This window comes from Tenacibaculum sp., from assembly GCF_050290165.1.
Taxonomy (GTDB): Bacteria; Bacteroidota; Bacteroidia; order Flavobacteriales; family Flavobacteriaceae; genus Polaribacter.
Genome location: NZ_JBNKHD010000002.1, coordinates 57672 through 115342 on the forward strand (window position 1 = coordinate 57672; position 57671 = coordinate 115342).

54 protein-coding genes (2 of these 54 cut by a window edge) are annotated in these 57671 nt (G+C 32.3%); 38 read left to right on the forward strand and 16 right to left on the reverse strand.

All coding sequences use genetic code 11. From position 1 onward, the window contains the following. Together ACQY6M_RS02205 and ACQY6M_RS02210 are read left to right on the forward strand one after the other, a co-directional pair. Positions 1 to 3446, forward strand: partial view of a M1 family aminopeptidase gene (locus ACQY6M_RS02205; RefSeq protein ID WP_428743012.1) — the 3' portion only. It extends 112 nt beyond the left edge of the window; 3446 of the gene's 3558 nt are visible here — the last part of the coding sequence; the start codon falls outside the window, past its left edge; it ends in the stop codon at positions 3444 to 3446. 84 nt (positions 3447 to 3530) lie between these two features. Next, a complete protein-coding gene (locus ACQY6M_RS02210) occupies positions 3531 to 4655 on the forward strand; it encodes an alpha/beta hydrolase-fold protein (RefSeq protein WP_428743011.1) in 1125 nt (374 codons plus the stop codon). A 51-nt stretch (positions 4656 to 4706) separates the two neighbouring features. Here ACQY6M_RS02210 and thrC read toward each other — a convergent pair whose 3' ends face one another. The 4 genes from thrC to thrA are packed head-to-tail and all read right to left on the reverse strand — an operon-like array spanning position 4707 to position 10039. Continuing rightward, positions 4707 to 5987 (reverse strand): threonine synthase, encoded by a 1281-nt coding sequence (gene thrC, locus ACQY6M_RS02215; protein WP_428744905.1) that lies wholly within the window; start codon positions 5985 to 5987, stop codon positions 4707 to 4709. A gap of 51 nt (positions 5988 to 6038) precedes the next feature. After that, positions 6039 to 6968, reverse strand: a complete 930-nt coding sequence (locus ACQY6M_RS02220) for a homoserine kinase (protein ID WP_428740182.1) — start codon at positions 6966 to 6968, stop codon at positions 6039 to 6041. Next, positions 6965 to 7594 (reverse strand): methyltransferase domain-containing protein, encoded by a 630-nt coding sequence (locus ACQY6M_RS02225; RefSeq protein WP_428740183.1) that lies wholly within the window; start codon positions 7592 to 7594, stop codon positions 6965 to 6967. Before ACQY6M_RS02225 ends, ACQY6M_RS02220 begins: the two co-directional genes overlap by 4 nt. 3 nt (positions 7595 to 7597) lie before the next feature. After that, on the reverse strand, positions 7598 to 10039 hold the full coding sequence (gene thrA, locus ACQY6M_RS02230; RefSeq protein WP_428740184.1) for a bifunctional aspartate kinase/homoserine dehydrogenase I: 2442 nt from the start codon (positions 10037 to 10039) through the stop codon (positions 7598 to 7600). A 426-nt stretch (positions 10040 to 10465) separates the two neighbouring features. Between thrA and ACQY6M_RS02235 the strand changes: the two genes are divergently transcribed. From ACQY6M_RS02235 to ACQY6M_RS02320, 18 genes are all read left to right on the forward strand, one after another. Beyond that, positions 10466 to 11422: a DUF3800 domain-containing protein gene (locus ACQY6M_RS02235; protein WP_428740185.1), complete on the forward strand. Its 957-nt coding sequence runs from the start codon at positions 10466 to 10468 to the stop codon at positions 11420 to 11422. Positions 11423 to 11575: 153 nt separating this feature from the next. Then, positions 11576 to 12151: a hypothetical protein gene (locus tag ACQY6M_RS02240; RefSeq protein WP_428740186.1), complete on the forward strand. Its 576-nt coding sequence runs from the start codon at positions 11576 to 11578 to the stop codon at positions 12149 to 12151. Positions 12152 to 12295: 144 nt separating this feature from the next. Beyond that, complete coding sequence (locus ACQY6M_RS02245) at positions 12296 to 12811, forward strand: hypothetical protein (protein ID WP_428740187.1); 516 nt, start codon at positions 12296 to 12298, stop codon at positions 12809 to 12811. Between the two features lie 128 nt (positions 12812 to 12939). Further along, on the forward strand, positions 12940 to 13413 hold the full coding sequence (locus ACQY6M_RS02250; protein ID WP_428740188.1) for a hypothetical protein: 474 nt from the start codon (positions 12940 to 12942) through the stop codon (positions 13411 to 13413). A gap of 155 nt (positions 13414 to 13568) precedes the next feature. Continuing rightward, positions 13569 to 14366: a DUF5684 domain-containing protein gene (locus ACQY6M_RS02255; RefSeq protein WP_428740189.1), complete on the forward strand. Its 798-nt coding sequence runs from the start codon at positions 13569 to 13571 to the stop codon at positions 14364 to 14366. A gap of 155 nt (positions 14367 to 14521) precedes the next feature. Beyond that, complete coding sequence (locus ACQY6M_RS02260) at positions 14522 to 15085, forward strand: hypothetical protein (protein WP_428740190.1); 564 nt, start codon at positions 14522 to 14524, stop codon at positions 15083 to 15085. Positions 15086 to 15246: 161 nt separating this feature from the next. Further along, positions 15247 to 15618, forward strand: a complete 372-nt coding sequence (locus ACQY6M_RS02265) for a hypothetical protein (RefSeq protein WP_428740191.1) — start codon at positions 15247 to 15249, stop codon at positions 15616 to 15618. Positions 15619 to 15629: 11 nt separating this feature from the next. Further along, positions 15630 to 16790 carry an alpha/beta hydrolase-fold protein gene (locus tag ACQY6M_RS02270; protein ID WP_428740192.1) on the forward strand — a complete coding sequence of 387 codons (1161 nt, stop codon included), beginning with the start codon at positions 15630 to 15632 and terminating at the stop codon, positions 16788 to 16790. A 155-nt stretch (positions 16791 to 16945) separates the two neighbouring features. After that, positions 16946 to 17149 (forward strand): hypothetical protein, encoded by a 204-nt coding sequence (locus tag ACQY6M_RS02275; protein ID WP_428740193.1) that lies wholly within the window; start codon positions 16946 to 16948, stop codon positions 17147 to 17149. A gap of 282 nt (positions 17150 to 17431) precedes the next feature. Next, a complete protein-coding gene (locus ACQY6M_RS02280) occupies positions 17432 to 17827 on the forward strand; it encodes a VOC family protein (RefSeq protein ID WP_428740194.1) in 396 nt (131 codons plus the stop codon). A gap of 182 nt (positions 17828 to 18009) precedes the next feature. Further along, complete coding sequence (locus tag ACQY6M_RS02285; protein ID WP_428740195.1) at positions 18010 to 18402, forward strand: DUF1398 domain-containing protein; 393 nt, start codon at positions 18010 to 18012, stop codon at positions 18400 to 18402. A 164-nt stretch (positions 18403 to 18566) separates the two neighbouring features. Then, a complete protein-coding gene (locus tag ACQY6M_RS02290) occupies positions 18567 to 19133 on the forward strand; it encodes a cysteine hydrolase family protein (protein ID WP_428740196.1) in 567 nt (188 codons plus the stop codon). Positions 19134 to 19510: 377 nt separating this feature from the next. Continuing rightward, positions 19511 to 20248 carry an alpha/beta fold hydrolase gene (locus ACQY6M_RS02295; RefSeq protein WP_428740197.1) on the forward strand — a complete coding sequence of 246 codons (738 nt, stop codon included), beginning with the start codon at positions 19511 to 19513 and terminating at the stop codon, positions 20246 to 20248. Between the two features lie 69 nt (positions 20249 to 20317). Continuing rightward, positions 20318 to 21157, forward strand: a complete 840-nt coding sequence (locus ACQY6M_RS02300) for a bifunctional helix-turn-helix domain-containing protein/methylated-DNA--[protein]-cysteine S-methyltransferase (RefSeq protein ID WP_428740198.1) — start codon at positions 20318 to 20320, stop codon at positions 21155 to 21157. 81 nt (positions 21158 to 21238) lie between these two features. Continuing rightward, complete coding sequence (locus ACQY6M_RS02305) at positions 21239 to 21961, forward strand: alpha/beta fold hydrolase (protein WP_428740199.1); 723 nt, start codon at positions 21239 to 21241, stop codon at positions 21959 to 21961. A 2-nt stretch (positions 21962 to 21963) separates the two neighbouring features. Then, complete coding sequence (locus ACQY6M_RS02310; protein ID WP_428740200.1) at positions 21964 to 22677, forward strand: 2OG-Fe(II) oxygenase; 714 nt, start codon at positions 21964 to 21966, stop codon at positions 22675 to 22677. Positions 22678 to 22679: 2 nt separating this feature from the next. Next, positions 22680 to 22925: an Ada metal-binding domain-containing protein gene (locus ACQY6M_RS02315; RefSeq protein ID WP_428740201.1), complete on the forward strand. Its 246-nt coding sequence runs from the start codon at positions 22680 to 22682 to the stop codon at positions 22923 to 22925. Continuing rightward, a complete protein-coding gene (locus ACQY6M_RS02320; RefSeq protein ID WP_428740202.1) occupies positions 22912 to 23520 on the forward strand; it encodes an alpha-ketoglutarate-dependent dioxygenase AlkB family protein in 609 nt (202 codons plus the stop codon). The genes ACQY6M_RS02315 and ACQY6M_RS02320 overlap by 14 nt, the downstream gene beginning before the upstream one ends. Before the next feature lie 62 nt (positions 23521 to 23582). On the opposite strand, the gene ACQY6M_RS02325 is transcribed toward ACQY6M_RS02320, so the two are convergent. After that, the gene (locus ACQY6M_RS02325; RefSeq protein ID WP_428740203.1) at positions 23583 to 24428 is read right to left on the reverse strand and encodes a sulfurtransferase; all 846 of its coding nucleotides are present in this window, start codon (positions 24426 to 24428) and stop codon (positions 23583 to 23585) included. 164 nt (positions 24429 to 24592) lie between these two features. On the opposite strand from ACQY6M_RS02325, the gene ACQY6M_RS02330 reads away from it, so the two are divergent. After that, a complete protein-coding gene (locus ACQY6M_RS02330) occupies positions 24593 to 25351 on the forward strand; it encodes a carbon-nitrogen hydrolase family protein (RefSeq protein ID WP_428740204.1) in 759 nt (252 codons plus the stop codon). Between the two features lie 17 nt (positions 25352 to 25368). On the opposite strand, the gene ACQY6M_RS02335 is transcribed toward ACQY6M_RS02330, so the two are convergent. Further along, positions 25369 to 26355, reverse strand: coding sequence for a GlxA family transcriptional regulator (locus ACQY6M_RS02335; RefSeq protein ID WP_428740205.1), 987 nt, complete (start codon positions 26353 to 26355; stop codon positions 25369 to 25371). Between the two features lie 152 nt (positions 26356 to 26507). On the opposite strand from ACQY6M_RS02335, the gene ACQY6M_RS02340 reads away from it, so the two are divergent. From ACQY6M_RS02340 to ACQY6M_RS02355, 4 genes are all read left to right on the forward strand, one after another. Next, positions 26508 to 27002 (forward strand): SRPBCC family protein, encoded by a 495-nt coding sequence (locus ACQY6M_RS02340; RefSeq protein WP_428740206.1) that lies wholly within the window; start codon positions 26508 to 26510, stop codon positions 27000 to 27002. Positions 27003 to 27176: 174 nt separating this feature from the next. Continuing rightward, positions 27177 to 27926: a DUF6597 domain-containing transcriptional factor gene (locus ACQY6M_RS02345; RefSeq protein ID WP_428740207.1), complete on the forward strand. Its 750-nt coding sequence runs from the start codon at positions 27177 to 27179 to the stop codon at positions 27924 to 27926. Positions 27927 to 27960: 34 nt separating this feature from the next. Beyond that, on the forward strand, positions 27961 to 28356 hold the full coding sequence (locus ACQY6M_RS02350; protein ID WP_428740208.1) for a VOC family protein: 396 nt from the start codon (positions 27961 to 27963) through the stop codon (positions 28354 to 28356). A gap of 439 nt (positions 28357 to 28795) precedes the next feature. Further along, a complete protein-coding gene (locus ACQY6M_RS02355; protein WP_428744906.1) occupies positions 28796 to 29539 on the forward strand; it encodes a class I SAM-dependent methyltransferase in 744 nt (247 codons plus the stop codon). Between the two features lie 23 nt (positions 29540 to 29562). Here ACQY6M_RS02355 and ACQY6M_RS02360 read toward each other — a convergent pair whose 3' ends face one another. Together ACQY6M_RS02360 and ACQY6M_RS02365 are read right to left on the reverse strand one after the other, a co-directional pair. Next, a complete protein-coding gene (locus tag ACQY6M_RS02360; protein WP_428740210.1) occupies positions 29563 to 30741 on the reverse strand; it encodes an aspartate aminotransferase family protein in 1179 nt (392 codons plus the stop codon). Positions 30742 to 30746: 5 nt separating this feature from the next. After that, positions 30747 to 32384, reverse strand: a complete 1638-nt coding sequence (locus tag ACQY6M_RS02365; RefSeq protein WP_428740211.1) for an OstA-like protein — start codon at positions 32382 to 32384, stop codon at positions 30747 to 30749. A gap of 139 nt (positions 32385 to 32523) precedes the next feature. On the opposite strand from ACQY6M_RS02365, the gene ACQY6M_RS02370 reads away from it, so the two are divergent. The 4 genes from ACQY6M_RS02370 (at position 32524) to ACQY6M_RS02385 (ending at position 37066) form a co-directional block, all read left to right on the forward strand. Continuing rightward, the gene (locus tag ACQY6M_RS02370) at positions 32524 to 33966 is read left to right on the forward strand and encodes a pyridoxal phosphate-dependent decarboxylase family protein (protein WP_428740212.1); all 1443 of its coding nucleotides are present in this window, start codon (positions 32524 to 32526) and stop codon (positions 33964 to 33966) included. 131 nt (positions 33967 to 34097) lie between these two features. Beyond that, positions 34098 to 35549, forward strand: a complete 1452-nt coding sequence (gene nirK, locus ACQY6M_RS02375; protein WP_428740213.1) for a copper-containing nitrite reductase — start codon at positions 34098 to 34100, stop codon at positions 35547 to 35549. Positions 35550 to 35580: 31 nt separating this feature from the next. Beyond that, positions 35581 to 36345: a formylglycine-generating enzyme family protein gene (locus ACQY6M_RS02380; protein WP_428740214.1), complete on the forward strand. Its 765-nt coding sequence runs from the start codon at positions 35581 to 35583 to the stop codon at positions 36343 to 36345. A gap of 7 nt (positions 36346 to 36352) precedes the next feature. After that, a complete protein-coding gene (locus tag ACQY6M_RS02385) occupies positions 36353 to 37066 on the forward strand; it encodes an SCO family protein (protein ID WP_428740215.1) in 714 nt (237 codons plus the stop codon). Positions 37067 to 37127: 61 nt separating this feature from the next. On the opposite strand, the gene ACQY6M_RS02390 is transcribed toward ACQY6M_RS02385, so the two are convergent. The 5 genes from ACQY6M_RS02390 to ACQY6M_RS02410 form a co-directional block, all read right to left on the reverse strand. After that, positions 37128 to 37658, reverse strand: coding sequence for a DUF1572 family protein (locus ACQY6M_RS02390; protein WP_428740216.1), 531 nt, complete (start codon positions 37656 to 37658; stop codon positions 37128 to 37130). Positions 37659 to 37691: 33 nt separating this feature from the next. Continuing rightward, a complete protein-coding gene (locus ACQY6M_RS02395; protein ID WP_428740217.1) occupies positions 37692 to 38963 on the reverse strand; it encodes an adenylosuccinate synthase in 1272 nt (423 codons plus the stop codon). A 24-nt stretch (positions 38964 to 38987) separates the two neighbouring features. Beyond that, positions 38988 to 39437 carry a Fur family transcriptional regulator gene (locus ACQY6M_RS02400; RefSeq protein ID WP_428740218.1) on the reverse strand — a complete coding sequence of 150 codons (450 nt, stop codon included), beginning with the start codon at positions 39435 to 39437 and terminating at the stop codon, positions 38988 to 38990. A 143-nt stretch (positions 39438 to 39580) separates the two neighbouring features. Then, the gene (locus tag ACQY6M_RS02405) at positions 39581 to 41797 is read right to left on the reverse strand and encodes a RelA/SpoT family protein (protein WP_428740219.1); all 2217 of its coding nucleotides are present in this window, start codon (positions 41795 to 41797) and stop codon (positions 39581 to 39583) included. A 275-nt stretch (positions 41798 to 42072) separates the two neighbouring features. Beyond that, entirely contained in the window at positions 42073 to 42978 is a 906-nt protein-coding gene (locus ACQY6M_RS02410) for a sterol desaturase family protein (RefSeq protein WP_428740220.1), read from the reverse strand. Positions 42979 to 43101: 123 nt separating this feature from the next. Between ACQY6M_RS02410 and rpsF the strand changes: the two genes are divergently transcribed. From rpsF to ACQY6M_RS02430, 4 genes are all read left to right on the forward strand, one after another. Next, positions 43102 to 43443, forward strand: a complete 342-nt coding sequence (gene rpsF / locus ACQY6M_RS02415) for a 30S ribosomal protein S6 (RefSeq protein ID WP_428740221.1) — start codon at positions 43102 to 43104, stop codon at positions 43441 to 43443. Positions 43444 to 43446: 3 nt separating this feature from the next. Then, entirely contained in the window at positions 43447 to 43743 is a 297-nt protein-coding gene (gene rpsR, locus ACQY6M_RS02420) for a 30S ribosomal protein S18 (protein WP_133536510.1), read from the forward strand. Positions 43744 to 43758: 15 nt separating this feature from the next. Then, positions 43759 to 44205 carry a 50S ribosomal protein L9 gene (rplI, locus tag ACQY6M_RS02425; RefSeq protein ID WP_428740222.1) on the forward strand — a complete coding sequence of 149 codons (447 nt, stop codon included), beginning with the start codon at positions 43759 to 43761 and terminating at the stop codon, positions 44203 to 44205. 106 nt (positions 44206 to 44311) lie between these two features. Then, positions 44312 to 47491, forward strand: coding sequence for a TonB-dependent receptor (locus tag ACQY6M_RS02430; RefSeq protein WP_428740223.1), 3180 nt, complete (start codon positions 44312 to 44314; stop codon positions 47489 to 47491). A gap of 243 nt (positions 47492 to 47734) precedes the next feature. Here the strand turns inward: ACQY6M_RS02430 and lysA are convergent, their stop codons facing one another. The 3 genes from lysA to ACQY6M_RS02445 form a co-directional block, all read right to left on the reverse strand. Then, positions 47735 to 48940 carry a diaminopimelate decarboxylase gene (gene lysA, locus ACQY6M_RS02435; RefSeq protein WP_428740224.1) on the reverse strand — a complete coding sequence of 402 codons (1206 nt, stop codon included), beginning with the start codon at positions 48938 to 48940 and terminating at the stop codon, positions 47735 to 47737. A 289-nt stretch (positions 48941 to 49229) separates the two neighbouring features. Further along, complete coding sequence (pepT, locus tag ACQY6M_RS02440) at positions 49230 to 50468, reverse strand: peptidase T (protein ID WP_428740225.1); 1239 nt, start codon at positions 50466 to 50468, stop codon at positions 49230 to 49232. A 70-nt stretch (positions 50469 to 50538) separates the two neighbouring features. Further along, positions 50539 to 51612: a DUF3810 domain-containing protein gene (locus ACQY6M_RS02445; protein WP_428740226.1), complete on the reverse strand. Its 1074-nt coding sequence runs from the start codon at positions 51610 to 51612 to the stop codon at positions 50539 to 50541. Between the two features lie 128 nt (positions 51613 to 51740). Between ACQY6M_RS02445 and dnaB the strand changes: the two genes are divergently transcribed. The 5 genes from dnaB to ACQY6M_RS02470 all read left to right on the forward strand — a co-directional run. Continuing rightward, positions 51741 to 53255: a replicative DNA helicase gene (dnaB, locus tag ACQY6M_RS02450; RefSeq protein WP_428740227.1), complete on the forward strand. Its 1515-nt coding sequence runs from the start codon at positions 51741 to 51743 to the stop codon at positions 53253 to 53255. A gap of 146 nt (positions 53256 to 53401) precedes the next feature. Continuing rightward, positions 53402 to 54586, forward strand: coding sequence for an asparagine synthetase B (locus ACQY6M_RS02455; RefSeq protein WP_428740610.1), 1185 nt, complete (start codon positions 53402 to 53404; stop codon positions 54584 to 54586). A gap of 331 nt (positions 54587 to 54917) precedes the next feature. After that, positions 54918 to 55964 (forward strand): hypothetical protein, encoded by a 1047-nt coding sequence (locus tag ACQY6M_RS02460; protein ID WP_428740228.1) that lies wholly within the window; start codon positions 54918 to 54920, stop codon positions 55962 to 55964. 83 nt (positions 55965 to 56047) lie between these two features. Continuing rightward, positions 56048 to 56956: a hypothetical protein gene (locus ACQY6M_RS02465; protein WP_428740229.1), complete on the forward strand. Its 909-nt coding sequence runs from the start codon at positions 56048 to 56050 to the stop codon at positions 56954 to 56956. 387 nt (positions 56957 to 57343) lie between these two features. Then, on the forward strand, positions 57344 to 57671 hold the beginning of the coding sequence (locus ACQY6M_RS02470; protein WP_428740230.1) for a transketolase. It continues 518 nt past the right edge of the window; only the first 328 of its 846 coding nucleotides appear in the window; the start codon lies at positions 57344 to 57346; its stop codon lies off the right edge, out of view.

Below are 57671 nucleotides of genomic sequence, written 5' to 3' on the forward strand. Positions count from 1 at the left end.
ATGCTCCTACAGGAGTGAATTTTAATGCTGTTTACCAAGTATATTTTCATACAGGACTTTTTACTTTAGGAAGTGTTTTTGTCATCATGTTTTTTACGGTAACAGCTATTATAAGAGATAAGCAACATAACATAGAAAGTTTAATTTATAGCTCTTCAATAACAAAGCAGAATTATTTTTGGAGTCGTTTTTTAGGGACTTTTATCTTTAGTGTCTTGGCTTTTTCTCCTTTTATAGTTGGATATATGTTAGGTAACTACTTTTCTGGTTTAGACGCGGAAAGATTGGGAGCTTTTAGTTTACTGTATTATATACAACCTTGGTTTTATATAGTATTACCTAATATTTTTATATGTACAGCTTTAATATTTTCTGTAAGTATATTTACAAAAAATAGTATTGCAACCTACGCAAGTGCTGTATGTATTTATATGTTATATTTTGTGAGCTCAATTTTTTTAAACTCACCTTTGTTAGCACAATCTATTCCTGCATCACCAGAAATGATGTCAGTGGCAGCAATAGCAGATTCTTTTGGAGTAGCCGCTTTTTTTGAACAAACTCAATATTGGACAGCCTATGAAAAAAACACGCAGTTACTTTCTTTTTCGGGATTGTTTTTATTGAATAGAGCTGTATGGATAGCTCTTTCGATAGGGATATTATTCCTCACTTATAAGAGTTTCTCTTTTAGAAAAATCATGAAGAAAGTAAAGAAAGAAAAAATATTAAAAAATGAGACAAGACAGCTAATTTCTTATAAACCAATAAATGGTGCATACAATTTTAAAGCACAAATAAAGTCGCTTTTGTCTTTGATACGACTAGAGTTAAATAGTGTGTTTAGATGCTTACCTTTTTTAGTAATTGTAGCTATGTGGTTGCTAATTGTTTTTTCTGAACTGTATGCAAACGTTGTAGAAGGACGCGAATATGGGGTAAGTATATATCCTTTAACAAATCAGTTGATAGAACTTATAACAAGTCCGTTAACTCTTTTTGGACTCTTATTACTAATTTTTTATGGTTCAGAGATTGTATGGAGAGAACACAGTATGAATTTTAATTTAATCATAGATGCTACTCCAGTAAAAAACTGGGTGTTTTTTGTCGCTAAGTTTATTAGTTTATCATTATTACCTATGCTGTTAATAGCCACAGGAGTGTTCATTTGTATTGCTTTTCAGGTAAGTTTAGGTTTTTCAAGCATAGATTTAGGGATGTATGCTTCTGTGTTTTATTATTATGGGCTACAGTTAATTGTATATGCTATGTTAGCCATATTTATAAATGGCATCGCTAAAAGTAAGTATGTAGGGATGGGAGTTTTTGGTTTGTTGGTTGTTGTTACGATGAAAGCAAATCTTATAGGTTTAGAACACCCTTTAACAAGTATAGGTTTTATGCCAAGAGTGAATTTTGGAGACATGACTATACATAACAGTAATACTACACAGTTTAATCACTTATCCTTATACTGGCTCAGTCTTGGAGCACTTTTGGGTTTAATAGCCTTTAAACTCTGGAACAGAGGAATAATAAAAGACTTTTCGTATAAAATAAAACAGTTGAAAGAAAAGAGTAATCGAGTAAGTAGCGTACTATTTTTAAGCTTTCTTTTATTAGCTGTAGGAGCAGGAAGTTTGGTGTTCTATAACACTAATATTGTTTCTGATTATCAAATCGATAACGATTACCTAAATTTTAGTAAAAATTACGAACGTACGTATAAACAGTACGAAGCTTTAGAAAAGCTATATCCAATATCTCAAAAAACAACAGTAGCTATTTTCCCGAATGAAAGAAAGTATACTATCAAAGCAAATTATATTTTAAAGAACAAGAGTGACAAAGAGCTATCTAAATTATTAATAACAGAAAGAATTCCGTTAAAACACATCAATATAGAAAACACACGTTTGATTGTAAAAGATACAGTGAATGGAGCCTATGTGTTTGAGTTTAAAGAAAAGTTACAACCTAATGATTCAGTACAATATACATTTACTATAGAGAAAGAAGTGAAAGGATATGAGGAAGATAAAAGTATTGTTTATAATGGAACTTACATTACATCTAGAAATTTTGAACCTATTATAGGGTATGCTTCTAGATTGGAAATTACTGACAGAATTGAACGTAAAAAGAGAGATTTACCAGAAAGAGAAGACGAAGATAATTCAGACACTCACATAGCATTTGAAGATATCAATATTGAAAAAGTGCAATTTGAAACGGTTGTATCTACAAGTAACGATCAAACAGCTATAAGCTCAGGAGAATTGATACGAACCTGGTCAGAGAATAATAGAAACTATTATCACTACAAATCAAAAGGTAAAATATTTCCTATAGTAGCTTATTTTTCGGCACAATATCAAACTCAAAAAACGACATATGATGGAATTGCAATTGAGCAGTATTACAATCCTAGTCATAGTTTTAATATCAATGCAATAGAAAATAGCGCTAAAGAAACTTTAACATATTGTCAGGAAAATTTTGGTTTGTACAGTTTTAATCACGTTCGTATAGCAGAAGTACCTTCGCATTGGGGATTTGGCGGATTTGCACATCCGGGAGTTATTAGTATGACTGAAGATCGTTTGTATTTGTCAGATATACGAGATGAAAACACGTTTAATTTGGTAGCTAAAAGAACAATTCATGAAGTAGCTCATCAATGGTGGGGACATACGCTAACAGCCAAACCAGTAGCGGGTGGTTCTTTATTAGTAGAAGGACTAGCAAAATATACAGAAGGAGTAGTATTAGAAAAGATGTACGGAAAGTGCGCTTTGTATGAGTTAGCTGAAGATGCACGACGAAGGTACTTTTTAGGAAGAGCATTTGGCGAAAATATTGAACCTCCAATTTATAAAGTACAAGAGGAAGGTTATATTTCTTATGGTAAAGCTTACACAGTGTTGATGGCATTGAGAGATTTACTAGGAGAGAAGCGAGTAAATAAGGTGTTGAAAAATATGACAGAAAAGTACCGATTAGACGGCACTCCTAAAGCACATACCATAGAATTACTTGAAGGAATATATAAGATTACACCCAAAGAATATCATCAACTGGTAAATGATTGGTTTAAAAGGATAATAACTTACGATATAGCTGTAGAAGAAAGTTCGTATAAGAAGTTATCTGGTGGAACTTATGAAGTTATAGCCACAATAAAAGCGAAACGATTTGAAATGAAGGAAGAAGGTGATGTTAAAGAAATAGGGATTGACGAGCCGATTAAAATAGGAATTTTCACAACACATCCTTCACTAGTAAAGGACAACAGTACTGTGTTGTATTATGAGTCTAAACAGATCAACAAAGAACTTACTGAAGTTCGATATATAGTAAATGAAAAACCTAATTATATTGCTATTGATCCTTACGGAACAAGAAATGATGAAAATCTAGTAGACAATGTGGTAGCACTTTAATTTTAGTTAAAGTATTTATAAAAAAACTCAAATGTTAATTATTTGGCAATCATATTTTTACATTTGAGTTTAAACTTTTACCCAATGACTAAACATATTATGCTATTACTCACTCTAGTTTGTACCCTATATTCATTTTCTCAAACACAAGAAAGTAAAGTTACCATAGGAACTAATTATACTATTAAATCAACCGTTTTAAATCAAGATAGAGAGATTCAGGTTTATTTACCCGATAGCTATACTACTTCTACAGAAAAATACCCTGTTTTGTACATTTTAGACGGTCAGTGGTTTTTTACCAACGGTGTAGCTATTCAGAAATCATTGAGAACATCTGGAGCAATTCCAGAAATGATCGTTGTTGGCATAAAAAATAGAAATCCTTTAAGAAGAACTCTTTTTAATAACGAAAAGAAAAAGTTTACCTCTTTTTTAAAAAATGAAGCAATTAAATTTATAGATTCTAACTTTAGAACTACAAATGAGCGTATTATTTATGGATGGGAAGATGCAGCACATTATATAAGTGGACTCATTTTAGAAGAAAGCAATTTATTTCAGGGAGCAATTATAACAGACGGAGGATTAGCACCTGAAAAACTTGTTAAAAGTTTTAAATCAGAGAATGATGTGTATTTATATATAGCAAACTCAAAAAAGGATATATATAATATTGAATCTACAGAAGAGTTTAATAGAATATTAAAAAAACACAATCCTGAAAATTTACTTTGGAAATATGAATTATTTAATGATGAGGTACATGAAACAATGCCGCATTTAGCTATGTACAAAGGAATTATGTATTATTATCATAATTACGATTCGTTGGTGTTTGAGAGTATTGAAGCTTATGAAAAAGCAGGAGGGATTCCTTATCTAAAATCTTATTTTAAAGAAAGAGCCAAACGTTTTGGAGGTGATGGTAGAATAGATAACAGTACTAAAAATGCCTTGATATGGTTAGCATGGAAACGAGATAATTTCAAATACTTCAGCTTTTTTATGGAAGAATTTAAAGATGTTTTAGAAACTAAAAGATATCAAAATGCGTATTGGCAAAATAGGCTAGGGCAGTTTTATTTAAAGTACAAAAATTATAAAAATGCCAGTAAGTTTTTTGAAAAAGGAATAAAAGATTACCCAAATTCTCAATTTGACAATGCAATGAAAGAAGGGCTAACAGAAGTAAAGAATAAATTATAAATGAAGTTTATAGAAAATTAAAATGCCTCAAATTTGAGGCATTTTTTGGTTTTATGCATTTAAAAAATCTTTTAATTCTTGATAGGAACTAATTAGTATAGCTTCTTTTTGTTTGTCTATTACTGATGCTATTTGTAGTGGAATTTCAACACTAACATTTAAAACCTCTTCAACAACGTCTAAAAACTTAACAGGATGTGCTGTTTCTAAGAAAATTCCAAACTCGTTTTGTAATCCATACTTTTTCAAACCTAAATATCCAACGGCTCCGTGCGGATCAGCAATATAATTAGAGTTCTCATAGATATTTTTCATGGCTTCACGAGTTTCATCATCAGAAAAAGAAAAAGAAGAAAAAGCTGCTTTTAAAAGTGCTAAATCGTTATTAAATAATTCTTGAATTCTAATAAAATTACTTGGATTTCCTACATCCATAGCATTCGATATGGTAGCCTTAGATGGTTTAGGGTGGTATTCACCACTTGCTAGATACTTAGGAACAGTATCATTTACATTGGTCGAAGCCACAAAATGTTTGATAGGTAATCCTAGTTTTTGCGCCATAATTCCTGCGCAAATATTCCCAAAATTTCCACTAGGCACTGAAAAAACTACTTCTTTATGTTGTTTATACACTTGTTTATAGGCAAAGAAAAAGTAAAACATTTGTGGTAACCAACGTGCAATATTTATAGAGTTAGCTGAGGTTAACGTACGATTGATATCTGCATCTAAAAAAGCAGTTTTTACCATGTCTTGGCAATCGTCAAAAACACCGTCGACTTCTAAAGCAGTAATATTTTGTCCTAAGGTTGTTAATTGTTTTTCTTGAATGTCGCTTACTTTTCCGCTAGGGTAGAGTATAACTACATCTACACCTTTAACTCCTAAAAATCCATTAGCAACAGCACCACCAGTATCACCAGAAGTAGCAACCAATACGGTTACTTGTTGATCTTTATCGCGATTAAAATACCCCAAGCAACGTGCCATAAAACGAGCACCAACATCTTTAAAAGCCATGGTAGGTCCGTGAAATAATTCTAGTGTACCAATATTTTCTTCAATAGATACCACAGGAAATTCAAAATTGATGGTTTCTTTAATGATTTTTTGTAAAACGCCTTTTGGGATTTCATCACCCACAAATTGCTTGATGGCTTCATATGCAATTTCTTCATTAGAATATTCACCAATATTATCAATAAACTCTTTTGATAGTGGCGTAACATTTTCAGGAAAATACAATCCTCTATCTGGAGCTAATCCGTTTATTACAGCTTCTTCAAAGCTAATGTTAGGTGATTTATGATTGAGACTATAATAGTTCATAATTTCGTGTTTGTTTTTTTCACTTCGACTACGCTCAGCGAACATTTAATATTAGTTAATGTCTAAAATTTTAATTCCTTCTGTATTGATTTTAGAAAGAATCATGTTAAAATCAATTTGTTTGTCTTGATAAGTATTCTGAATGGTTTTGTAAACATTTTCTGCAGTTTCATCTCCCTTACATAAAGTGAAAATTGTAGGACCAGAACCTGAGATTCCTGCTCCTAAAGCTCCTGCTTTAATTGCTTGTTGCTTCACTTCATCAAAATGAGGAATCAGGTGTTTACGAGCAGGTTCAACAATGATATCGGTTAATGAATCTGCGATTAATTGATAATCATTGGAGTGTAATCCACTAATTAAACCACCAACATTAGCCCATTGTGTAACCGCATCTTTTAAAGTAATTTCTTTTGGCAATACCGCTCTGGCATCTTTGGTTTTCACTTCAACTTGAGGATGGATAGCCACCACTCTTAAATCAGCAGGTACAGGAATCTTTACAATACTTAAAGGTTCATAACTACGCACCAACGTAAAACCACCATAAATAGCAGCAGAAACATTATCGGCAATCGGAGTTCCACAAGTAGCTTCTTCTCCTAACATCGCAAATTGGGTCAATTCAAGAGGGGAGAAGCTATTTCCTAATAACTGATTCACACCAAAAGCAGCTCCCGCAGCACTGGCAGCACTACTCCCTAAACCACTTCCTGGAGTATACCCTTTGTGAATGGTGATATCAATTCCAAAATCAGCTGGATGTTTTTCTAACATCGCTAACGCAACCACTCCCGCAGCATTTACTTGTGGATCCGATGGCAAATCAGCACCAGTTATTTGGGTAATTTTGACACCTTTTGTATTCGTTTTGGTAAAAGTCATGGTATCTCCAACAGTTTCGAGTGCTAAACCTAAAGCATCAAATCCGCAGGAAACATTAGCAACAGTTGCAGGTGAAAATATTTTTAAATAGTTCATTTTTTCGCGATTAAAAACAAGTCGGTATCACCACCTTCTTGATATAGTTTGGTGTAATTTTCTAAAATTTTAAATCCTTGTGCTTCTAAAGCTTCAATCAAATATTTTGGTTCATGATAATGGATAAACATCGAGTTCTTCCCATCCGAACTAGCAGTTATACGAGAGTCTCTTTCGTAATTTCCAATCATAGTGCTGATGTATAATAATCCGTTTGGAGGTAACATCGTAGCAACATCCTTTATAAGTTTTAGAGTATCTTCTTTGGTAAGATACGGAAAACAAAATCCGAAGATGATTACATCAAAGCCTTGTTGTAAACTGGTAATTTCTCTACAATCTAGTACTTTAAAAGAAGCTTTCGGATTGTGCTGTTTAGCCAAAGTCACCATATTTTCAGCAGCATCCACTCCTAAAATAGTGAGTGCAGGATTGTGATGTAAGAGGTAATTCGTAATCTTCCCAAAACCACAAGCTACATCCAACACATTATGGTGAGTCGGTTCCATATGCTTTAAAAGGAAATCATAACTATGATTGTACACAGTATCATTGGCAAATTTATCTTGATACGCTTGTGCTACATTGTTATAGACTTGTATGATATTTTGATAACGTTTTTCCATACACTATTGATTTCCAATTCGTATCACATCGGCAAAAATCCCAGAAGCGGTTACTTCAGCACCCGCACCAGCTCCTTTTATTTGTAACGGATTTACAGGATACCTATTTGTAAAAAACAATACGATGTTGTCGCTACCTTCTAAATTATAAAAAGGATGATCAAACGGAATGTGTTGTAAGCCAACACTTGCTTTTCCATCATTGAATTCAGCAACATATTTTAAACGACAATTTTTATCGGCAGCTTCTTTATATACTTGTTGAAAATGGCTTTCAAACTCGTTTAAAGAAGCATAAAAATCATCATTATTGGTAGTTTCTAAACTCTTTTTAGGTAAAAATGCATTGTTTTCAATATTTGAAAGCTCTAAATCATAACCACTTTCACGGGCAAGAATTAATATTTTTCTGGCTACATCTACACCACTTAAATCAATTTTAGGATCCGGTTCGGTGTATCCTTGTTCTTGTGCTTGTTGTACCACATCGTGAAATGAAGTACTCTCATTAAAATTATTGAACACAAAGTTTAGAGAACCTGATAACACGGCTTGTATTTTATGTACTCGATCACCAGAAGCAATTAAATTTTTAAGCGTGTCAATAATAGGCAAACCAGCACCCACATTAGTTTCAAATAAAAATGGAACGCTGTACTTTCTAGAGATGTGCTTTAACTTTTTATAATTATCTAGTTCAGAAGCACAGGCTATTTTATTGCAAGTAACCACCCCAATATTGTTGGCTAAATAGTGTTCGTATATTTCAGAAACTTTCTGATTAGCCGTATTGTCAATAAAAACCGAATTACGAAGATTCAACGCTTTTGTTCTTTCAAAAAAGCGTTCTAAAGTACTTGCTTCTCCGTTTTGTAATTGCTCTTTCCATGATTTTAAACTGATACCACCTTCATCAAAAACCATTTGTTTTGAATTAGAAATCCCTACAACACGCACATTCAGTTTTAACTGCTCTTTTAAGTACTTTTTTTGTTGATGGATTTGCGCTAAAAAGCGTTCTCCGACATTTCCTACACCCGTAACAAACAAGTTCAATTGTTTTACTTTCTCCTCAAAAAACTGCTCGTGTAGGGTGTTTAATGCTTTTTTAGCATCTGAACTATTGATAACAGCAGAAATGTTTTTTTCTGAAGCACCTTGAGCAATAGCACGGATATTTACATTGTTTTTGCCTAAAGAACTGAACATTTGTCCACTTAAACCTTGGTGATTTCTCATTTTATCACCTACCAAAGCGATAATTGCCAAGCCTTGTTCTACAATAATCGGGTCTATTTTATGACGCTCTATTTCAAAAGCGAAAGCTTCGTTGATTTTTAAGGCTGCTTTTTCAGCATCTTCATCATAAATACCCACACAAATAGAATGTTCTGAAGAAGCTTGCGTAATTAACACTACATTGATATTGTGTGTCGATAACGTTTCGAACAAACGTTTAGAAATGCCAGAAACGCCTACCATGCCACTTCCTTCTAACGTTAATAGCGTAATATTTTCGATATGAGAAATTCCTTTTACAGGTTTTCCGTTTTCGGTAATTTTAGAAATGAGTGTTCCTACATTTTCGGGTTCAAAGGTGTTTTTTATACGGATAGGAATTTCTTTTTCCAATACTGGTTGAATCGTAGGAGGGTAGATAACCTTTGCTCCAAAATGTGACAACTCCATGGCTTCTTGATACGAAATATGTGGAATAGGAAATGCCTGTTTTACTAGATGCGGATTCGCAGTATACATACCACTAACATCTGTCCATATTTGTAATTCATTAGCATTTATAGCCGCCGCATAAATAGCCGCAGAATAATCGGAACCCCCACGTCCTAAAGTAGTTGATTTCCCTTCTTTTGTACGAGCTATAAATCCAGGTAGCAAAGTTACTTGGTGCTTATTTTTGTCAAAATAGGCTTTACAATTGGCGTTAGTTACTTGAAAATCAACTTGGGCTTTATCAAAAGTATTGGAAGTGATGATTAACTCTCTACTGTCTTTATATACCACATCTAGTTGCTTACTAGCTATGCTTGCAATGATGTATGAAGATAACAATTCACCAAAGCCACTAATCGTAGCTAGCGTTTTGGGTGTAATTTCGTTTAGTAACAAACAACCTTCTAACAAGGTATTTAATTGTTTAAAAAGGGATGCTATATAAGTTTTAACTTCTTCTTGTTGATTTTCAGGAACTAATTTTTCAATTACTTCAAAATGTACTAACTCAACTTCTTGGTAGTTTTCAAGGTAATTAGCATCGTTTTGAGCAGCTTGTTCTGCCGATGCAATGAGCTTATTCGTTGTTTTTCCAAAAGCAGAAACCACCACAATAAGTGGACTGTTTACAGATGCATTGGCAATGATTTGTACTACTTTTTCTATGTTTTGAGGGTTGGCTACCGATGAACCACCAAATTTTAAAACGTTCATTTTAAAAAGGATAATAAATTAAAAATAAGATTTTTTAAGCTATTTATCTGTTTTCAAGTCTTTTGAAAAAATAAATATATACGGAGATGATATGTATAGAAAATAACCCCTAAAGGGTTGTAGTAGTAATTGTAGTTGTAGTGCCAACAAAAGAAGCCGTAATACTTACAGCTGGAATAGAGATAATATGTCTTTTGTTGTTTAACATTGAGCCAAATGTATAAATTATGTTCTAAAAAACAAGAAAAGTTGTTCTTTTTTTGTAAAAACCCTTTTTGATAGTTTCTAAAATACAACTATATTGCTAAAAAATAAGAAGAATAAAATTGCTAAGAACTTCTGTTTATCCTACCAAATAAGGAGTATAATGGTAAGTTTATTCTGTATATAAACTAGTTATGTGCAAGCTAAAAATAAATCGTGCTTATGATTATAGCCATAGATGAAACAGGAGATTTTTCGCCAGATTCTAAATTAAAAAGCTTTTTTGTTGCAGTTCTATTACAACAACAAAAAGGAAAATTAGAAATGAAAAAACAGCAGTATGAATTATGGCTTAAAACAATACCGTCCGAAAAATTTAACTCAAAAGATGAAATTAAGGGTAGCGAATTAGATGAAGAAGAACTTTATCAATTTACAGAAATGGTTTACACAAAAGAACCTTGTGTAGCCAATCAAATAATTTGTTTTTTGCCTTCAGAGAATCCTGAAAGCTTAATGAAATCAATCAAAAAAATTGAAGTTGAAAGTATAGAAAAGATTGTTGAATTAGTAAAGGATAAAGACAAACCTAAATGGATTGATTTTTATAAAAAATTATCGATTTGGTACAAGAATGCAAAAAAAATGAATTACCAACATTTTATGAAATTGATTCTTCTTAGAAGGTTAATAAATAGAAGCTTTGAAAATGCTGTTGGAGTTTCTATTTTGTATGAAATGGTAGATGATTCAAATTCAGAAAATTTATTGAATCTAGAATTTAAAATAGATAAAGACTTTATTAAAGGACGAGAAGCTAAACAATATTGGAAAGAATTATTAAGAAATTCATTCCATACATATAATCAGAAGAATCCAATACCAACATTACAGAAATGGCAAGAAGATGGTCACCCCTTTTTAAATAAATATAAAGGCAAAACAGGAAGTGAATTAAACCTTAGTAAGTTATTTCGAGAAAATTGCGATTTTTTGGAATCTGATGAACATTGGGAAATTCAAATTGCTGACATTACAGGAATAATAATTAACCGTTATTTTAACAGAAACAAAGCTCAAAAAGCATTTGAGAATTTAAATAAATGTGTAAAAAGCGAGGTTATAGTATTAAGTTTAAGTGATACTTCTGACTTAATGACCGATTCTAAATTTATGTAAAAAACCAGCACATAACAGCGTATATAGTTTATGGCGAAATAAGTGCTAAATCCAAAGTGTTCGTATTTTTAGAAAATGAATTTACAAATAGAAATTTAAGGCGTATTTGCCTCGCCGCAAACCATATACGCAAACCGTTAGCTGTTATTTGAGATGAACGACAAAAAACAAAAATCAATTTTAGACCTTTTACTTCACTCAGCAAAAGGGTTCTATGACGTAGGGTTTAATTGTGCTTATAATTTAAGCAAGGATAATGGAATTACTGGATTTCAAAGAATTGCTTCGGGAGCAGTAAACATGTCCTTTTCTGCTGAACTTTTTTTAAAAGCAGTTCACTTAATTACTAGTAATAAATCAATTAAAGGACATGAACTTTTGGACCTTTTCAATGATTTACCAACCAATTCAAAAGCAGAAATAGAGGAACGATTTAACTATCACCTAGAAAACAATGATGAAGCAAAATTGTTGCCTAGTCATAGACTTGTGATATCGCAAGGAGATAGTAAAGCTAACGCCAAAGAGACAAAAGATAACAACCTTAAAAATTTTCTAACATTGCATAATCTTACATTCCAAAACTGGAGATACATGCATGAAGTAAAGAATGTTGGATATAGCTATGAGGCTGATTTTAAAAAAATGGATTGTTTTATTAAAAGTTTAATTGACTTTATAAACTCTAATAAAAATAAAAGCGATTTGATTCTTCAAAAACAAAGCTAACACCGGCTATAATTCATTGCTTCAGACTTTCCTATCGGAAAGTCCTGATAAATTTACTATCTTCGGTTTTCGACGGAAAATCCTCGCGGATTTTCACGCAACGAAACCATAGCCAAACCGTTAGCAACAAGCTGAATCAAGACAATGGAAATAATCGGAATTCAAGCATCACCTAAAAGAATTGAATTGGTAGAATTCATTCATTCACTATTTCCGTCTAAAAATTTGATTAATTGGAAAGGAAATTTCAAAAAGACCTATATCTTTAACGGAATTAAGAATATAGAAAATGATGATTTAGCCTCTGACTTTTCTGGTTTCGCTCTTCAGATAGAGCCAAATAAAAGCGAATTTCCAACCAAAATAACATTATTGAGAACGGATGAAAAAAATTCTGAAGAACGCGAATTGTTTTTAGCCTTAAAGTTGTCGGAAAAATTTAATTGTAGAACTATAATAAATGGACCTGAAAAACTTGTTGACCATCCTTACTTGAGTTTAATAATTGAAAATGGAAAAATATTCGAGGCTGATGATAACGGAACAATTTGGGGAGATGGAGATGGCGCAGAAGTAAAAATTATTAAAGAAATAAAAATAGAACGACCTAACTTTGATTCGAATGGAGATTTGAAAAAGCCACTTACTAACAATGTATAACTGCAATTACGGCGGATTCGACTTCGTCCGAATCCACTCGGTAATTACTAACACTAGTTTTTAAACAAAACATGTAACTTTAACCTCGTAACAATAGTTATACAAATACGTTACCTGTAAGCAGAAAAATGAGTATAATAAATAACAAAAAACACTTCCTTCACGAACATCTGACTTTTCTTGAATCATACGGACAAGAAGGTGGAAATGGTGGATTTGAGAACTTATTAAAACAACTTGGAATTAGAGTTGGTGGAAGAAGTTGGGATGATGACCACTCAACAATTGACTGGAATTTAGCGGATAATCATTTTCAGTTCTTTTTTGATTATGATAATAACGAGGAGGAAATAAAAAACTGGCTGAAAAAAAGTTCAATATCTGAATATGAAACCCTTTTGACGTGGCTCTCTTGGGAAGACCCCATTATCAGAATTAAAACGACTGACTTTATTGAGAATTGGGAGGAATTTAATATTGCTGGAGGTTGGGAAGGATTAATTCTGACAACAGAGGATGGAAAATACTATTTAGAATTTACTGACGACTGGAAATACAATCTGAACAGTAACTTTGAAATAAAACCCAAAACGAAAAAATAAAAGTCGGCAGATAATAATATATAACCACAATTACGGCGGATTCGACTGCGTCCGAATCCACTCGGAATTGCTAACGTTAGTGCTAAATTGAAAATTAACGCATATTAACCCGTAACTGACGGTTATACGAGACCGTTGTAAATAATACCAATTAAATGAATATTAAAGAAATAATTAAAATAAGTCTAACTAAAAGTTTGTTCTTTGTTTTGCTAACCACATTCATAACTAAGATTTTTTATCTGATATTTAATGTAGAGAAACAGGAAGACACAATAATAATTGATGCTATATTTAATAAAACATATTATATAATAATATTCGGGTTATTTTTGCTTTTAGCCTATAAAGATTACGAAAAAAACAAGAACACTTCTTTCTATGATTTTTTGATTGTAACCTTGTTTTATGTTTTAATGTCCTACATTTTCAGTTGGGTAATTGACTTTTCTTTTTATCATATTCATGAATTTGTAAATAACCCACAAAAGGAAAATAAAACTGGACTTTTGATTTTAACTGATTTTAGTCCCTATCACTTGAATAATTTTGATTTAGTACAGTATTTTATTAGCACACCTTATATTTCGATTATAGAATTCTTAAAAAGCGGCAATTTCTCATGGCTCCTAAATATTTTTTCTCCTCCTAGCTTTTTAATTGCTATCGTTATAATTTATTTCAAAAGTTTATACCTTCTTTTTAAAAAAGAAAATAGAATTAAGTCTTACGCTTTGATTCCAATTTTAAATAATATAACATTGTTAAGAATAACGAATAAGCCTATTTGGTGGATTGTACCTCTACTTATACCTTTTATTCGATTTTTTCCTAAATTTTTCATTAATCAAGTTCTCGCAAAAAAGTATAAAAAGAATAGCCCATTTGCCTTAGGAATGACTTTTCTTCCTTGGTTTTTTTATGGTAAAATAGTGTTAGGAAAAACTGATTAGAAAGTACTATTTACAACAACGTATAACCGCAATTAAGGCGAATTCGACTACGTTCGAATCCACTCGGAATTGCTAATGCCAGTGCCTAACCGAAAATTAACACATATAAACCCATAATTGACGGTTATACGAGACCGTTGGCAACAAGCTGAAAAATGAGATTTACATTGACAATTTTAGTTCTGATTTTATGCTTTTCGTCTTGTAAAGAAAAGACGGAAAGAAAAACTGAACTTAAAAAAGAAAAAACTGAGTTAAAAGTCGAATCGAATAAACCGAAAGTTGAACCGATTGAAAAAGTTGACTTATCAAAAGTTCTTGATTCTTTAGAATTAATTACTGACAAAAATCTGAAAGGAGATTTTAACGGAGATAACAAAACTGACTTCGCCTCTATCGTAAGAAACAAAATCAATCAAAAAATTGGAGTTTTAATACTTCACAATTCTGTAAATAACGAAAGTTACGTTTTTGGAGCAGGAAAAGAAGTGTCTGAAATGACAGACTTAGATTGGATTGAAGTTTTTGAAATGTTACCAAAAGGAGAAATTGTCTCACCGACTTTAGTTGATGAAGAAACGGGAGATATAATCGGACAAGATGAAAGCAAGAATTTCAAACTTATTGGAAACGGAATTTATATGAGCGTTGAAGAATCTCACGGTGGTGGAATTATATTTTGGAACGGAAAAGAATATCAATGGTATCATATAGAATAAAAAGCCAGTAGCCAACAATGTATAACCGCAATTACGGTGGATTCGACTACGTTCGAATCTATTCGGAATTAATAACGACATTGCTAAAACTAAAAACAAACTAAACAAACCGATAACTGACGGTTATACGAATTGTTGTAAAACATTTACGAAATTTGAGTATGGAAGAAAAAACAACAAGAGGTTACGAAATTATAGAACCAGCAATTTATGAGGAATTGAATTGGAATATGGATTCTATTGTTTCGTATCTTGAGATTATCCGAACGAAATTACCTGAATTGTTTACGGAACTTCCAAAAAGTATAAAGTATGAAATTATACCTTTAAGAAACCCATTTGGAGAACCATATCCTGTAATCGGACTTTACTCGGACAATCTTGAAGATTTAAAGAAAATACCTGATTTTTTAGATCTTGACGAAGAAGTTGAAATCTGGCTGAACAAAATCGGAATTGAAACTATTAGAAAGGAATCTGAAAAAATAAAAGTTATGAGTTTGGAAACGCTGAAAAACATTAACACTTATTAAATTAAAAACATATGAACCTAAAAATTTTCATTGTTGTATTGCTGTTTTTTTTAAACTTAAAATCTCATTCACAAATTAATGAGACAAATAACGTTGTGGGTAAAACTTTCTTGATTCAATCGAAAGTACTCAATGATGAAAGAGAAGTTCAAGTTTTTTTGCCCGATAGTTATACCGAATCTAAGAAAGAGTACCCTGTCCTATACATTTTAGATGGGCAACGGTATTTTCTACATGGTGTTAGTCTCCATAAATCGTTTGTTGAATTTCGTCAGACTCCCGAGTTTATCATTGTTGGTATTTCTAAAAAACAATCGGATAGAAATAGAAACTTTAGCTCTAATTCGAAAAAATACTTAGAGTTCATTGAAAAAGAAGCCATAGGTTTTATAGATCAAAGATTTCGTACATCCAAAGAACGATTATTATTTGGATGGGCATATGGAGGAGGATTTGTCATTCAAGCTATGACTACTAATCCTGACCTATTTAAAGGTTATATTGCTGCAAGTCCATTTCCTTTGGATGAAAAAATAAACAAAGTAGATAGCCTACTCTCAAAAAGTCCGAACTTTTACAAATTTTTATATTTCACCTCTGGCTCCAATGAAGGAGTAGTGAAGGATGGAACCGACAATTTGAATAAACATCTGCTAAATAAAGCTCTGAAAACAATGAACTGGACTTTTAGAGAATTGGAGGGAGAGGAACATAGGTCAACACCCTTTACAACACTTTATCACGGATTGAAGAAGTATTATCATTTTTATCCTGAACTACAATTTAGTAATCTTGAAGAATTCAATAAAGTTGGCGGTTTGGATTATGTGTATGACTATTATAAACAAAGAGCACAACAATTTGGATTTCCCCGTGAATTAACCAAATGGACAATGTTTACGCTAGTAAGGAATGCTATGCGAGCAAACGATTATAATCAGTTTGATACTTTTATGAATGAATTTGAAAAAACTAATTTTTTTGGTGAGCTAAGGATAAATAGAGCTTGCTCAATTGCTGAATTCTATCTGCAAAATAATCAATACGATAAAGCAATAAACCTTTTTACATTTTTATCAGAGAAACATCCAAATGCTGAAAGACCTTTAAAAGGGCTAGGAGATACTTATAAAGAAATGAGTGATGAAAATAAAGCTTCTTTATTCTATTAAGAAAGTAAAAGAGTTATCTGATAAAAACTCCAACTAATAATTAACAAGTGCTAACTCATAGCGAAACATTATAGTTAATTTGATTAAAAATGATGAAATCAATAATTCATAAACTATTTTTTTCTGAAAAAAAACGGAATTAAATTATAAATGATTTGAAAAGTAATCCGAATTTCAGAACTAAAGAAGAAATTGAAAAAAGTGGAACTGATATTGTTCCGTCAGATTTTAGGCTGGAAAAAGGAGAAGTTCAAACAATATTTTTACCTGAAATGGGAAATCAAAAAGGATTGACTTTAGCAAGATGGTATTTTAGACAAGGAGATGTTGTAAAAAAAGGGATATTATCTGCGAAATAGAAAACGAAAATATCATGATGGAGTTTGAAAGCTACTACAGTGGAAAAATAATATCCACGTGCAGGTTGAATCAAAAACTAACAAGTGGAATAGAAATTTTAAAAATAGAAGGGATATAAAACTAGCTATACCAATACATAACCACAATTATGGAGGATTCGACTACGTCCGAATCCACTCGGAATTGCGAAAGTCTGTGTTTAATTTGAAAATTAGTTAACTTTAAAACCGTAACTGACGGTTATACGAGACCGTTAGCTGTAATGCAAAAAAACATAGATAATGAAAGTAACACTAATAAGCATTCCAGTCCGAGACCAGGAAAAAGCCTTAAAATTTTATACTGAAAAATTAGGCTTCATAAAAAAGAAGGACGAACCTCTAGGAGGTGGGAATAGATGGCTGACCTTAGTTTCTAAAGATTGGCAAGATGGACCAGAATTATTATTGGAACCAGCTCCTAATCATTTTGAACCAACCAAGGTATATCAAGATGCATTAATGGAAGCAGGAATTCCTTGGACGCAATTTGACGTTCACGATGTATCTTCCGAATATGAGCGATTGACGAAACTTGGTGTTGAGTTCAGTATAAAACCTACAGAAATGGGAACAGTAAAAGTTGCGGTTTTTAATGACACCTGTGGTAATAATATTCAACTTGTGGAAGAATTGTAAAAAATCACTACTAGCCAAGATTGTATAAAATTAATTGCTAGTGTAAGATTTCTTACCAAAAACCTCGTAGATTTTCTGTTCGGTTTGTATTTGTTAAATAGATGTAGCTAATTTTATACAAACACATTATCTGCAATCTGAAAAAAAGCGAAAAACAAAATTAAAAATTTGAATTATAAAATATGTTTACAATAGAACAAATTCACGAAGCATTTAGGAAAGTTAAAAGTGGAGCAGACTTTCCTCAATTTGTGCAAGATTTAAAAAATATTGGAGTTACACATTATGACAACTATGTTTCGGACGGACGAACAAAATATTACGGAAAAGATGATTTTATGCTTGACGGAGAATCAAAATATCCAGAAATGGAAGTGAATGACATTAGTTCTTCGAACAACTTGAAACACGCTATCTCAATTCATCAACAAGGACAAACAGATTATCCAAGTTTCTGTAAACAAGCAGCAGATGCTGGAGTTGAAAAATGGACAACTCATATGATTGAAATGACAGTAACTTATTTGGATAAAAAGGGAGAAAAATTGACTATTGAAGCAATACCAAAACCATAAAGAAAAATAAAGTCAGTAGGTAATAATGTATAGCAGAAATTGCGATTGATTTGACTATGTCCAAATTCACTCGGAATTGCTAACGACATTACTAAAACTAAAAGCAAACCGATAACTGATGGTTATACGAACGTTGTAGCCTATTAAACTGAACAAATTTTAAAATGAATTTAAGAGAAAAAAATGCAGCACTAATTCTTGTTGATGTTCAAAAAGCGTTTTTGGACGAAGATTATTGGGGTGGAAATAGAAATAATAAAAATGCAGAAATCACTTGCGGAAAAATACTGAATAAATGGAGGGAATTAAACTTGCCAATTTTTCACATTAGACATAGTTCTACAAACCCAAAATCTAAACTTAATGAACAAAATACAGGATTTGAGTTTAATGAAAATGTTTTGCCTAAAGAAAACGAGCCTATAATAACGAAAAATGTAAACAGTGCTTTTATCGGAACTAATTTAAAGGAACAGTTAGACCGATTGGGAATTACATCTATAGTAATAGTTGGAATTACCACAAATCATTGTGTGTCGACAACAACTCGAATGGCGGGGAATTATGGTTACGAAACGTATTTAATTTCTGATGCAACGGCAGCCTTTGACCGAATAGGAATCAATGGAGAGAAATATGATGCTGAAATAATACACCTGACAACACTCGCTAATTTGAACGAAGAATTTGCAACTGTTTGGAATTTCGAAAAATTGATGAGTGAAATATAAATAACGCCACACAACTACGCGTAGCCTAAATCGTTGGCTAATAGTAGAGAAAACCTTGGAACTTAAATGAAAAACTTTCCAAAAATAGAAACTGAACGATTATTCTTGACAGAATTAAAAGGACATATATTTAAGAATTCGAAATATATCGATTTGATTTTGTTTGGACTAACTAAAAAACAGAACGTAAAATAACGTTTGTCAACAATGCATAAAAATAATTGCTACTTTTAGCTTAATCAAAGTTAGTTACCATTTTGTTACCTTCTGATTTTCCTTCGGAAAATCCTCGAATACAAAACCACAATTTTCAATATACTAAAACGTTAGCGATTATTGTAACAAAACAACCAACTTAAAATACTAAAAGAGAGCTTATGAACAATAAAATAGGAATAATTTTTATAAATGGGGCAGGGCTTAATAGTTCAATATGGAATGAATTACAACAGAGAATTGATAATCCAATTTTAAGCATTGATTTCCCAAATAGAAAATCAAATGACAAACAGAATTTAAAACTGACTTTTGATGATTATATAAATAAGACAACAACGGAAATAAGAAATTGGGGAAATGACAATTTTATTATTGTTGCTCATTCTATTGGGGCTTGTATTGGATTAAAAGTTGCTGAACAATTCAAAAATGAATTAAAAGGATTTGTCGCTATTGGTTCAGTTGTGCCAAAAAGTGGACAGTCATTTGTTTCTTCATTACCGTTTCCTCAAAAGTTCTTATTACCAATTTTGTTATCGTTATTTGGGACAACACCACCTAAAAAAACAATAGAAGCAGAACTCTGTAATGATTTGACACCAGAAATGACTTCAAAAATTGTAGACGAATTTACACCAGAAGCAAAAGCACTTTACACAACAAAAAAAACGTTTGAATTGCCCGATACAAAACGTCTATATATTAAATTGACAAATGATAAATCAATGCCTACTGATTTGCAAGACAAAATGGCAAAAAATTTAAAAGCATCAAGAATAGAAACTATAAATAGTGGACATTTACCAATGATAAGTAGCGTAAAAGAATTGGAAACAATCATATCAGATTTTTTAAGCGAGATTGAAAAAACGTCCGCACAAAAAATACTTATGTAAAACATAGCAAGTTTCGGATTTTATGAAAGCAAGATCCTTCGGACATTTGTAGTATAAGATTCAGGAAAAATGGAAACACAAAACCAAATCAATTACAATCGAATTGCAGAAGCGATTGAATACATAAAAACAAATTTCAAATTGCAGCCCAATTTAGACGAAGTTGCTGAAAAAGTTCATGTGAGTCCTGCTCACTTTCAACGAATGTTTACAGATTGGGCAGGAATAAGTCCGAAAAAATTCTTGCAATTTATCAGCGTAGAACACGCCAAAAAAATCCTGAAAGAAAAACAGGCAACATTGTTCGATACTGCTTTTGAAATGGGACTTTCTAGCACAAGCCGATTACACGATTTGTTTATAAGTATTGAAGGAATGACACCTGCCGAATATAAAAAAGGTGGAAAAAATCTGCAAATCAACTACAGTTTTGCCGAAAGTCCGTTTGGAAGTTTAATCGTAGCTTCCACATCCAAAGGCATTTGTTATATGGCTTTTGAAGACAATGAAGCAATTGCATTACAAAACCTACAAGCCAAATTCCCTAATGCCTCATTTCAAAGAAAATTAGATTTGATGCAACAAAACGCACTGTTCATTTTTCAAAACGATTGGAGCAAACTCAATGAAATTAAGCTGCACTTAAAAGGAACCGATTTTCAATTGAAAGTTTGGGAGAGCTTGCTCAAAATACCTCTGGGAAGTCTATCAACTTATGGAGGTTTAGCTGAAAAAATTGGCAATCCAAACGCTTCTAGAGCTGTTGGAACTGCCATAGGAAACAATCCCGTAGCTTATTTAATTCCTTGTCACAGAGTTATCCAATCCACAGGAAACTTTGGAGGCTATATGTGGGGAAATACTCGAAAAACAGCCATTATCGGTTGGGAAGCTGCCAAAAATCAATAATTTTTGAATACCGCAAATTTCGGATTTTTTCAAACGAGTACAAAACCAATCTTTGCAACTCAATAATCTAAATTCATACTCATGAAAACATTTATTTTAATCCATGGTTCTTGGCACAGTGCTTGGAACTGGCATAAAGTGGTGCCAATATTAGAAAATCAAGGTCATAAAGTTTATGCCATTGATTTACCAGGAATGGGGCGCGATAAAACTCCTATTAAAGATATTACCCTAAAATCTACCGTAGAGGAACTTTGCAAACTTATTGACAGTATTGAAGGAAAAGTAATTTTGGTAGGGCATAGCAAAAACGGGATTATGATTTCGCAAATTGCCGAATACCGTCCTGAAAAAATTGAGAAATTAATCTATCTGGCTGCTTACTTGATTCCTAATGGTAAAACACAGGGAGATTATTCTTCCCAAGACGTAAATGGAGTGCTTAAGCCTTATGTAACAAGATATCCAGAGACCAACTCACATACCTTGCAACCCGAAATTTATAAAGAAGGTTTGTACCACGATTGTGATGATGATATTTATCAAATGGCAAGAATGATATTGGGTCATGAAAGTGCGGAGACTGGAAAGACACCATTAGAGTTGACAGAAGAAAACTATGGAAGTGTGCCAAGATTTTACATAGAATGTACAGAAGATAGGGCAGTAACACCCTTTATACAGCAAAAAATGTATGAGGAGACTCCTTGTGAAAAAGTATATAAAATGCAGACAAGCCATTCACCATTTTTTAGCAAACCCAAAGAATTGTGTGATATTTTTTTAGAAATAGCCCATAATTAACAATGAAAGCCATAATTGATAACATAAACAAAGCTGATTGGCATTTAGTAACAGAAGAAATGCACCAAAATGGTTATGCAATTGTTCCAAAATTACTTTCCGACGAACAGTGCGAGGTACTGAAAGCCGATTATGACAACCCAAACTTGTATCGAAAAACGGTGGTAATGGCACGTTACCGTTTTGGTTTGGGTGAATACAAATATTTTAATTATCCTTTGCCCGACATTATTCAAACTGTTCGGGCAAATATGTATCCAAAATTGGCACCAATTGCCAATACGTGGTTTAAAGCACTGAAAATTGATATTCAATTTCCGTTAAGTCATTCAGAATTATTAGATAAATGCCATAAAAAAGGACAAGAAAAAGCCACTGTTTTGATTTTAAAATACAACAAAGGCGGATTTAATACATTACATCAGGATTTGTATGGTGATATTTATTTTCCTATTCAAATAGTCTTTGTTTTGGACGAACCTGATACGGACTTTACAGGCGGAGAATTTATAATGACACAACAAATTCCTAGAGCACAATCCAAAGCTATTGTACTAAAACCAAAAAAAGGCGATGTATTGATTTTTACGACCAATTTTAAACCTCAAAAAGGAAGTAAAGGGTATTATCGAGTACATATGAAACATGGAGTAAGCGAAGTGAAATCAGGAAACCGACATACGTTGGGTATTATTTTTCATGATGCAGTAAGTTAGTTATGCAACATCACAGTGAAATATTATACCGTGATTTACACCGTAAAATCAGGCAACAAGAAGTCCATTTTGGAGGAAACAAGAAACTGAAAATTTACGGACTGCTAAATTGTAAATCGGGCAAGCGAATGAAACGGGAAAACAGAGTTTTCTTTTCAACAGAAAAAGAAGCCATTGAAAACGGTTTTAGACCTTGCGGGCATTGCATGAAAAGCAAATATAATAAATGGAAAAATGGACTTATTTAACTTAGCTATAGACAAAACAAAAAATTGGTTGCCAGAAGATGGGACAGTCAATTATTATGGGCAAATTTTAACCAAACAACAAGCAGATTTCTATTTCGAACAACTTTTGAAGACCATAGAATGGCGAAATGACGAGGCTATTATTTTTGGAAAGAAAATCATTACCAAACGCAAAGTGGCTTGGTATGGCGATAAACCGTATGAATACACTTATTCCAACACCTCAAAATATGCTTTGCCTTGGACTAAGGAATTGTTGGAGTTGAAACAGTTGGCAGAGCAAGAAACAAAAGAAACTTTCAATTCTTGTTTACTCAATTTGTACCACAGTGGAAGCGAAGGAATGGCTTGGCATAGTGATGCCGAAACGGATTTAAAAAAGGACGGGGCAATTGGCTCGTTGAGTTTTGGAGCGGAACGAAAATTTGCTTTTAAGCACAAACAATTTAAGGAAAAAGTAGAATTGTTTTTAGAACACGGAAGTCTGCTTGTGATGAAAGATACCACCCAAACATATTGGTTACATAGACTTCCACCTACCAAAAAAGTAACGACCCCAAGAGTAAATTTGACATTCAGAACCATTGAAGAATAAAACACTGTAGTTGAAAAGTAATAATAAGAGATTATACGAATCGTTATAGGGTAAATAGGTATCTAACTGTCTATCACAAGAGGCAAACTTTTGTCTTTACACCATTCCATCAAACCTCCATCGTAAACAGCTACGTTTTGATGACCTAACATATGAAGTATAAACGCATCACTTGAGGCAGCAATTCCGCCACCACAATACGTTATAACACGCTTTTTGTTTAGCATAGGCTCAAATAGTTTTTGTAGCTCTTCTTTTGGTCGATATCGCTTGGTAGTTCTGTCTAGAATTTCCCATGCAGTTACATTCATAGCTCCTGGTATATGTCCTCTTCGTCCATACTCATTACGTTCACCACGATGTTGTCTACGACCTAAGGCGCTCACAATACAGATATCATTTTGCTCAACAGCATCCAGAACTTCATTTTTATCAACTATCAGTTCCGGTCTAAAGTGAGGAATAAATTCAGCTCTAGGATACTTATTGGATTCTTTGGATATCGGTCGGTTTTCTAAAGTCCATGTAGCCCAACCACCATTGAGAATAGAGGCATTATGAAATCCAAAAGTTCTTAACATCCACCAAAGTCGCGCAGCCCACATATTTTCTCGTTCATCGTAAATAACAACCCGAACTCCCTCACCAATTCCAAGTTTAGACATGCATTGAGCAAAATGCGCTGCTGTTGGTAAGGTAAAAGTACGTTTAGGTGAATTAGGATCGGAAATTTTTAATAAATCAGCAAATACAGCCCCGGGAATATGTCTCTTTCTAAAATTGCGTTTGCCACTTAGTACACGAGGAAAGGGCCATAGTTTTACCTGAACAGTTGCATCAACTATTCGTAAATCATCATCTCCTAGATGTTTCTCAAGCCATTCTGTTTCAACAAGTGGGCTTACCATTGGTAATTTTTTACTGATTAAAATTACGATTTATACCTTAAAAAGTCAACTAGCACTGAGTAGATTTGGTTAATAAAATTTACAAAGAAGTAATCGGAAAATAGTAATTTTAAACCCAAACCAAAAGATCATCAGAGACAATCAACAATAATTCAACTTACAAAATGAAAATTTGTATTGCGCAAACCAACCCAGTTAGAGGAGATATCCAAAAAAATATAGATAATCATAAAAGATTGATTGAACTTTCTATTAAAAATGAGGCTGATCTTATCATTTTTCCAGAACTTTCTTTGACAGGGTATGAACCAGAGTTGGTTGAATCATTAGCTTTTACAAAGGACGATGAAAGATTAGATGAATTTCAAGAGATTAGTAATACAAATCAAATAATAATAGGAGTTGGAGTTCCTATTAAAAATAAAAATGGGATCTGTATAAGTATGGCCATTTTTCAACCTTATAAACCACGAGAGATTTATTCAAAAGAACATTTACATCCTGGTGAAGAAAAGTATTTTGTTTCTGGAGAAAATCTTCCTCCAATAGAATTTAAAGACCATAGAATAGGATTTGCAATCTGCTATGAAACATCTATTTCTGAGCATTCTGAAAAGGCATTTAAAAATGGTTCAAATGTTTATATGGCAAGTGTTCTTAACTCGATCAATGGAGTTGATAAAGATTTGAATCGAATATCTAATATTGCTAAAAAGTATAAAATGATTTCATTGATGGCTAATTTTGTGGGAAAATCTGGAGGTTATGACTGTGCTGGTAAAAGCTCGATTTGGAATGAAAATGGACAACTCATTGAACAATTAGATGGAGTAAATGAAGGTATTGCAATAGTAGATATCGAAACATTAGAGACAATAAAAATGCAAATTGAGAAAATTAAAATTACTGTTAATGAAGCATAACCTCAATTACAACAGTTTCAAATACCTTTGTTGTACTTGGACTTATAGTCAATAGGAGACATTCCTGTAATACGATTGAAAACTTCACGGAATGCTTTAGTGTCGTTATACCCAACTTCGTACATGACTTCATTGACAGATTTCCGAGAATTTTCAAATGATTTTTTGGCAACTTCTATTTTTACTCTTTGTACATAGTCAAGTGGTGTTAATCCTGTAGCTTTGATAAATCTTCTGTCAAAATTTCTTCTGCTAACTCCAAATTCTTCTGACATTTTTTTGATGGAAATTTTGTCCTGATAATTTTCTTCCATAAAAGTTTGAGCATCTAAAATAACATTATCGTTATGCTTTTTATGTCCATTAAAAATGGAAAATTCGGCTTGTAAATTTCTGTCTAGATCTATCTGAAAATATTTAGCACAATGAATGGCTGTTTCTCGGTCAAAAAACTTTTCTACCAAATACATTAATAAGTGTAGAAAAGAATAAGCACCACCATTGGTATAAATTCCATTTTCGTCCGTAATTAGTTTATCTGTTTGTAGGTTTATATCAGGAAATAAGTTTCTAAATTCATCAGCCATCGCCCAATGGGTAGAACAGGTTTTTCCCGAAAGCAATCCTGTAGAAGCCAACATAAAACCACCTACACACATACTTGCGATTTCTGCACCTTGTTTGTATTGTTTCTCAATCCAATCAATCAGCAATTTATTATTCTTTGTAGCGGTTTCGTAGCTACGAACTAATGAAGCAGGAATAATTATAAGATTGGTTTCTGTTATTTCTTTTATCGTAGCATTTTGTTTTATAGAAAGAAAACCATCTTGTAAAATTTTGCCTTCCGTAGCACCCACCAAAGAGATTTTAAAAAGTGGCTTTTTGCTTTTCTTTTCAAAGAATTTATTAGCTTCAGTAAAAACCTGAAAACTACCAATAATACAAGCTGTAGTACTCATCGTAGTTTGCTCATTAGGAACCAAAATGCTTAAATGTTTCATGATACTATTTTTGATAAAGTTACATATAACTATTGTCTAAATCAACCCTTTAAAATGTCTAAATAACACATTCTTAAAGTGTAATTCGGTAATTATCTTTACATTACATTTATTAAAAGAAAAATTCAAATAATAATTAAATTGTAAATAAAATGGAAAACAATAATTACACCACAACCATTACCGTTAACAAAGGGGCTACTACAGCATTTAGTGCCATAAAAAATTTCAGAGCTTGGTGGTCAGAAGACATTGAAGGAAATACAGATCAGCTAGGGGAAACTTTTTTCTATCATTACAAAAATGTACACTTATGCAAACTAAAGCTGTTTGAAACTATTCCTAATCAAAAGTTAGTATACCTGGTGATTGACAATGAGTTTAATTTTGTAAAAGACAAAACAGAATGGGTAAATACCAAACTGGTTTTTGATATTTCAGAAGAAAACGGACAAACAAAAGTGACCTTTATTCATGACGGTTTAACTCCAGAAGGTGAATGTTATGAAGTGTGTAATGATGCCTGGACAGGTTATATACAAGGAAGTCTGAAAAAATTGATAGAAACGGGCGTTGGAAAACCAAATGGTAAAGAAGGTGGCTTAAATGCTGAACTGGTTAAAAAATGGGGGCTCCCAGACAAATAGTAGCTATTATTAATAATACAAAGGTCATGGCAACTCATGCTTATTTGTGAATCGTTACTCTGTTAAATAATTGTATCTTCCGAACCATAAGTTTAAGTAGTTCTAATCTATTATTAACGTTCATACTAAACAATAGTATATAATTTTAGAACAATACCTTACAACACAAAAAGAATGATTTATAAAGAGTTTGAACCAGACAAATTACTAACCGATTTCGTAAAGAATTATTGGTGGTTTGACAATTCTACAAATAATAAACTTGACTTTACAATTTTGCCAGATGGCTGTTTTGATTTAATAGTTTCATTCGATAATTATCAGCAAAAAGAAATTTCGCTGACAGGACTTTGGACTAAACAAGTTGATGTTTCTATTGAACCAAACAAACAGCTTTTTGGAATCCGCTTTAAATTATTAGCAGTAGACTACATTTTACAGCAAAAAATCTCATCTTTTTGCAATGGAGAAGAAATAAAAGAAAATGACTTTTGGGACTTAAACAAAACCTCATTTACTGACTTAGAAAATGTAACAGAGAGTCTGAATAAAATAATGCTTTCAATTTTAGATAATCAAAAAGGTATTGACATCAAAAAACAGAGTCTTTTTAGATTGTTATATCAAACAAAAGGAGAGTTAAGTGTGGAAGAGTATTCACAGGAAGTTTTATGGACAAGCCGTCAAATTAATCGCTATTTCAAAGATAGGGTGGGTATTCCTTTAAAAACGTATTGTAAAATTTTAAAATGCTACGCTTCGTATAAGCATATAAAGAAAGGACAACTTTATCCTGAACTAAATTATTTTGACCAATCACATTTTATAAAAGACTTAAAAAAGCAAACAGGAAATAATCCAAAGGAACTGTTTGAGAACAAAAACGACCGATTTTTACAATTGGCAACAATGACAGAGGAGTAATTTTGTAGCATAAATAAATTAAAAATATTGTAAAATGAAGTTTAGCAACATAAGACTTTTAGTGAACGACTTTGACAAGTGTTTTACTTTTTATAACGACATCATTGGTTTGGAATGTACTTGGGGAAAACTAGGCGAGAATTATGCTAGTTTCAATATTGGCATACCATCTGGACTTGCTTTGTTTAAGGCAGACTTAATGAACATTGCTATTAACAACGCAGAAGCAAGTAAAAGTGAAATTGAACAAGACAAAATAGCTATTGTTTTGCAAGTAGACAGTGTTGATGAAACTTACCGTTTGCTACAAAATAAAGGGGTGAAATTCTTAACAGAACCCAAAGATATGGATGCTTGGGGTATAAGAGTTGTACATTTTAGAGATCCAGAAAACAATTTAATTGAGTTGTATTCTGAACTGTCAAAATAAAATAAAGAATAAGTAATAAAAGTATATACAATTATTCCAAAGGTTGGTGAGTTGTTGACCTCTAACCTTTGGAAAACAACCTTGACTTAAAATATCGATTGACTACAACTTATCCAACTCGCTTAAAATAAGGCTGCATTCTTTTTCTATTTCTTAATCAGAAATGGCTAGAGGAGGAGTAATACCAATTGTTCTTCCTTCAAATAATAATCTAAATAGCTGTAATGTATAGTTATTAGTTAATTATATGAATTATTCCTACATTTATACTATAACAATTTCTATTCCGCAAAAACTCCAATTTTTCTCAGTAAAGAAATCATAAAAACGTTAGTAGTAATAATTAAAGCGTATAGCGATGAATCACTTAAGTAAAACTATTGAACAGCACTATCTTAAAGAAGGCTTATATGAAGATATTGTTCTACGTCTATCAGAAATGGGAAAAGACCTTAAGAATATTACACGAGAAGATATAGCTGGAGTTGATGAATTTCACGTTCGTGGGGCTGCTGTTTCTAAAGAGTTGGCAGAATCTATAGATCTTAATAATAAATCGGTTTTAGATGTTGGATGTGGTTTAGGAGGCCCATGTCGAATGTTAGCTGAAACATACAATTGTATTACTTCGGGTATAGACCTTAGTAATGAATACATTAGAACGGCTAAAAAATTATCTCAGCTTGTAAAACTCGAGTCTAAAACAAGTTTTATTCAGGGAGACGCGACAGCTCTTCCGTTTGAAAATGAATCATTTGATGTGGTTTGGACACAGCATGTTCAAATGAATGTACCTGACAAGCAAAAATTTTACTCGGAAATAAATCGAGTATTGAAGCCTAGTGGTTTTTTTCTATACTATGAGATTCTAAAAAATAACGATGAAATTGTTAAGTATCCAATGCCATGGGCATCTTCTGAAGATCACAGTTTTTTATTCAAGAACAGTGATATGGATAATATATTAACAAGCTTAGGTTTTACGAAAGTATCTTCTAAAGATCAAACGCAAGCGGGAATAGAATTTTTCGAAGGGGTGCTTGCCAAAATAAAAGAGTTCGGTCCACCAAAAATTGGACTTAATGTTCTCATGGGGGAGACCACTAAACCAAAGTTATTGAATTTATTAGAGCATTTTAAAAATGGTTCTTTGATTTTGGAAAGCGGTGTTTATAAGAAATAATACACTACTATCACTTTTATAGACTACAACTTATCTAACTCATTTAAAATAAGGTTACATCCTTTTTTTATTTCTTCATCAGAAATGGTTAGGGGAGGAGTAATACGAATCGCTCTTCCTTCAAAAAGCAACCAAAATAAAATAAGTCCTTTGTCTAAACAGTTTAAAATTACTTGTGAGGCAGCTTCTGGTGTATCAACTAATAATGCTAGCATTAATCCCTTTCCTCTAATTTCTTTAACAGCTGGGTGATTTTTAAAGGTATCACGTATGATTTTTTCTTTGCGTAAACTTTCTTCCATTAAGTTAGAAGAGGTGATTTCCTGTACAGTTGCTAAACCAGCACTAGCAATTACAGGGTGTCCTCCAAAAGTAGTAATATGCCCTAATTTTGGATACTCTTTTAAACAATTCATTACTTCAAAAGAGGCAATAAAAGCTCCAATTGGCATTCCGCCACCTAAACCTTTACCAGTAATAATAATATCTGGGGTAACGTTGTAATTTTCAAATCCCCAAAACTTTCCTGTTCGTCCAACTCCTGATTGGATTTCATCCAAAATTAACAAGGCTCCAACTTCTTCACATCGTTGTTTTACTTTTGTTAAGTAGTTATTTTGAGGTTCGATAAAACCAGCGCCTCCTTGAATGGTTTCTAAAATAACTCCAGCTGTTTTAGAAGTTATTTTTTCTAAATGGTGTTCGTTGTTATATTCGATAAATCTACTCCCCGGAATTAACGGACGAAATGCACGGTTTTGTTGTTCTGCACCACAAACACTCATAGCTCCTTGCGTATTACCATGATACGCATTTTTAGCGGCAATGATTTCACTTCTACCTGTAAAGCGTTTGGCTAATTTTAAGGCACCTTCAGTAGCTTCGGTTCCAGAGTTTACTAAATAAACAGACGAAAGGTTAGGAGGTAAGGTAGCTGCTAAAGCTTTGCACAATTCTAATTGTGGTTTTTGAATAAACTCACCATACACCATTACGTGGGTGTATTGATCCAATTGATTTTTTATGGCTTCATTTACTCTAGGGTGATTATGCCCCAAGCTATTTGCCGAAACTCCTGCTACAAAGTCTAACATAGCTTTTCCATTACTGTCGTATATGTAACTTCCATTAGCATGTGATATTTCAATAGCTAAAGGATGTGGAGTGGTTTGCCCTTGATATTTAAAAAAATCGTCTTTCACGGAGTTTATCTAATCTTTTTAGTATTTATTTTTTCTAACTTTTTCTTCTTAGTAGTTTCGTTAATGAAGTTTTCTTTCGCTTCTTTTACAACATCTAACTCTTCTTTTTCTTTTGCTGGAAGAGAAGAATCTTTGTCTTTCTCAAATATATCTTCAACGGTTAAAGGTTGTTCATCACCACGCCATAAAAATCCTTTAAATTTTTTCTCTTCTGAAGGAAATTCAGATGGAGGGTACGTTGTCCCTTCTGATTTTTTAAAGTATTTGGTTTGTGCTATTTCTCCATCTTCTAAAATGAACTCTATATCGCTTGCAATTTCCTTAGTTATGGTTTCAAGTTTATGAGTTTTGTCATTATTGTTATAGTATAAAGATTCGGCATTTCCTTTTACTAACATCGTATGCAATTCATCATTTTCAAACTTTCCAAAAATATCTCTTCCTTTAATTTGGTTGAAATTTTCTTGATGTATTGAATCTTGCTGAATCATAAAAGCGTTTTTCAGTACTTTTAAAGAATCAAGCTTATTGGTTTCTTTATTCATTAACAACTGAATGCTATCTCCTGTAATTTGACTACCTTTTGACCATAAAATAGGTCTTTTAAACATTCTGGTTAAACCTGTTTCTTGACTTGTATGAATTGAATCACATTTACCTCTTAAATCAGATTTAAAGATTTTTACATTATTAAAAATACGAGCAATACGCTTTTCTGGTTTACCAGTAAGTAATATTTTATCTCCTGCTACATACATAGAATCTTTTTCAAGAACTGAAATAGCTACAGCTCTATCAATAATAAACAAAGAATCTTTGTGTTCATATAGTTCAGCATAGTTTCCTTTTGCTACCATATTTTGTACAGTATCTATAACTTTAATGTTGTTGGTAGCTGAGGCAAATCCCTTTCGTTTATCGTAGTACAAACTGTCTGCAGAAACTGTGCGTTCTTTTAAAAAGAGTTTTGCGTTTTTAACAAAGTAAGAAATATCAGTATTGGTATCGTAAAACCCTTTTTCTGAATATACTTTGGTACTGTCTTTTAAATTGGTAATGGTACTTGGCCCATATAAATAAGCTACACTAGAATTAGTGTAATAATCTAGGTGATTAGATTCTAGCCTATTATCTGGATTTACAACGGTTACTTGTGATTGTGCAGTAAATTTTTTGTCTTTTAAATAGTAAGTTCCTTTTGTACTAGAAAGGGTGTTTTTTTTATCTCGAATAGTACCTCCGTTAGGGTAGTATAAAATCTGATTAATTCTATCAAAATGAAGCGTATCGGTCTTTAAAGTCATCTCTTTATCATTGATTTCAACGTTACCCCAAGATTTCGCCTTTTTCGTGTTACCATCGTAAGTAGCAAAATCACTATATTGAATTATTGTATCTCCTTGTTCAATAACAACCTCTCCAATCGCTTTAAATAAATTTTTATCCTTGTACAGCAATGCTCGTTGACAATCAAGAGTAGCTCCTTCATGCGACATTTTTACTTTTCCTATCAGTAAAGTTGCACCAGGGTATTTGCTTTCATCAGCGGTACTTAATTCAGTAGATAGAATTTTGATTTTTTTTGTTTGAGAAAAACTTACAACAGAGAATAATAAAATAGCTAACAGAAATAGTTTCTTCAAAATAGTACGATTTAATGCACAAAAATAATGAAAAGAACATGCCAAAAATCCTAATAAAGAAATAAAATTATCAGGATAAATAAGAAGCAGTCTTTTAGTAAATGGTTAATTTTGTATCAAATTAAAAAATTATAAAGATATGAGCGCTCATTTTGATTTATCAAAAGAAGAGATGAAGTCTTACGGATATAAAATAGTCGATATAATTGCAGAACATTGGGATACTTTAGAGCAGCAAAAGCCTGTAGCCAGTGCTTCTCGAAAAGAAATGGATAGCATTTTTTTACAAGAAGCTCCTGCTGAAGGAATGCCAGCAGAAAAGGTGTTGGATTTTGTGATGGACAATGTTATACCTAATAGTACAGTTATTTCGCACCCAAAAGCCTATTCATTTGTTCCAGGACCTAGTAATTTTATAAGTACTATGGCAGATAGTTTAGCAACTGGATTTAATATTTTTTCTGGGGGATGGATGGTTTCTCCTGCGGCAGCAGAGTTAGAAATTGTGACCATGAACTGGTTATTAAAAATGTACAATTTTCCTGTTGAAAAAGGAGGAGGGATTTTTACCAGTGGTGGATCAATGGCAAACTTGACAGCTTTAGTAACTGCTAGACGTATTAAATGTGGAGATGATTTTTCGAAAGCAGTTATCTACTTATCAGATCAAGCACACTCTTCAAATATTAAGGCGATAAGAGTATTAGGGTTTAAAAAAGAACAAATTCGAATTTTACCAACGGATATTGAATTCAGAATTAGTATCAACAAGTTAAAAAATGCCATTGCTAAAGATCGATTAGAAGGTTTACAACCGTTTTGCTATATCGCTTCGGCGGGAACAACGAATACAGGTACTGTGGATCCTTTAGATGAAATCGCAGACATTTGTGAAGAAGAAAACTTATGGTTTCATATTGATGGGGCTTATGGAGGAGCTGCTATTTTATCAGAAAAAGGAGCTAAGGCTTTGCGAGGAATTGAAAGAGCAGATTCGTTAACGGTAGATCCACATAAATGGTTTTATCAGCCTTACGAAATTGGATGTTTATTAGTGAAAGATGCTTCTTGGTTAAGTGGAACATTTAGTGAAAAACCTGAGTATTTACGTGATATTGAAGGAAATGAATCGGAAATTAACTTTTATGATTACGGTATCCAGCTAACAAGACGTTTTAGAGCATTAAAGTTTTACATGTCTATAAAAACCTACGGTTTAGACGCTTTTAGAAAAGCTGTATCTTACAACATTCAGCTGGCTGATGATGTAGAAAAAATGTTGCGTAAAAGTAGAAATTGGGAAATTATTTCTCCAGCTACTTTAGCGGTTATCAATTTTAGATACAATCCTATAGGATTAAACTTAGAGGAAGAAGAAATAGATAAATTGAATCAGGAAATTTCTCAAAAAGTAATGGATTCAAGAGAAGCATTTTTAGTGACTACTATTTTGAATAAGCAGGTTGTGCTGAGAATGTGCTTGATAAATCCGAAAACTACTATGGAAGATGTAAAAGAGACACTGCTATTGTGTAATAAATTTGGAGAGGAAATTTTAAATAATAAACAAAAAGGAGCATAAAAGCTCCTTTTTTTTGTTTTCATGATAAAAGTCATATTTCTGGTTTTATTGTTATGGTATTTTTGTTAATATAAAAGATAAAAAAGTCTTTTATTAATTTAAATATTAACAACTACATCAATAGAAACAAAATGAAACACTTGAAAACAACCGCAATTATTCTAGCAGCGATGTTTGCTATAACAAGTTGTAAGAATGAAAAATCTGACAATATTGCTATGAAAAGCGCTTCAGACATAGCTATTAAAGGAACCATGGAAGCTGAGTTGACAGCACCACCGAATGTTCCTGCACCAGTGGGAAATAGAACAGCAAAAAAGCTATTAGTAAATATGGAAATTCTTGAAAAAGAAGGAACAATGACTGATGGTGTAAAATATGTGTATTGGACATTTGGAGGTTCTGTTCCTGGAAGTTTCATAAGAACAAGAGTAGGAGATGAAGTAGAGTTTACACTATCAAATCACCCAGACAACAGACTTCCACATAACATAGATTTACATGCTGTGACGGGTCCAGGAGGTGGAGCAACTTCTTCATTTGTAGCTCCAGGTCATAAAAAAACGTTTTCATTTAAAACATTAAATCCTGGGTTATATGTATATCACTGTGCTACAGCTCCAGTAGGAATGCACATAGCAAATGGTATGTATGGGTTGATTTTAGTTGAACCAGAAGGAGGTTTACCTAAAGTAGATAAAGAATACTACATAATGCAAGGTGATTTTTATACTAAAGGAGAAAATGGAGAACCAGGATTACAAGCTTTTGATATGAAAAAAGCAGTAGATGAAGATGCAGATTATGTAGTGTTTAACGGTAAGGTAGGTTCTTTAACAGGAGACAATGCAATTACAGCAAATGTAGGAGAAACAGTACGTTTATTTGTAGGTAACGGTGGTCCCAACTTAACATCTTCTTTCCACGTAATTGGTGAAATTTTTGACAATGTTCATATCGAAGGAGGAGAAAGAATTAATAAAAATGTACAAACAACATCAATTCCAGCAGGAGGTGCAGCTATTGTTGACTTTAAAGTGGATGTTCCTGGTACATTTATTTTAGTTGATCATGCGATATTTAGAGCATTTAACAAAGGTGCTTTGGGAATGTTAAAGGTAAAAGGAGAGGAAAATAAGAGAACATATTCAGGAGTTAAACAAGAAGGTATTTATAACCCTGAAGGAGGTACTATCCAATCTATGCCAAATAGAGAAGAAGAAAAAACTGTTGCAAAACAGGAAAAATCATTAGCTCAAAAAATAGCTGACGGTAAGCAAATTTATACGAAAACATGTTTTGCTTGTCACCAAGCAAATGGAGAAGGAATTCCAAATGCATTCCCTCCTTTAGCAAAATCAGATTATTTAAATGCAGATGTTAAAAGAGCTGTTGGCATAGTATTGCATGGAAAAACAGGAGAGGTTACTGTAAATGGTCAAAAATATAATAGTGTAATGACCAAACAAGCATTGAGTGAAGAAGAAGTAGCAGATGTACTTACGTATGTATACAATTCTTGGGGTAATAATAAAACAAATGTTGGTGTGAATACAGTGGCAGAGGTGAAAAGTGCTCACTAAAAATAAATAAGTAACATAAAACTAATTAAAGATGAGAACCATTTTAAGATTGACAATTTGTATTCTTTTTCTAGGCATTTCCAATGGAAATTGTCAATCTAAAATGGTTCCTATAAAGGGAGGAAATTACATTCCTTTGTATGGAAGAGATTCAGCCAGAGTTACAATTAAAATTTTTTTAATAGATGTTTATCCAGTAACAAATGAAGATTTTTTACGATTTGTAAAAGAAAACCCAGAATGGAGGAAATCTAGAGTAATTAACCTCTTTGCAGATAAAAGCTACCTTATTGATTGGGAAAATGATACTATAATAGGAGATAAATTGAATTTAAAATCACCTGTAACCAATGTATCTTGGTTTGCTGCAAAATGCTATTGTGAAAAACAAGGAAAAAGGTTAGCAACAGTTGATGAGTGGGAATATGTAGCTATGGCTAATCAAAAATTACCAGATGCAAGAACCTTAAAAACGTATAACGAATATATTTTGGGTTGGTACGAGAAACCTAGAACTTTTGATAATACCATAGGCTCTACATTTAAAAATTATTGGGGAGTATATGATATGCATGGGTTGGTTTGGGAATGGACATCAGATTTTAACTCAGTTTTGGTCTCTGGAGAGTCTCGGAAAGATGTTGATAACGACAGTAATTTGTTTTGTGGTAGTGCAGCAATTGGATCGACAGATTTAATGAATTACGCAGCCTTTATGCGTTATGCTACTAGAGGAAGTTTGAAGGCTAAATTCACTATGAAAAACTTAGGTTTTAGATGTGCAAAAGATAAATAATAGAACAATGAAAGTAATAAAATATATAACAATAATTCTTTTTTCAATTATGCTATTAAGCTCTTGTAAAAAAGAAAAGGACAGTACAAACTCTCGTATAACTTACCAATGTCCTATGCAATGTGAAGGCAGCAAAGTATACACTGAAGCTGGTAGTTGTCCTATTTGTAAGATGGATTTAAAATCTCAATCACCTGAAATCTCTAAAGTGTTAGAAACAGGTATCTCTGAGAGTTCTATATTTAACTTAACATCCGTTTGGAAAACAGAAGAGAATGAAAGTATATATTTAAAAGATCTTAGAGGGAAAACTTTGGTAATGGTGATGATTTATACTACTTGTAAAGCTGCTTGCCCTAGATTGGTAGCTGATATGCGTAATATTGAGGAGAAAGTGCCAAAAGAATACACAAATGATATACAGTATGTGTTAATTAGCATTGATCCAAAAAATGACACTCCAAAAAGACTTAAAGAGTTTGCTAAAGAAAATTATATGGATGGTGAGCATTGGACTTTCTTACAAGGAAATGAAGAATCGGTGCGAGAATTTGCCAATGTGTTAGCAGTGAAGTACAAACAAATTTCTCCGTTAGATTTTTCGCACTCAAATATTATAAGTGTATTTAATCCAGAAGGGGAGTTGGTGCATCAACAAGAAGGTTTGGGCGTTGATAATAAAGAAACTATTGCAAGTATTTTAGAAACCGTTAAAAAATAGTTTCTACAATATTTCTTATAAAAAACGTCTTTTAGATATTTTCTCTAAAAGACGTTTTTTATTATTTGTTATTTTCAAATTGAGCCTGCATAAACTCTTTTGATTTTCCTTTAGCTATAGAAGCTGTTTGCCATTTATCGTTTAAAATCATTTTACCTACATAGGCTATTTGACCAATATGATAAGGAAAATGAGCAATTTGTCTAGTAATACTTTCAATCAATTTAACTTGTTTGTTTCTAATCACTATTGGTTGATTAAAATTCTCTTCATTTAAAGAATATAAGGCAGAAAATAAGCAATTCCATCCTTTTTCCCAGTGACCTATTAGCTCTTCTTTAGTTAAATCTTGAGGTTCAAATTCAGCATCTCTATCTCTCCAATCTTTTTCTCCATCAGAAGTGAAAAAATCAGTCCATCGAGATAGCATGTTTTCTGACATGTGAATAATGATAGAAGCTATGCTGTTACTTTCTTCATTATATTTCCAGTGTAAATCTTTTTCTTCAAGTTGAGCAATCGTTTTATCAGCAACTTCTTTATACGATTTAAACTGCGTTGTGATATTGTCTATATATTCTTGTATCATCATAAAAAAAGGAGTTCTTAAGAACTCCTTTTAAATTTATCTGTTAATTGTCTGCTTTCTATCAGGACCAACTGAAACGATCTTTACAGGTACCCCTGTTTCCTTTTCGATAAACGCAATGTAATCTAATAAGTTTTGAGGTAATTGATCTGCTGAAGACATTTTTGTTAAATCATCCTTCCAACCTTTAAACTCAGTATAGTTTACGGTTACATTTTCAGGTTCAATATTATATGGGAAGTGAGAAATTTCTTCACCTTTGTAGTTGTAAGAAGTACATACTTTTAAGGTCTCAAAACCTGATAATACATCACCTTTCATCATCATTAATTGCGTAACACCATTTACATCAACAGCATACTTTAAAGCAACTAAATCTAACCATCCACAACGACGAGGACGTCCTGTAGTAGCTCCAAATTCATGACCAACTTTAGCCATAGTAGCCCCATCTTCATCAAATAATTCTGTAGGGAAAGGTCCAGAACCTACACGAGTAGTATACGCTTTAAAAATACCAAATACTTCACCTATTCTGTTAGGAGCTACTCCTAAACCAGTACAAGCACCAGCAGCAGTAGTGTTAGATGAAGTTACGAATGGATACGTTCCAAAATCAATATCTAATAACGATCCTTGAGCTCCTTCAGCTAAAATAGTTTTCCCTTCTTTAATAGCGTTGTTTAAAAAATCTTCAGAATCGATAAATTGTAATGTTTTTAATTTATCAATACCTCTAGAAAATTCAGCTTCTAACTCATCTAAATCGTAATCGATTTGTACATCAAAGTAAGCTAACATACTTAAATGTTTTTCAGTTAAAGCTCTATATTTTTCTTTCCAGTTATCTAATTCTAAATCTCCAACACGCATTCCGTTTCTACCAGTCTTGTCCATGTAAGTTGGTCCAATTCCTTTTAATGTAGAACCGATTTTTGCTTTTCCTTTTGAAGTTTCAGAAGCAGCGTCTAATAATCGGTGAGTTGGTAAGATTAAATGTGCTTTGCGAGAAATTAATAATTTAGAAGTATAATCGATGTTATGAGTATCTAAATTTTCTAATTCTTTTTTAAAGATAACAGGATCGATAACTACTCCGTTACCAACCACGTTTAAAGCTGTTTTATGAAAAATTCCAGAAGGAATTGTGTGTAATACGTGCTTGTTTCCATCAAAAATTAAAGTATGACCTGCGTTAGGGCCTCCTTGAAAACGTGCAATAATATCGTAGTTTTTTGTTAGAACGTCTACAATTTTACCTTTTCCTTCGTCTCCCCATTGTAAACCAAGTAATAAATCTACTGCCATTTAGTGTGTTGTTAAGTGTATGTTTTATTTGTTGTTTCTTTTTGTTCCGTAGAAGTATAGTGAGTGATTGTGAATGTCAATATCAAAAACATCTTCAATTGTTTTTTTGATAATTTGAATTCGAGGGTCACAAAATTCTTTTACCTCACCAGTATCGGTAAGAATTACGTGATCGTGATTTTTGTCAAAGTAACTTTTTTCATATCGAGCCATAGATTGTCCATCAAACTGATGCTTACGAACCAATCCACAATCCAATAACAAATCCATAGTATTGTATAGCGTAGCTCTACTTACACGATAGTTTTTGTTTTTCATTTTTATGTACAACGATTCGATGTCAAAATGCTCGTCAGCGTCGTAAATTTCTTGTAAAATAGCGTATCGTTCTGGTGTTTTACGATGCTTATTCTCTTCTAAAAAAGAAGTGAATACTTTTTTTACAACTTCTTGATTTTCGGCTGAATTACTCATGTACTTTTAAATTTTTACTCACTAAAGTGAGATTTATAATATTCTTTATTCAAAACCTAACGAGTTTGCTTTGATGAGATTTTGAATAAAGGGCAAATTTACGTTTATTTCTTGATAAAAAAACAAGGATAATGAAATGATATTTACAAAGTATTAACACGTTCAACTTTTTGAACACCTTCTACCTGTTTCATATTATCTATTAGCTTGTTAAGCTGATTTTTGTTTTTTACACTTATTGATAATTTTCCATCAAAAACACCATTGTCTCCAGAGATATTAATACTGTGTATAAATACATCCATACTGTTAGATATAATACGAGTAATGTTATTCACAATTCCCTTATTATCTAACCCAGATAAATGTAAAATAGCTGTAAATTCCTGTTTGGTTGAATCTATCCATTTAGCGGGCATGATTCGATAAGCATAGTTAGATTGTAACGAAATAGCATTAGGGCAATCATTTTTATGCACTTTAATACCTTCATTAATAGTAACAAACCCAAAAACTTTGTCTCCTGGAATAGGTGAGCAGCATTTAGCTAGTGTATAATCCAACGTTTGTTCTTCTTTTCCAAAAACAAGAGCGTCGTATTTACTCGTAACTTCTTCTTTCTCTAATATTTCTTTAGAAGGTGAACGACGGAACGTACTTTTGATAAAGCCCATAAAGCTACCGCTTCTTTGGGCTACAAATTCTTTAAGTTGGGTGTTATCAATCGCACCATTACCAATTCTGTAAAATAGGTCAAAACTGGTTTTTAAACCAAAATAGCTAGCTAACTCATGGATTACTTTTTCACTGGTATTAATTTTTAGATGACGTAATTTTCGTTGTAAAATAGCTTTTCCTTCTTCTGCTATTTTCTTTTCTTCTGCTTTTAATGCTGATTTAATTTTGGCTCGGGCTCTAGCTGTAATTACAAAATCTAGCCAACGTACATTTGGTTTATTATTAGACGCTGTTAGTACTTCTACTTGGTCACCACTTTTTAATTCATAACTTAATGGTACCAACTTCCCATTTACTTTTGCTCCACGACATTTTAATCCTACATCTGTATGCACGGAGAAAGCAAAATCTAATGCAGAAGCACCTTTAGGTAATGATTTAAGATCTCCTTTAGGTGTGAATACATAAATCTCTTTAGCATAAAGGTTTAGCTTAAAGTCTTCGACAAAATCGACAGCATCTAAACTTTGGTTTTCTAAACTTTCCTTCAAGCGATTCAGCCAGCCTTCTAATCCATTTTCTTTAACATTACCTTGCTTGTATTTAAAATGGGCTGCATATCCTTTTTCAGCAATTTCATCCATTCTATTTGAACGAATTTGAACTTCTACCCATTTTGCTTCAGGGCCAATTACTGTAATGTGTAAAGCTTCATATCCAGTAGATTTAGGTTGAGAAATCCAATCTCTTAAACGAGCAGGATTGGGTTTGAAAAAGTCGGTAACTATAGAGTATATCTTCCATGCATCAAACTTCTCATCACCTGAAGTAGGATCATAAATAATTCTGATGGCAAATTTATCGTACACTTCATCAAAGGTTACATTTTGTTTGCGCATTTTTCTACGGATAGAAAAAATAGATTTAAAACGGCCTTTTATCTCGTACTTAAAACCTTCTTTGTTTAATGCCTCTTTTAAAATCCCTGTAAAGCTATCTATATATTTTTGTTGATCTTCTTTACTTTCTTTAATTTTAGTTAAAATATCATGATACACATCTGGTTCAGTATATTTTAACCCTAAATCTTCTAATTCGGTTTTAATATTGTAAAGACCTAGTCGATGGGCTAGAGGAGCGTAAATGTATAAGGTTTCTGATGCTATTTTTACCTGTTTATGAGGCGGCATAGAATCCATAGTTTGCATATTGTGCAACCTATCAGCAATTTTAATAAGTATTACTCGAACATCATCATGAAGAGTAAGTAACATTTTTCTGAAATTCTCTGCTTGTATAGAATAGTCTTGTTCCTGTCTTAAATTTGATATTTTGGTAAGTCCACTAACAATTCGGGCAATGTTTTCACCAAACAAACGCTCCATATCGTCAATAGTGTAGTGAGTATCTTCAACAACATCATGTAGTAGGGCAGCGGCAATAGAAGTTGCTCCTAAACCTATTTCATCAGCTACGATTTTAGCTACTGCAATAGGGTGGTAAATATAGGGTTCTCCAGTTTTTCTACGTTGTTTAGAGTGTGCTTCTACAGAAATATCAAAAGCTTTTCGAATTAGCTTTTTATCATCTTCAGATAATGTTTGATATGTTCCTTTTAATAAATTTTTATATCTGTTAGCTATTTCTTTATTCTCTTCTTCTATCGTTACATTATAACTCATACATTGAAATTCTTTTACTTTTTTGATGTAAAATAAAAGTAGTATAAAGAATTATATTGAGCAAGTTTTAAAGAGATTTGTTTAGTATGGATTATAGTAGAAAAAAAGATCAAGAAATATAAATATATTAAGGCTTTTTCCTGTGAAAATATATTGATTTAACCCATAACTTTGTGGTATAATTCAGAGGAACTTACTCAAAAAAGAAAAGTCCCCCTGAGATATCATTTTAATATGATATTCGAACCTCCGGCTTTTTTACCAAGTCGGAGGTTTTATGTTTTTAAGGATTGTTTTTCTGCTTTTTTTTCCCACTCTTTACGTAAATCTTCTGAAAGTTTTCCACTTCCGTCATGTTTCCAACCAGGAGGCTTTAAAAAGTATAAAAATCGTTTGTTTAAAGAGGTATTGCTTGTAAAAACATCTTTAAACATATTGTACCATTCTACAAAAGCAACTTTAACTGGATTGTATGTATTGATGTTACTGACTAAGCCATATACTGGTTTTTCAATTTCTGGTTCAAAAGTACCAAATAGCTTATCCCATATAATAAAAATTCCTGCATGATTTCTATCTAAATATTGAGGATTTGTAGCATGATGAACTCTGTGATGACTAGGTGTATTAAAAACAGCTTCAAACCACTTTGGTAACTTATCAATCAATTCAGTGTGAATCCAGTATTGATATAATAAACTAATGCTCATTTGAGTTAAAATCATCAATGGATGAAAACCAATAATTGCCAAAGGAGCCCAAAATATAAAGGTATAAAAACTCCCTGACCAAGTTTGACGTAATGCAGTACTTAAATTATATTTTTTAGAAGAATGATGTACAACATGGCTAGCCCAAAACAATCTACTTTCATGTGCTATTCTGTGATTCCAATAGTAGGCAAAATCTTCTGCAAATAATAAAAGAATCCAAGCCCACCATGTAAAAGGTATCGTAAACAAACGATATTGATATAAGAATATGAATACTCCTAAGGTCAATCCTTTAGTGAATAAACCTATAAAAACATTTCCCAGTCCCATAGTAATCGAAGTAGCAGCATCTTTAAATTCATAGTCATCTAGTTTTACTTTAACAGTTAATATAACTTCAATAATAACCGTTATAATAAAAAAGGGAATAGCGTAATGAATTAGGTTAGGAATTTCTGGAACTTGCATAAAAAAGGGCGTTTAGTTACAAACATACACAAAATCATGAAATTATTTAAAGCTAAGAGTTTGTTTATGCAGTAAAAAGCAGTATATTTGCAGGCTTAAAAATAAATTTTAAATAATTTAATTATGAATCATTACGAAACTGTTTTCATTTTGAATCCCGTTTTATCTGAAACTCAGATAAAGGAAACAGTAAAGAAGTTTGAGGACTACTTACTTTCTAAAGGTGCAGAAATGATTTCTAAAGAAGATTGGGGCTTAAAGAAGTTAGCTTATCCAATCGAAAAGAAAAAAAGTGGATTTTACCACTTATTTGAGTACAAGGTAGCAGGTGAAGTTATTGCTCCGTTTGAATTAGAGTTTAGACGTGACGATAGCGTTATGCGTTATTTAACTGTAAAGTTAGACAAGCATGCTGCAGCTTGGGCTGAAAAAAGAAGAGAACGTGTTAAATCTGCAAAAAAGTAAGAAATGGCATCAATAGATCAACAAGCAAAAGGGAATAAGCAAGGAGAAGTACGTTACTTAACTCCGCTTGATATCGAAACTAAAAAAGAAGCTAAATACTGTCGTTTCAAGAAAAATGGTATTAAGTACATCGATTACAAAGATGCAGACTTCTTAATGTATTTAGTAAACGAGCAAGGTAAAATTTTACCAAGACGTTTAACAGGAACATCATTAAAATATCAACGTAAAGTGGCTCAAGCTATCAAAAGAGCTCGTCACTTAGCTTTAATGCCATACGTTGGAGATATGTTAAAATAATAAAGAAGTAGAAACATGGAATTGATATTAAGACAAGACGTAGAAAACTTAGGTTTTAAAGACGATATCGTAACTGTTAAGAATGGTTATGGACGTAACTACCTAATACCTCAAGGATATGCAATTTTAGCTACTTCTTCAGCTAAAAAAGTATTAGCAGAAAACTTAAAGCAACGTGCTTTTAAAGAAGCTAAATTAATAGATGATGCTAACAAATTAGCAGAAACTATTAAAGGTTATGAAATCAAAATAGCTTCTAAAGTAGGTTCAGGTGATAAATTATTTGGTTCAGTAAACAACATCGATGTTGCAGAAGCTTTAGTTAAAGCAGGTACTGAAATTGATAAGAAATTTATCAAAGTTACTGGAGGTAGCGTAAAAAGATTAGGAAAATATAATGCTTCTGTGCGTTTACACAGAACTGTTGTAGCTGACATCGTATTTGAAGTAGTTGCTGAATAGTAACTATATTGTTAAATACATGTTAATAAAGTATAAATCCACTCAGTCGAGTGGATTTTTTTATTTATTAAATTTGAGTTGTAATATAAACAAAATCAAGACTATTATGAAAAAATTATTAGTGTTATCTTTTGTTTTTTTGAGTTTATCCATCTTTTCCCAGGTAACTACATCAAAAATAAAAGGAACTGTAACAGACAGTCAAGGAGAGCCATTATTCGGGGCTAATATCGTGGTTTTACACGAGCCTACAGGTACAGTATCTGGAGCTGTAGCCCAAGATAATGGTAAGTACACCATTCCTAATTTAAGAGTAGGAGGACCTTACAAAGTAACATTTAGCTTCGTGGGCTTTGAATCACAAGAAGTAACTAATGTATATTTAACGTTAGGTAAAACTACGAATATTGATGGTAAATTAGCTGAAGATGGAGAACAGTTAGAAGAAGTGGTGATTTCTGCATCAAAGAGTAAAGTTTTTAATAGCGATCGTACAGGTGCTCAAACTAGTGTGAGCGCTATTCAATTAAAAACGTTACCAACAATATCTCGTTCTGCAGCTGATTTTACTCGTTTAGAACCAACTGCAAGTGGTAACTCATTTGGAGGAAGAAATGATCAGTTTAATAATTTTTCATTAGATGGATCTATTTTCAATAACCCGTTTGGTTTAGACTCTCCAACACCAGGAGGACAAACAGGTTCACAACCAATCTCGTTAGACGCTATTGAACAAATATCAGTTTCTACCGCACCATACGATGTAACTCTATCAGGCTTTACAGGTGCCTCAGTAGATGCTGTAACAAAAAGCGGAACCAATGAATTTACGGGTACCGTTTATGGTTTCTTTAGAAATCAAGATATGACAGGAGGTAAGATTAAAGGACAAAAAGTAGTAAAACCTAAGTTAAACCAAAGTCAGTATGGAGTAAGTTTAGGTGGACCTATCATAAAAGATAAACTATTCTTCTTTGCCAATTTTGAAAAAGATGATCGTGAAGATTTAGGTACTGCTGGTTGGATACCGAATACAGGTAGCGGTGCTGTTAACGAATCGAGAGTTTTAGAGACTGATTTAATAGCTGTTCGTGACGCATTGGCTGCTTTAGGTTATGATACAGGTGCTTATGATGGATTTACTTATGGTTCTGGATCTACTAAAGGAATCTTTAAGTTAGATTGGAACATTAATGATAAAAACAGATTAGCTTTAATTTATAACTTTTTAAGAGCTTCAAAAGAAAATCCAGCACACCCAACTGCTCTGGGAGCTAGAGGACCTAATTTTTCTACACTTCAGTTTGAAAATTCAGGCTATGAAATTAATAACAATTTAGATTCATTTCAACTGGAATTAAACTCTAACTTATCTGAAACAACAACAAACAAATTACAAATAGGATATACACATTTTGATGATTTCAGAAACCCGATGTCAGCACCAGCACCAGTAATTACTATACAAGATGGTAATAGTAGCAATTATATCATAGCTGGTCATGAGCCATTTTCTATTCATAATAGATTAGATCAAAAAGTTTTTCAATTAACCAACAACATGAACTTTTTCAAAGGAGATCATACTTATACTGTTGGATTTTCATTCGAAAAGTTTGAATTTAAGAATTCATTCAATTTAGTAAACTATGAATCATTTAATTTTGGTATTTTCCCTTATTATGGATTGTTTAGCCCATATCCTGATGTAGCTACATTTTTATCGAATGCCCAACCAGGAGGTGTTGTAGAACAATACTTAGCAGCTACTCAAAATGCTTTTGATTCATTTAATGCTAATGGAGCAGGAAATGACGGAGGATGGAAGTTATCTGAATTAAACGTTGGTCAATTAGCTTTTTATGTACAAGATGAGTGGGAAGTAAATGATGATTTTAAGTTAACCTACGGTATTCGTTTCGATAAGCCTTTATACTTTGACACTTCTAGTTTGATTCAAAAGTTTATTGATACTGATAATGGAGCTACAAGAGATAATTCAGTATTATATTATAACCCTAACACAGGAGAAGAACAAACCTTAAATTCAACTAAAATGCCTACTAATCAATGGTTAGTTTCACCAAGAGTAGGTTTTAACTGGGATGTAAAAGGTGACAATACAATGCAACTTCGAGGTGGTTCAGGTGTATTTACAGGACGCTTACCTTTTGTATGGATAGGAAATCAGGTAAGTGGTGCTGATGATGGATTTTTCCAGCTTGTTGATCCAGAGTTTAAATTTCCTCAGGTATGGAGAACAAACTTAGGGTTAGATTGGAAGTTTGAAAATGGAATCATAGCAACTACAGACATTTCTTATACTAAGGATATAAATGGAGCACATGTACAAAATTGGGGGTTAAGAGAACCAAGTGCTACCTTAAATACGACGTTTGATGATAGAGTAGTTTATACTGCTGGAGATAAAGGAAATAATGCCTATGTGTTTACAAATTCTGATAAAGGACGCATTTGGAATGCCTCATTTAAACTTCAAAAAACATTTGATAATGGATTATATGCAAGTGTAGCCTATAACTATTTAAATGCAAAAGATGTAAATTCAATAGAAGCTGAAATAACAGGAGATGCTTTTGATTTTAACCCGACAAAGGGTAATGCAAACAATGATGTTTTATCATACTCTAAATATGGAGATACACACCGAATTATAGGGGTTGCTTCAAAGAAATTTACTTATGGAAATAATAAGTTTGCAACAACAATTTCTACATTCTTTGAATATGCTAAAGGAGGCAGATTTAATTATACTTATGCAGGAAATATAAACGGAGATTCTTCATTCCAGAATAATGACTTATTATATATTCCTACCTCTAGTGAAGTACAACAAATGCAATTTGCTGCTAGCGGACCTAATGGAGAGACTGCTCAAGAACAAGCGGATGCTTTTGAGGCTTATATTCGTCAAGATGATTATTTAAGCTCTAATAGAGGTCAATATATGGATAGATATGGAGCTTTAGCACCTTGGAGAGGTAAATGGGATCTTAAAGTGTTACAAGACTTTAATTTTAATGTGTCTGATAAAAAACAAAATACAATACAGTTAAGTGTTGATATTTTAAATGTAGGGAACTTATTAAATTCTGATTGGGGGGTGGTTCAACAACCTAATAATTTATCACCAATAGGTGTTTCTGTAGACGGAAGCAATACTCCTACATATACTTTTGATACTACTCAGAAAAAAACATTTGGTTATGACTCTAGCTTAAATTCTCGTTGGCAAATGCAATTAGGTTTAAGATATATATTTTAACTAATCACATTTTTATAGATGAAGGCAGTTTATTTAATTAAACTGTCTTTTTTTGTTTTTACTAGGAAATAATTTAAAAGAAAGGGGGGTTTTCCTGTAATTTTTTTGAAATAAATAAAAGATATTTGTAACGTAAATAAAGATAGGGGACTTTATATTACAACGTTTTAGAATATAGTCTTTGAGGGGTTGATTATATTTTAAAGGAACTCTGACCAAATAAGGTCAGAGTTTTTACTTGCACTAAAGTGTAATATTTTCTTGATTTTTAAGGATGTCTTCCATAGTTTCTCTCTTACGTATCAAATAATCTTTTCCTTTATAAATCATAACTTCAGCCGGCTTATATCTAGAATTATAATTTGAAGCCATAGAAAAACAATAAGCCCCAGCATTATAAAAACATAATATGTCTCCTTCAGATATTTCACTAATTCTCCTATTAGAACCAAAAGTATCGGTTTCGCAAATATATCCAACTACACTATAAAAACGTTCTCTCTTTTTTGGATGAGATAAGTTTTCAATATGATGATACGAATTATAAAACATTGGACGAATAAGGTGATTTAAACCACTATCTATTCCAGCAAAAACAGTTGACGTAGTTTGTTTTATAACGTTAACTTTTGCTAAAAAATATCCTGCTTCACTTACTAAAAACTTACCAGGTTCAAACATTAAAGTAACATCTTTACCATAGTTTTTACAGAATTCATTAAATCTTAAAGAAAGCTTTTCTCCTAACTCATTTATATCAGTAGAAATGTCATCCTTTTTGTAAGGAACTTTAAATCCACTACCAAAATCGATAAAATCAATATCCTCAAACTGTCTCGCTACATCAAATAAGATTTCTGTGGCTCTTAAAAAAGTATCTATATCTAAAATATCAGATCCAGTATGCATGTGTATCCCATTTATATGCATCCCCGTATTTTCAACAACTCTTTTTATATGAGGTACTTGGTGAATAGAAATCCCAAATTTAGAATCAATATGACCTACTGAAATTTTACTGTTTCCACCTGCCATTACATGTGGGTTTATACGAATACAAACCGGTATTTTTGGATGTTTTTGTCCAAATAATTCTAATATTGATAAATTATCAATATTAATTTGCACTCCCATTTTAGCAACATCTTCTATTTCTTTTAGAGAGACTCCGTTTGGTGTGTAAATAATTTCGTGTGGCTCAAAACCAGCCAACAAACCTAATTTAACCTCTTGAATAGATACAGTATCTAAACCACTATTAAGTTTATTAAATACCTTCAAAATATTAATGTTAGACAATGCTTTAACAGCATAATTTATTTTAACGCTTTTTACTTTTGAAAAAGCTGATGTAATTTTTTTGTACTGAGAAATTATTTTTTCAGTATCATAAACATACAAAGGAGACTGATACTTATCAGCTAGCTTTAAAAGGTTTAGTCTATTCATTTATTAAATATTTGGCGGCAAAATTATGTAGGGTAGTGCTTTAAAAAAATAAAATATAAGAAATATACAAATTTTGTTTTTTTGTAAAATTAGGATTTTACATTAAACGAAAAAGGGGATTTGCCTTCTATAAAAAGCCATAGAAATAGCCATATTTGCGGTGAAATAAAGTTAAGGGAATTTATTTCGACAGTTCTATGATATTCTCTTTGAGGAGCAAGAGAATATCATATAAAAAAACTCTAGCGAAAGCTAGAGTTTTTGATGCACTTTATAAAGTCTTAAAGTATTAGTTAAATTTTACGGCTACTTTTTGAGCTATACCTACAATTACTTCACTAGCTTTCATAATACTTTCTGCAGGGACATATTCATAACGTCCATGGAAGTTATGCCCTCCAGCAAAAATATTAGGACATGGTAAGCCTTTATAAGACAGTTGTGAACCATCTGTACCACCACGAATTGGTTTAATTAAAGGCGTAATTCCCATATCTTTCATTACTTCTTCAGCTATATCAACAATATGCATTACAGGAGTTACTTTTTCCTTCATATTAAAGTATTGGTCTTTAATATCAACAGAAACTAACTTTTGCCCATTTTTAGCATTTAAAACTTCAGCCAAATCTAACATCGCTTTTTTACGATTGTTGAATTGATCCATATCATGATCCCTAATGATGTAGTGTAAGGTAGTTTTTTCAACTTCACCTTCCATGTGGTGTAAGTGGAAGAAACCTTCGTAACCAGTAGTTTTTTCAGGAACTTCATCTTCTGGTAAAGCATTGATATACTCACTAGCGATTAACATTGAATTTATCATTTTTCCTTTAGCATATCCAGGGTGTACTATTTTACCATTAATGGTAACTTGAGCCCCAGCGGCATTAAAGTTTTCGTATTCTAACTCACCAATCTGACTTCCATCCATAGTATAAGCCCATTCTGCTCCAAACTTCTCAACATCAAACATATGAGCTCCTTTACCAACTTCTTCGTCTGGTGTAAAACAAATACGGATTTTTCCATGTTTAATTTCAGGATGCTGAATTAAATATTCCATTGCTGAAACAATTTCTGTAACTCCAGCTTTATCATCTGCACCTAATAAAGTAGTACCGTCAGTGGTGATGATAGTTTGTCCTTTATATTGTAATAAATCCTCAAAATAATCAGGAGATAAAACGATGTTTTCTTCTTTGTTTAATAAGATATCTTTACCGTCGTAGTTTTCGTGAACCTGAGGCTTAACATTAGCTCCTGTAAAATCAGGACTTGTGTCAATATGAGCAACAAAACCAATAGTTGGCACTTCGTAATCTAAGTTGCTTGGTAAGGTTGCCATTAAATAACAATTCTCATCTAATTCAACATCATCCATTCCTATTTCTTTCAATTCCTTTTCAAGAACTTTTGCTAAGTTCCATTGCTTTTCTGTACTAGGAAAAGCAGGGTTGTTAGGATCACTTTCAGTATCAATAGTTACATACTTAATAAATCGGTCGATTATATGTTGTTTGTTCATCGTAGTATTTTTAAAGCCTCAAAAATAGCCATTTCAATTGTATTTTATCAATGGAAAGACAATGAAATTTTTAGGAGTTTTTCTTTTTAAAATAAGCAATCAATAAATCGACAACATAACTATACGATTGTATTCCGTTTGACTGATTATTTGCTTTTAAATACGAGTTATATCCTTTTTTAAGATATGGTTCAATTGGGTTTTTAAATTGTTTCCAATGTAAATAACTTGCCTTATAATCCTTATAAATACCTTTATTTACTGTTTTAGCTATTTCCTTACCTAACTCTTTGTCTCTTCTGTAAACTTGGCCAATACAGTAATTATAAGCCATTCGATACCCTGAATATTTAAAATACAAATCATCATTAGCTATTGAAGCTAAGAATCCAACAAAATTAGCATCATTTTCAGCTGCCCAACCTATTTGATGTGCCATTTCATGACATGTTGTTGAAGGCAAACTGGTTTTAGGAATCATATAGTTCACTTGAGCTTCTCCTATTATAGGATTGAGGTAACCAGATGTTCCATTATAAGATTGAAATAAACTTACTATTGAACTTTTTATAGATGCTGTTTGATAATCTAATTGAGGAAAGGTTTTAGATAGCTTTTTGTAACCATTAGGAGCTAATTTGTAGATTTCTCTTGATGAATAAGGAATAACTAGTTGTATTGAATCATTTTTTGTAATTTGTAAATGGATTTTGTTCAACTCTTCAATAATCAATTTAGTGGTTGAAACTAATTCTTCCGTTGTGTATGACGCTTGTTCAAGGTCTAAATTTTTAGCTAAAGGTTCTCTAAAATAATTCAATCCCCAAAAAGCATAAAAACAAAAGTAAATAGCAGATAAAAAAGCTGTAAATTTAACTAACTTAGGAAGCGAGCCTTTAAATCTATTTTTTATCAGTTTGTATAAAGATTTGAAGAAGATAAATAGTAAAAATAGACCTAATACATCTCCAATAGAAAAAGGAATCCATCCAAAAATAAAACGAAAAAATCTGGAGATGTACGGATAAATACCATTACTATAATAATGTTCAATCCATTGAGGTCTTTGACTCAATAATTGCATTAAAATGACCTGAAAAGGCAACAATAAAGCAGCTAAAAAATATTTTTTTTGATGATGCATGCCTTCAAAAATAAGAAAGATATAACGTTATCAACAAGTTAATAACAACTTTGTTTACAAAATTTGTGCATAAAGAAATTTAGGGCTTACCACCGTAAATATCGTCTTAAAAATTTACATTTGCCATTATGGAAAGAACTCAGCCTCTCAAAGGAACAAAAATAGATAAAGCTAGAATTATCAGCTTAGAAAAAGGAAAACTACCTCCACAGGCTTTAGAGTTAGAAGAAGCCGTTTTAGGTGCTATGATGATTGATAAAAAGGGGATAGACGAGGTAATTGATATTTTGCATCCTGAAGCTTTTTATGATAAAAGGCATCAAGAGATTTATGATGCAATTTATACGCTTTTCCAGAATTCTGAACCAATTGATTTACTATCGGTATCTAACCAACTAAAAAAGAACGGAAAGTTAGATATTGCTGGGGGAGATTTTTATTTGATAGGTTTAACCCAAAAGGTAGCCTCTTCTGCCCATATTGAATTTCACTCTAGAATCATCTTAGAAAAATTCATTCAACGTAAGTTAATTACTATTTCCTCTGAAATTATTGAAAATGCCTATGACGAAACTGTAGATGTTTTTGATTTGTTAGATGATGCAGAAGGGAAGTTATTTGAAGTTACTCAAGGAAACCTAAAAAAGGGAGCCGAAAGAGCAGATTCACTTGTTCAACAATCGATTAATAAAATCCAAGAAATTTCTACGAAAGAAGGAATGAGTGGTTTGGCTACTGGTTTTACAAAACTAGATGCTTTAACTTCAGGATGGCAACCTTCCGATTTAATTATCATTGCAGCGCGTCCTGGTATGGGTAAAACTGCTTTCGTAATATCGATGGCAAAAAACATGGCAATTGATTTTAATCATGCTGTAGCTGTATTTTCATTAGAGATGTCATCTGTACAGTTAATAACCCGTATGATTTCTTCTGAGACAGGATTGACATCAGAAAAACTTCGTAAAGGAAACTTAGAGCCTCACGAATGGGAACAATTAAATGTAAAAGTTAAGAAACTTTCAGACGCTCCTATTTTTATTGATGATACACCTGCCTTATCTATATTCGATTTACGTGCAAAAGCACGTCGTTTGGTATCGCAACATGGAGTAAAAATATTAATTATTGACTATTTACAGTTAATGACAGCTGGAGGAGCAGGAGGTAACCGTGAACAAGAAATCTCTACCATTTCACGTAACTTAAAAGCACTAGGTAAAGAATTAAATATTCCTGTAATAGCACTATCACAGTTATCACGTTCGGTAGAGACTCGTGGAGGAAGTAAACGTCCGCTATTATCTGACCTTCGTGAATCTGGTGCGATTGAGCAAGATGCAGATATTGTATCTTTTATATTTAGACCAGAGTATTACGGTATGACAGAATGGGATGATGATGATCATTCACCATGTGAGGGGCAAGGAGAATTTATTGTTGCAAAACACCGTAATGGTGGATTGGATAATATTCGATTGAAGTTTACAGGACATTTAGCAAAATTCTCAGATTTAGAAGAAGGTTTTAGCAGCGAATTCCAATCTAGTATGAATTCAGGTTTTAATGATGAAGTATCGTCTAGTAATTTTGCTTCACCAGAAGACGCTTTTGGACCAAGTGACGATGATGTTCCGTTTTAATTTTTAAATAAAACTTAAAATATGATAGAATACACAATTGCTAACTAGTAATTGTGTATTTTAGTTTTTAAATGAGGCAATTTGCACACATATTAATATTACTCTTGTTTTCAAACTCGCTTTGGGCATCATTTATTTATGTACCAATGAGTCATGATAATCAGAAAAATCATTTAAAAGCTTATGGTATTGTGTATTATGCCTTACAAAATGGATTAAAAGCCAAATGGTTATTAAATTATGATGGAGGTGCTTTTTTAGTAGAAAATAATGAAGCTGTTGAAAAAGAATGTAAAATACGAGGTGTTTCCTATCAAATTATTTCAGACGCTAAATCAGCTTTAATTTTAGAAGAAATTTCGTCGCCTTCAAAAAATCAAGAAGCAGTCACCTTAGAAAAGGCGCCTAAAATAGCTGTGTATTCACCTAAAGACAAAATGCCTTGGGATGATGCCGTTACTATGGTATTAACCTACGCAGAAATCCCATTTGATGTAATATATGATGAAGAAGTACTCTATGATAAATTACTTTTGTATGAATGGTTACACTTACATCATGAGGATTTTACGGGACAGTACGGCCGTTTTTATGGAGCTTTTAGGACAGCCCCTTGGTATATTCAACAAAAGAAAGATGCAGAAGCCTTAGCTACTAAATTAGGGTATAGTAAAGTTTCTGAAGAGAAAAAAGAGGTTGCTAAAAAAATTCGCGATTATGTAATAGGTGGCGGATTTATGTTTGCTATGTGTTCTGCTACCGATAGTTTTGATATTGCCTTGGCTGCTGATGGAGTAGATATTTGTGAAAGTATGTTTGATGGCGATGCTTCTGAACCTAATTATCAATCAAAAATTAACTTCAATAAAACCTTTGCTTTTAAAAATTTTGAATTAGTTCGTAACCCAACAACGTATGAGTTTTCAACAATTGATATGACTCGAAAACGTCGAATTAATAAAGAAACAGATTATTTCTCTTTAAAAGAATTTTCGGCAAAGTGGGATCAGGTACCTACCATGCTAACACAAAATCACACTCTATTAGTGAAAGGTTTTATGGGGCAAACAACTGCATTTGATCCTAACACTATAAAATCAACTATTGTAGTTTTAGGTGAAAATAAAACAAACAAAGAAGCTCGATATATTCACGGAACCAAAGGGAAAGGAATGTTCACCTTTTACGGCGGTCATGATCCAGAAGATTATCAGCATAGAGTAGGTGACCCTAAAACAGAATTAGACCTACACCCAACATCTCCTGGTTATCGTTTGATTTTAAACAATGTATTGTTTCCTGCAGCTAAAAAGAAAAAGCAAAAAACGTAGTTTTAAGCCAGTTTAAAAAAGTAAAATACTGTTTTATAACTGCTTGTGTTAGCTTTATGTTAGCTTTTATACCTTTTAAAGAAACCTTAATATATTAATAACTTACGTTTAAGGTTTTTATAAAGAAGCGTGCCTGTTATTTATATAACTTAGTGAGAGTAAAACCAAAATTCATTTTTAATGTATTGATTGTTTTATGATTAGCGCGCAATTTCATATTTCATTCTTTAGTTTAATAGCTTGATCATCTATTGAATAATTTTTGGTTTTTAAGGCGCTTACCGAAAAGCCTAAAAAGAGTAGGTAAAACTAAACTTAAAACTAAAATATTATGGCAACAAATCTAGCAAAGCCATCTAATGGTACCTTGACTAAAGAGGTAGGAGAAGCAAATATGGTATCTTCAACTAACGGAATGTACAACACGCTTTGTCAATCATTAAACTTAAGTGATAAGAGTTTTCAAATGATACAAGGTGTATTACCTGTACAAAATTTAGCTCAAGAGCTATACAATTATTTTGATGGCATTCCCCCTAAATCTGTAGGAGTGTTGTACGAAGGAAACCCCTTAAATACATTAAGTGGTAATTACGCTACTATGCTAAGTAAAACAAAAGATCCAAATACTTTTTTGTATCAAATAGCATTTAACAACTATAAAAATCCTAATAACTGGATTGGTGGTAATATGGGAATCAATCCTATTTATACTCCTAGTTTAGAGCAATTAAATAGCTTAGTTGAAGCAGGTTCTACAGCAATAGTTTCTTTTGATTCAGCAACATCAAATAATAATATTGAGAATTCTTGGGCACAAAGTAATGGCTCTTCAGGAGTAGGATTCTGGGGAAAAAAAGAAAATAGTGTTTCAAAATCGTTGAATGAAAAAGCATCAGCAAGTAGAATTACTGTGAATATGAATTTTAACAAATATGCTTTTTTACCTGTTAGAGCAGGCGGGTGGTTTTTCTCAGGCTATTTTACAGATATGTATCAAAACCCTGATCAATTTCAAAATTCAGATGACTGGAATAATTTATTTGGTCCTTCTGGTTCTTTACAAAGAGTAACCAACCAAGCTTTACTAGTATCTGGTTATACAATTACAGTAAAATCATGGGCAACTTATAGCGAATCTGACTTTCAAGAAATTCAAAAAAGTACAGAAACTAATGTGTGGCCATTTTACACATCTGGATCTTCATCAAGAGCTAAATCAACTTATGAGCATAATGATGATAAATCGATTTCTGTAACAATTACATCTGCCCCAGGAGACTTGCAAATTTTAGGTATGGGAGTAATTCCAACTGATAGAGCAGTAACAGGAGGTAGTGACAATCACATTTTAAAAGCACCTTCAAGATTAATTTAATCTTATTGGTAAAAGAGCACATGGATTCCATGTGCTCTACTTTATCTTTTTTAAAATTGAATAATTAACTTAAAACTAAAGATATGAAGTCCCCCGAGAGTTATGATTATCTTGTATTTAATGGATTAGCTGAATTATTTAATGTGCAATTAAGTAATTTTACCTTTTACGCTAGCTTACCTAATTTACCAACAGATGAAACTGTTTTAGCAAAACTCCTTGACGTAATTCCTATAGGAGGCGAGTTTTTAGATGATTCTATTTCTGTAAATTATTTTAGTAAAATTTATGGATTAATTCTAGAAGCGCAGAAAGAAAAGCCTTTGTCAATTGAAATAGGTTTGAATAATTATAATAATGTGGCCAATTGGATTATACCTTATACAGTTCCAAAATATTCACCTAATCTAGACACAATTAAAGAAGCTATAGATAATTCTCAAAAATCAAAATTAGTTGCACAATCAAATAGGCAACCTATTAGTATACCTGTTTATCCTCAATTTCCAGAGTTGGTGGTAAATAATTCTATGTTGGAATTTAATAACCAAGTAGCCCAATCTACTGTTACAACAACTATAACCTTTAGTCAATCTACAAATCAAAGAATATCTTTTGGTAATTGGTTTTCATCAGCTGCTTTTTTATATGCTTATCAAACTCCAAGTAATTGGGATGACTCAATTATATCTTGGGAAGATGTATTTAATGATAACACAGGAATCTTAAAATATATAAATACCCATATCATTGCTGTTTCTGACATGAAAATAGAAATACAAATTTCTGGTAATTATAATGAAGAAAACATTACAATATTACAATCAATACCTGAACAGGTAATTTTTCCTTTCTATCAAAAAATAAATGCATCTAGTATTAATTATAGTTTAGAGTCAGATAAAAGTTTAAAAATAGAATTGATAGTTCCAAAGAATCAAGATTACATTTTCGGAATGCAATATGAAAGGATTAAGAATTTCCTTACGTAAAAAATAAAACTAATCATTTTCACTTTTAGAAATTGATTTTAATCAATAGATTCTGCTTCCAAAATAGTATTTTTTCATTTAAAACTAGGATTAAAAGATTAATTTAGGAATATCTAGTGTTTTTACAGAGTATTGTAATTAAGCGTCTTAGTATTTTTTATATCATGCTTTTTATAAAAACAGACTATAACTATTTGCTCGTGAAATAAAGATATCTGTTCTTTGAACCACATAATTAAAAGGGTTCAGGGACTATTCATTTAAGAAGGGGAAATTCACGAAAAAGAAAACTTAACTTACTACGAACCCTTTTTCTTTTTTAAGTAAAAAGTAATTGCTCATTTTTTTATAATCAATTACATTTGTGGGCATAAAACAAAAACAATAATGCCAACAACACAACAATTACAAGAATTTACACAACAAGTTCGTAGAGATATCGTTCGCATGGTACATGCAGTAAATTCAGGACACCCAGGAGGATCTTTAGGATGTGCTGAATTCTTTACATGTCTGTATCAAGAAATAATGGACTATTCTACTGAATTTACCATGAATGGTAAAAATGAAGATTTATTTTTCTTATCAAACGGACATATTTCACCAGTATATTACAGTGTATTAGCACATAGTGGATTTTTCCCTGTAGCTGAGTTGGCAACTTTTAGAAAGTTAGATTCTCGTTTACAAGGTCATCCAACAACTCATGAGCATT

Excerpts from the sequence above, each read along its gene's own strand:
- ACQY6M_RS02380 (WP_428740214.1), top strand. The coding sequence starts at position 35,581 with ATGAGAACCATTTTAAGATTGACAATTTGTATTCTTTTTCTAGGCATT.
- ACQY6M_RS02270 (WP_428740192.1), top strand. The coding sequence starts at position 15,630 with ATGAACCTAAAAATTTTCATTGTTGTATTGCTGTTTTTTTTAAACTTA.
- ACQY6M_RS02260 (WP_428740190.1), top strand. The coding sequence starts at position 14,522 with ATGAGATTTACATTGACAATTTTAGTTCTGATTTTATGCTTTTCGTCT.
- ACQY6M_RS02345 (WP_428740207.1), top strand. The coding sequence starts at position 27,177 with ATGATTTATAAAGAGTTTGAACCAGACAAATTACTAACCGATTTCGTA.
- ACQY6M_RS02400 (WP_428740218.1), bottom strand. The coding sequence starts at position 39,437 with ATGAGTAATTCAGCCGAAAATCAAGAAGTTGTAAAAAAAGTATTCACT.
- ACQY6M_RS02340 (WP_428740206.1), top strand. The coding sequence starts at position 26,508 with ATGGAAAACAATAATTACACCACAACCATTACCGTTAACAAAGGGGCT.
- thrA (WP_428740184.1), bottom strand. The coding sequence starts at position 10,039 with ATGAACGTTTTAAAATTTGGTGGTTCATCGGTAGCCAACCCTCAAAAC.
- ACQY6M_RS02315 (WP_428740201.1), top strand. The coding sequence starts at position 22,680 with ATGCAACATCACAGTGAAATATTATACCGTGATTTACACCGTAAAATC.
- rpsF (WP_428740221.1), top strand. The coding sequence starts at position 43,102 with ATGAATCATTACGAAACTGTTTTCATTTTGAATCCCGTTTTATCTGAA.
- ACQY6M_RS02290 (WP_428740196.1), top strand. The coding sequence starts at position 18,567 with ATGAATTTAAGAGAAAAAAATGCAGCACTAATTCTTGTTGATGTTCAA.
- thrC (WP_428744905.1), bottom strand. The coding sequence starts at position 5,987 with ATGAACTATTATAGTCTCAATCATAAATCACCTAACATTAGCTTTGAA.
- ACQY6M_RS02245 (WP_428740187.1), top strand. The coding sequence starts at position 12,296 with ATGGAAATAATCGGAATTCAAGCATCACCTAAAAGAATTGAATTGGTA.
- ACQY6M_RS02225 (WP_428740183.1), bottom strand. The coding sequence starts at position 7,594 with ATGGAAAAACGTTATCAAAATATCATACAAGTCTATAACAATGTAGCA.
- rpsR (WP_133536510.1), top strand. The coding sequence starts at position 43,447 with ATGGCATCAATAGATCAACAAGCAAAAGGGAATAAGCAAGGAGAAGTA.
- ACQY6M_RS02265 (WP_428740191.1), top strand. The coding sequence starts at position 15,247 with ATGGAAGAAAAAACAACAAGAGGTTACGAAATTATAGAACCAGCAATT.
- ACQY6M_RS02285 (WP_428740195.1), top strand. The coding sequence starts at position 18,010 with ATGTTTACAATAGAACAAATTCACGAAGCATTTAGGAAAGTTAAAAGT.
- ACQY6M_RS02355 (WP_428744906.1), top strand. The coding sequence starts at position 28,796 with ATGGGAAAAGACCTTAAGAATATTACACGAGAAGATATAGCTGGAGTT.
- ACQY6M_RS02460 (WP_428740228.1), top strand. The coding sequence starts at position 54,918 with ATGGCAACAAATCTAGCAAAGCCATCTAATGGTACCTTGACTAAAGAG.
- ACQY6M_RS02395 (WP_428740217.1), bottom strand. The coding sequence starts at position 38,963 with ATGGCAGTAGATTTATTACTTGGTTTACAATGGGGAGACGAAGGAAAA.
- ACQY6M_RS02455 (WP_428740610.1), top strand. The coding sequence starts at position 53,402 with ATGAGTCATGATAATCAGAAAAATCATTTAAAAGCTTATGGTATTGTG.
- ACQY6M_RS02300 (WP_428740198.1), top strand. The coding sequence starts at position 20,318 with ATGGAAACACAAAACCAAATCAATTACAATCGAATTGCAGAAGCGATT.
- ACQY6M_RS02250 (WP_428740188.1), top strand. The coding sequence starts at position 12,940 with ATGAGTATAATAAATAACAAAAAACACTTCCTTCACGAACATCTGACT.
- ACQY6M_RS02325 (WP_428740203.1), bottom strand. The coding sequence starts at position 24,428 with ATGGTAAGCCCACTTGTTGAAACAGAATGGCTTGAGAAACATCTAGGA.
- nirK (WP_428740213.1), top strand. The coding sequence starts at position 34,098 with ATGAAACACTTGAAAACAACCGCAATTATTCTAGCAGCGATGTTTGCT.
- dnaB (WP_428740227.1), top strand. The coding sequence starts at position 51,741 with ATGGAAAGAACTCAGCCTCTCAAAGGAACAAAAATAGATAAAGCTAGA.
- rplI (WP_428740222.1), top strand. The coding sequence starts at position 43,759 with ATGGAATTGATATTAAGACAAGACGTAGAAAACTTAGGTTTTAAAGAC.
- ACQY6M_RS02320 (WP_428740202.1), top strand. The coding sequence starts at position 22,912 with ATGGACTTATTTAACTTAGCTATAGACAAAACAAAAAATTGGTTGCCA.
- lysA (WP_428740224.1), bottom strand. The coding sequence starts at position 48,940 with ATGAATAGACTAAACCTTTTAAAGCTAGCTGATAAGTATCAGTCTCCT.
- ACQY6M_RS02305 (WP_428740199.1), top strand. The coding sequence starts at position 21,239 with ATGAAAACATTTATTTTAATCCATGGTTCTTGGCACAGTGCTTGGAAC.
- ACQY6M_RS02295 (WP_428740197.1), top strand. The coding sequence starts at position 19,511 with ATGAACAATAAAATAGGAATAATTTTTATAAATGGGGCAGGGCTTAAT.
- ACQY6M_RS02410 (WP_428740220.1), bottom strand. The coding sequence starts at position 42,978 with ATGCAAGTTCCAGAAATTCCTAACCTAATTCATTACGCTATTCCCTTT.
- ACQY6M_RS02390 (WP_428740216.1), bottom strand. The coding sequence starts at position 37,658 with ATGATGATACAAGAATATATAGACAATATCACAACGCAGTTTAAATCG.
- ACQY6M_RS02385 (WP_428740215.1), top strand. The coding sequence starts at position 36,353 with ATGAAAGTAATAAAATATATAACAATAATTCTTTTTTCAATTATGCTA.
- ACQY6M_RS02335 (WP_428740205.1), bottom strand. The coding sequence starts at position 26,355 with ATGAAACATTTAAGCATTTTGGTTCCTAATGAGCAAACTACGATGAGT.
- ACQY6M_RS02240 (WP_428740186.1), top strand. The coding sequence starts at position 11,576 with ATGAACGACAAAAAACAAAAATCAATTTTAGACCTTTTACTTCACTCA.
- ACQY6M_RS02220 (WP_428740182.1), bottom strand. The coding sequence starts at position 6,968 with ATGAACTATTTAAAAATATTTTCACCTGCAACTGTTGCTAATGTTTCC.
- ACQY6M_RS02210 (WP_428743011.1), top strand. The coding sequence starts at position 3,531 with ATGACTAAACATATTATGCTATTACTCACTCTAGTTTGTACCCTATAT.
- ACQY6M_RS02310 (WP_428740200.1), top strand. The coding sequence starts at position 21,964 with ATGAAAGCCATAATTGATAACATAAACAAAGCTGATTGGCATTTAGTA.
- ACQY6M_RS02430 (WP_428740223.1), top strand. The coding sequence starts at position 44,312 with ATGAAAAAATTATTAGTGTTATCTTTTGTTTTTTTGAGTTTATCCATC.
- ACQY6M_RS02350 (WP_428740208.1), top strand. The coding sequence starts at position 27,961 with ATGAAGTTTAGCAACATAAGACTTTTAGTGAACGACTTTGACAAGTGT.
- ACQY6M_RS02330 (WP_428740204.1), top strand. The coding sequence starts at position 24,593 with ATGAAAATTTGTATTGCGCAAACCAACCCAGTTAGAGGAGATATCCAA.
- ACQY6M_RS02280 (WP_428740194.1), top strand. The coding sequence starts at position 17,432 with ATGAAAGTAACACTAATAAGCATTCCAGTCCGAGACCAGGAAAAAGCC.
- ACQY6M_RS02255 (WP_428740189.1), top strand. The coding sequence starts at position 13,569 with ATGAATATTAAAGAAATAATTAAAATAAGTCTAACTAAAAGTTTGTTC.
- pepT (WP_428740225.1), bottom strand. The coding sequence starts at position 50,468 with ATGAACAAACAACATATAATCGACCGATTTATTAAGTATGTAACTATT.
- ACQY6M_RS02235 (WP_428740185.1), top strand. The coding sequence starts at position 10,466 with ATGATTATAGCCATAGATGAAACAGGAGATTTTTCGCCAGATTCTAAA.
- ACQY6M_RS02370 (WP_428740212.1), top strand. The coding sequence starts at position 32,524 with ATGAGCGCTCATTTTGATTTATCAAAAGAAGAGATGAAGTCTTACGGA.
- ACQY6M_RS02405 (WP_428740219.1), bottom strand. The coding sequence starts at position 41,797 with ATGAGTTATAATGTAACGATAGAAGAAGAGAATAAAGAAATAGCTAAC.
- ACQY6M_RS02465 (WP_428740229.1), top strand. The coding sequence starts at position 56,048 with ATGAAGTCCCCCGAGAGTTATGATTATCTTGTATTTAATGGATTAGCT.
- ACQY6M_RS02445 (WP_428740226.1), bottom strand. The coding sequence starts at position 51,612 with ATGCATCATCAAAAAAAATATTTTTTAGCTGCTTTATTGTTGCCTTTT.